Origin of the sequence: Achromobacter xylosoxidans (assembly GCF_001457475.1) — a bacterium.
Lineage (GTDB): Bacteria > Pseudomonadota > Gammaproteobacteria > Burkholderiales > Burkholderiaceae_B > Achromobacter > Achromobacter xylosoxidans.
In genome coordinates this window covers 6,509,583-6,567,253 of record NZ_LN831029.1, presented here as the reverse complement: position 1 = coordinate 6,567,253, position 57,671 = coordinate 6,509,583, and the positions used below count along the sequence as shown (strand labels likewise).

The window sequence follows — 57,671 nt, the reverse complement described above, 5'->3', positions numbered from 1 at the left end:
ATCGCCGAAACCGAAATGCCCGGCCTGATGGCCATCCGCGAAGAGTTCGCCGCCAAGCAGCCGCTCAAGGGCGCCCGCATCGCCGGCAGCCTGCACATGACCATCCAGACCGGCGTTCTGATCGAAACGCTGGTGGCGCTGGGCGCCGAAGTGCGCTGGGCCTCGTGCAACATCTTCTCGACCCAGGACCACGCCGCCGCCGCCATCGCCGCGTCGGGCACGCCGGTCTTCGCCGTCAAGGGCGAAACGCTGGAAGAGTACTGGCAGTACACCCACAAGATCTTCGAATGGCCCAATGGCCAGAACGCCAACATGATCCTCGACGACGGCGGCGACGCCACGTTGATGCTGCACCTGGGCACCAAGGCCGAGAAGGACATCTCGGTGCTGGCCAACCCCGGCAGCGAAGAAGAGCGCGTGCTGTTCGCCGCCATCAAGAAAACGCTCGAGCGTGATCCGAAGTGGTACTCGACGCGCCTGGCCCTGATCAAGGGCGTGACCGAGGAAACCACCACCGGCGTGCACCGCCTGTACCAGATGTCGCAGAAGGGCGAGCTGGCCTTCGCGGCCATCAACGTCAACGACTCGGTCACCAAGTCCAAGTTCGACAACCTGTACGGCTGCCGCGAATCGCTGGTCGACGGCATCAAGCGCGCCACCGACGTGATGGTCGCCGGCAAGATCGCCGTGGTCGCCGGCTATGGCGACGTGGGCAAGGGTTGCGCCCAGGCGCTGGTCGCCCTGCGCGCCCAGGTGTGGGTCACCGAAATCGACCCGATCTGCGCCCTGCAGGCCGCCATGGAAGGCTTCAAGGTCGTGACCATGGAAGAAGCCGCCGCCCATGGCGACATCTTCGTCACCGCCACCGGCAACTACCACGTCATCACGCGTGAGCACATGAACGCCATGAAGGACCAGGCGATCGTCTGCAACATCGGCCACTTCGACAACGAAATCGACGTCGCCAGCCTGGCCGACTGCAAGTGGGAAGAGATCAAGCCGCAAGTCGACCACGTCATCTTCCCGGACGGCAAGCGCATCATCCTGCTGGCCCAAGGCCGCCTGGTGAACCTGGGCTGCGCCACCGGCCACCCCTCGTTCGTGATGTCGTCGTCGTTCGCCAACCAGACCATCGCCCAGATCGAGCTGTTCACGCGCAACGAAGCCTACAAGTCGGGCGAAGTCTACGTGCTGCCCAAGCACCTGGACGAGAAGGTCGCGCGCCTGCACCTGAAGAAGCTGGGCGTGAACCTGACCACGCTGCGCAAGGACCAGGCCGACTACATCAGCGTGCCGGTCGAAGGTCCTTACAAGCCGAATCACTACCGCTACTGATGCTTGTAGCAAAATAGGGAAGTGCCGCGCCATGTCGGCGCGGGCTTTCCGGTCCGCGGGGCTCGCCCGTCTCGCCTGGCGACGACGGGGCCGCGGAGCGTCAATACAGGAGGTCGAACAATGGCATTGATACTCGTCTGGATCCTGAACGCGGTGGCCCTGTTGGCCGTTGCCTACCTGCTGCCCGGCATCACCGTGGCCAGCTTCGGTTCGGCGCTCATTGCCGCGCTGGTGCTGGGTCTGGTCAACATGCTGGTCAAGCCGGTGCTGGTGCTGCTGACACTGCCCATCACGATCGTCACGCTCGGTCTCTTCCTCATCGTCATCAACGCCTTGTTGTTCTGGTTCGTCGGCTCCGTGCTGAAGGGCTTCCAGGTCAACGGGTTCTGGTGGGCCGTGGGCGGTGCGATCCTGTACAGCATCATCTCGGGCCTGCTTACCAAACTGATCCCCTGAATTCCCACCCCCGAGCGCCACGCGCTCCCCCTCAAGGGGGCGTGCCAGCGGGCCGGCAAAGCCGGCTCCGCGGCACCCCGAGGGGGCGGCACCTGTTTCATGCGATGCGCATGGCGCTATGGATAACTGATCCGATATGTCCGACTCGACTTCTCCGGCTTTCAGCCTGGAATTCTTTCCGCCTCGCGACCTGGCCGGCCAGGAGCGGCTGGTCCGCGCGGCCAAGCAGATGCTGGCGATCCAGCCCAAGTACGTCAGCGTGACGTTCGGCGCCGGCGGCTCCACCCGCGCCGGCACGGCCGACGCGGTGCGCACGCTGCGTAACCTGGGCTGCGATGCGGCGCCGCACCTGTCGTGCGTCGGCGCCTCGCGCCAGGACCTGCGGGACATCCTGCAGGCCTACAAGAACGAAGGCGTGCGGCGCGTGGTCGCCCTGCGCGGCGACCTGCCCTCGGGCATGGGCGGCGACGCCGGCGAACTGCGCTACGCCAACGAACTGGTGTCGTTCATCCGCGAGGAAACGGGCGATTGGTTCCACATCGAAGTGGCGGCCTATCCCGAAATGCACCCGCAGGCCGCCAATCCGTCGGCGGATCTGGATCACTTCGTGGCCAAGGTCAAGGCGGGCGCCAATGCCGCCATCACCCAGTACTTCTTCAACGCCGACGCCTACTTCGACTTCGTCGACCGGGCCCAGGCCAAGGGTGTGCGGGTGCCGATCGTGCCGGGCATCATGCCCATCACCAACCACACCCAGCTGCTGCGCTTCTCGGAAATGTGCGGCGCCGAAGTGCCACGCTGGATCCGCCTGCGCCTGGCCGAACTGGGCGATGACAAGGCCTCGATCCGCGCCTTCGGCGTGGATGTGGTCACCGAGCTGTGCCAGAACCTGCTGGACAACGGCGCGCCCGGCCTGCACTTCTACACCCTCAACCATGCCGAAGCGCCGCTGGCGGTGTGGAAGGAACTGAGCGTGTAGCAGCCAGGCTGCTCGTCAGGCGGCAACGGAAAGGCCGGCAATCATTGCCGGCCTTTTTTTCGACGTGTCAGAGCCACGTCGCGGGGCTGCCGGCATGCGCCTCTTGCCGCCGCCACTTGTCGGCAGGGCGGTGGCGGCAGGCGCACGTCCGGGGCGAGCCCGGTGCTTCAGTCCGCGTACACGCCCGCCTTGCGGATGATCGGCCCCCACTTGTCCACTTCCGACTGCAGCCAGCTTTGCAGGCCGGCCGGCGTCTGCTTGGCCTCGGGCACGATCTCCGCGCCCAGTTCGGCCATCTTCTGCGTGAAGGCGGGGTCCTTCAGCGCCGCGCGCAGCGACTCATTGAACTTTGCCACCACTTCCGGTGGCGTGCCCTTGGGCGCATAGACGCCATGCCAGACCTTGACCTCGAAGCCCTTCACGCCACTTTCCTGCAGGGTCGGCGAGTCCGGCAGCGTCCTGATGCGGTCGAGCGTGGTGACGCCGTACAGCTTCACCCGCTGCGCCTTGATGTGCGGAATGGTCTGCGTGGTCTGGTCGCACAGCACATCCACCTGGCCGCCCAGCAACGCCGTCAGCGCGGGCGCGGTGCCGGCATACGGAATGGTGGTGAACTGCGTCCCGAGCGCTTCCTGCAGCAGCATGCCGCACAACTGCGAGACCGCGCCCAGGCCGGCGTTGGCCAGGTTGATCTTGTTGCCATTGGCGCGCGCGTACTTGATGAATTCGACCATGTCGCCCGGCGGCAGGTCCTTGCGGCCCAGCAGCGTCATGGGGACGTCGGCCACCTGGCCGACGTAGGCGAAGTCGGTGAGCGGGTTGAACGGCAGCTTGCGATACAACGCGGGCGCCGTGGCCATGCCGTTGTGGTGGATCAGGAAGGTATAGCCGTCCGGCGCTGCCCGCGCCACGTGCGTAGCCGCCAGCGTGCCGCCCGCACCCGGACGATTCTCGACCACGATGCTCTGACCCAGCGTCTTGGACATGGCGGCGCCCAGGCTGCGGGCCACTACGTCGGTGGGACCGCCCGCCGCGAACGGCACGACCAGGGAAATGGGATGGTTGGGATAGTTGCTCTGGGCCATGGCTGGGCCGCCGGCCAGGCAGCCCAGCGCCAGCAACGGCACGGCCAGGCGCCGCAGGGCGCGCGGGAAATTCGGGGTCATGTCTCGTCCTTATGGTGTTATGGCGACCCGCAAGACGATGCATGGCGGGCTGGCGCCAGTGTGGCGCGCCAGCCGGAAGATGAGAATTTGCGGTTTTACAAGCCGGGCTTAGGGAAGCGGAAAGCCGGGTTTGTACGGTGAGACAGGTCCTGCCTAGTTCGGCTGGTCCTTCCCCGGGTCTTGCGCCAGCACCTGCGGCGTCGGATAGGCCGGCGGCGTCATGTCCACCGGTTCGGCGCGCAGCGGCTGGTGGATGCGGCTGGCGGGCACCAGCGAGCCGGGGTCTTCAGGACGGGTCCAGAGTGGATCGGGGATCTCGGCGAACACCTGGCGCAGGCGTTCGCCCCACGTGCTGCGGATCATGCGGAAATATTCGTTGTGCTCGTCGATGCTGGCGAAATGGGTGACGCGCAGCGCGTCGGCGTCGTAGACCAGCAGGTCCAGCGGCAGCCCGACCGAGATGTTCGAGCGCAGCGTCGAATCCATGGAGATCAGCGCGCACTTGGCGGCCTCGTCCAGCGAGGTGTCGGGGCGTAGCACGCGGTCCAGGATGGGCTTGCCGTACTTGGCCTCGCCGATCTGGAAGTACGGGCATTCCGAGCCGGCCTCGATGAAGTTGCCGGCCGAATACACTTGGAACAGGCGGCAGCGCTCGCTGCCGATCTGGCCGCCGAAGATCAGGCTGACGTTGAAGTCCACGCCCTGTTCGTGCAGGGCCGCGGCCTCGCGGTGGTAGACCGCGCGCACCGCCGCGCCGACGCGGCGGGTGGCCTCGAACATGTCGGGCGCGTTCCAGACGGTTTCGCCGCCCTCGTCGTGCTGCCGTGCCAGCGCGTTCAGCACGGCCTGGCTGACGGCCAGGTTGCCGGAGGTCATCAGCACCATCATGCGTTCGCCGGGACGCTCGAAGACGGTCATCTTGCGGAATACGCTGATCTGGTCGACCCCGGCATTGGTGCGGGAATCGGACAGGAAAACCAGGCCGGCGTCTAAGCGGGCGGCTACGCAGTAGGTCATGATCGAAAAATGGGAAAAGCCACACCGCATTGTATTGCGGCGTGGCCGGACGGGGTTATTGCTGGGCCGCGGTCTGGACCTGCACGTTGACCTCCATGGATTCCTCGCCGCCGCCGCTGCGCACGCCGCGCACCGGCGAGGCCGAGTCGTAGTCGCGCCCCACCGCCAGGCGGCAGTGGCAATCGGAGGCGAACTGGCGGTTGGTCACGTCCACGCTGGTCCAGCCGGCGCCTGCCAGCCAGACGTCGGCCCAGGCATGGCTGGCGGCGTGCTGGGCCGTGGTGTACAGGTAGCCGCTGACGTAGCGGGCCGGCACGCCCAGGCCGCGCACGCAGGCCAGGAACAGGTGGGCGTGGTCCTGGCAGACGCCATGGCCCAGCGCCAGCACCTGGCCGGCGGCGGTGGTGACGTCAGTGGTGCCGGGCTCGTAGGCGACCCGGTCGTGGATCGCGGTGGCCAGTGTCAGCACGTCGGCGGGCGTGTTCAGGCCGTCGGGCAGCACGGCGTGGGCGAAGGCGAGGATGGTGTCATCAGCCTGCGTCAGCGGCGTCTGCACGCAATAGGCGTGCACCGGCAGGCGGCTGTCCTCGCCGCCCAGCGCGCCCTGCGTCAGCGAGCCGACCAATACCTGCCCGACCACGCGCAGCTCGATCTCGGTGTGCGGGCGGTTCAACGTCAGCGTGTGGGTGATGTTGCCGTAGGCGTCCACCTGCTGCTCGAGCGCGCCGGGCGCCTCGATGTGCCAGCGCAGCACGCGCTGGTGTTCGTCGTCGCGCGGCGTCAGCCGCAGCGTCTGGATGCTGTAGGTGACGGGCGCCGTATAGCGGTAGTGCGTGACGTGCGTGATGATCTGTTTCATGCCTGTCTCCTTGTCATGCCGACAACGGCACCAGGAAGTCCTGGCTGATCCGGTTGCCCAGGTCGTTGATGCGGTCCAGGAAGTGCTCCAGGTACTGGTGCAGGCCGCTGCGCAGGATGTCCTCGACGCGGCCGAATTGCAGTTCGGCGCAGAGCATGCCGGCGCGTCGCTGGGTTTCGGTCGAGCGCTGGTTGGACACACGGGCCAGATCCTCGGATACCGCCCGCATGGCCGCCAGCAGCGAGCGCGGCATGTCGGGATGCAGGATCAGCAGCTCGGCCACGCGGTCCGGCGTGATGACGTCGCGGTACACCTTGCGATAGATCTCCAGCCCGGACACCGAGCTGAGCAGCGCCGACCAGCGGTAGAACTCGCTTTGCAGCGCGCCCGAAGGGCTGCCTTCGCCGCGGCCTTCCTGTTGCTGTTGCTGCGCGCCGTCGCCGTCGCGCTCGTGGAACTTCACATCCAGCATCCGCGCGGTGTTGTCCGCCCGCTCCAGGTGCATGCCGATGCGCAGGAAGTACAGCGCCTCGTCTTCGAGCATGGTGCCGATGGTGACGCCGCGCGCAAGGTGCGAGCGGAACTTGACCCATTCGAAGAACTCGCCCGGGTTGCGTTCCAGCAGGCCGGTGTGCAGGTGCTTGAGCAGTTCCAGCCAGGTGGTGTTGTAGGTCTCCCAGACTTCGGTGGTGAGGCTGCCGCGCACCGCGCGGGCGTTTTCGCGCGCGGCGCGCATGCAGCTGTAGATGGACGAGGGGTTCTCGGCGTCGCGCACCATGTACTGCAGCACGTCCTGCGGCGATATCGCGGCGTGCTTGGCGTGATAGAGGCGGTGCAATTCGGAGATGCGCAGCACGGCGTTCCACGAGCCTTCGCGGGTCTGCGCGTCCTGCGGCAGCAGCGACATCTGCAGGTTCACGTCCAGCATGCGGGCGGTGTTCTCGGCGCGCTCGGTGTAGCGGCACATCCAGAACAGATTGTCGGCGGTTCGGCTCAGCATCGTTATTCCTCCAGAACCCAGGTGTCCTTGGTGCCGCCGCCCTGGCTGCTGTTGACCACCAGCGAGCCTTCGGTCAGCGCCACGCGGCACAGGCCGCCCGGCACCGTGCGGATGTCCTTGCCGCACAGCACGTAGGGGCGCAGGTCGACGTGGCGCGGCGCCACGCCGGATTCAACGTAGGTCGGCACCGTGGACAGGGCCAGCGTGGGCTGCGCGATGTAGTTGGCGGGGTTGGCGCGCACGCGCTCCTTGAACGACTCGACCTCGGCGCGCGAGGCCGACGGACCCACCAGCATGCCGTAGCCGCCGGCGCCATGCACTTCCTTGACCACCAGGTCGTGCATGTTGGCCAGCACGTGCGACAGTTCCTCCGGCCGGCCGCAGCGCCAGGTGGGCACGTTCGACAGGATCGGCTCCTCGCTCAGATAAAAGCGGATCATGTCGGGCACGTAGAGATAGGTGGACTTGTCGTCGGCGATTCCCGTGCCGATCGCATTGGCCAGCGTCACGCGGCCGGCGCGGTACACCGACAGCAGCCCCGGCACGCCCAGCGCCGAGTCGGCGCGGAACGACAACGGATCCAGGAAGTCGTCATCCAGCCGGCGGTAGATCACGTCCACCTTGCGCGGCCCCTGCGTGGTGCGCATGTAGACCGTGTTCTGCTCGACAAAAAGATCCTGGCCCTCCACCAGTTCCACGCCCATCTGCTGCGCCAGGAAGGCGTGCTCGAAATAGGCCGAGTTGTACATGCCGGGCGTCAGCACCACCACCGTGGGATCATCGCCGCCGTGCGGCGCCACTTCGCGCAGGTTGTCCAGCAGCAGGTCTGGGTAGTGCGCCACCGGTTCGACCTTGATGCGGCTGAACGCGTCGGGCATCAGCCGCATCGACATCTTGCGGTTCTCCAGCATGTACGACACACCGGACGGCACCCGCAGGTTGTCCTCCAGCACGTAGAACTCGCCGGCGCCGGCGCGCACGATGTCGACCCCGGCGATGTGGCAGTAGATGTCCTCGGCCACGTCCACATCCTGCATTTCGGGGCGGTACTGGGCGTTCAGGAACACCTGCTCGGCCGGCACCACGCCGGCGCGCACGATCTCATGGCCGTGATAGATGTCGTGGATGAACATGTTGAGCGCCCGCACGCGCTGTTTCAGGCCGGCCTCCAGGCGGCGCCATTCGTCGGCGGGAATGATGCGCGGGATCATGTCGAACGGGATCAGGCGCTCGGTGCCGGCGGCGTCGCCCGCCACCGAAAAAGTGATGCCGACCCGCCGGAAACTCAGGTCGGCCTCCAGGCGGCGCGCCGCCATGGCTTCGGCCGATTGCTCCTGGTGCCAGCGCTCGAAGGCCTGGTAGTGGGAGCGTATGCCGCCTGCGCTGTCGCGCATTTCGTCATAGGCGGCGGGACGGGATGATCTGTCCTTCATGGCTCCTCCGTTGCAGATGCTGACGGCCGGCTTGGGCGCGGCCGTTGTCCGGCCATGCGTGGCCGGTCTGAATGAATAAGCAACCCGTGTGCCAGCTTGGGCTGGCGCCGACGGGGGGCCGCCTGGAGGTAAATATCCTCTGGTCGGCGGCGGCTGGCTACCCTCCGGATGTACGGAGGCAGCGATGGCGTGGGCGGGACGACGGCTTCCGCTGCCGGGTGGGCGGGGCGGAACAGGTCCGAATGTGGGGCTGCGCGACGGCATGGCGTCGGCGCGGACGGCGCGCGCAGGCGGAGCGGGGTGGTGCCCGCGAGGGATGCCGCAGCAAGCGGCAATCGGGGATATCAGGGTCAGATCATAGGGCTTGCACCGTTCTGGTGCAAGCCCCGGGGCAAAACTGGTGCGTCAGCGCAGCGTGTAGCGTTGCACCGTGGTGCCGCCTTGGCCGGGTTGTTCCTGCGGGGCATGCGGCACCCAGCCGTCCGGCGTGATGACGGCGTCGAGGCGGAAGTCGTGGGCGGCGGGTTCATAGCCGGGGTCCAGTTCGCCGCAGCTCCAGGCCACGCCGATGGTGGTGAAGGCGTGGCCGCGCTCGCGCAGCGCCGCCAGCGTGCGGTCGTAGTAGCCGCCGCCGTAACCGAGGCGGTCGGCGGATTCGGTGTAACCCAGGGTGGGCACCAGCAGCACGTCGGGCAGCACCTCGGCCCCTTGCGCCGGTTCCTGGATGCCATAGGGGCCGGCGCGCAGTTCGGCGTCGGGCGTCCAGGGCAGGAAGGCCAGCGGCGCGTTGCGTTCGCGCACCACCGGCAGCGCCACCGTGACACCATTTTCGGTCCATTGCTCCAGCAGCGGCCGCAGGTCCGGCTCGTCTTCCATGGGCCAGAAGGCCGCCACGACGGCGGGCGCGCGGCGGCCGGCCCGCACGGCTTCGTCGCGGGCCACATTGAGCCAGGTGAACAGCCGCGCGCGCATCAGCAGGCCGCCGCGGCTGCGTTGGTCTTCAGGCAGTTCGGCGCGCAGTTTCCGCAATCGCGTGCGTAGCTGGCTTGCGGTATCCTCTGGAGTATTTTGCGTAGTCATGCGGTAGCTGTAACAGGGGTGGAAAATGAAGGCGACAATGCGGGTCAGCGATAAAACGTCTAACGGTGCGAACCTGCGCGCGGGCCATCGCGCAGGCGGTCGCCACGCCGGCGGCCGCGCCAACGATCACGCGCATCGCCGTGCCTGCCTCTGCGCCTATCACTGCGCGGATCCGCAAGCTGCCCTCAAGGTCCGCGCATGAAGCCCGTGCGCAATCCCATGGCCGCGGTCCACGGCCCGCAATCCGGACGGTATCAGAAAACCGCCATGAAATCCCCGCGCACCGCCGACGCCCGCGCCGGCCTGCGCCGCTGGCTGCCCTTGCTGGCGCTGTTCACGGCGGCCTGCGCGCCCGTCGACGCCCAGCAGCGCACCGCATCCGTCAATACCCAGCCGCAACCCGCCGCGCAAGCGCCGCAACCGGCCATCGCCGTGCCGCCGGCCGTGCTGGCGGGCTTGCCGCCCACCGCCGAAACGCCCGCGCTGGCCGCCGTGGTGGCCGCGCGCGAAGCCATGAATCGCAAGCAGTGGTCGATCCTGGGCGCCCTGGTGCCCCAGGCCAAGTCCGATCCGCTCGGCATGTATCCGGAGTACTGGCTGTTGCGCTATCAGCTGTGGAGCCCGCCCGCGGGCGGGCGTCCCAACGCCGAGCTGCAGAAGTTCATCAACAGCAATGGCGATGCCTATCTGGCGGATCGGCTGCGCGCCGACTGGCTGCTGGCCGCCGCGCGCAGCGGCGACTTCGAGACCGTGCGCAAGCTGGCTCCGGTCAAGAACAGCAACGCCCAGGTCGAATGCGCCATCCTCAACGCCAAGCACATGACCGGCCAGCGTGCCACGGCCGCGCAGGCCATGGCGGTGTTCGCGCCGGGCAGCGCCTGCTGGACGCTGTACGACCAGCTGGTGGCCGACAACGTCCTGGGCTGGGACCAGCTCGAACCGCAGTTGCGCGACGCCATCGAGGCCAACAAGACCACCGACGCGCGCAAGTTCGTGCAGTACATGTTCGAGCCGCGCGACCAGAAGACCTACGACGTCCTCATCAAGGACCCGATGCGCTGGCTGACGCGGCAGGACCGCCTGCCGGTGGGCCGCAACGAAAAAGAACTGGTCACCATCGCCCTGGCGCGCCTGGCCCGTTCCGACATCAACGTGGCCGATTCCTACCTGCGGCGCGAATGGGCCAAGTCCATGGCCAAGTCGAACCTGGCCTGGATCCGTGGCCAGTACGCGCTGGTGGCCGCGCTCAACCTGGACAGCCGCGCCGACGACTGGTACCACGAAGCCGGCCATATCCGCATGACGGAATACAACGCCGGCTGGAAGGTGCGGGCGGCGCTACGCCAGCCCAAGATCGACTGGAAGTGGGTCATCGAGTCCATCGACCAGATGCCTGCAGCACAACAGCAGGATCCATCCTGGATCTACTGGAAGGCGCGCGGCATGGCCGCCACCGGCCGTCGCGAGCAGGCCAACGCGGCCTACGCCTCCATCGCCGACCGCTTCGACTTCTACGGCCAGCTGGCCGCCGAGGAACTGGGCCGGCGCATCACCGTGCCGCCGCGCCCGGCGCCCATCAGCGACAGCGAGATCGCCGAAGCCCGCGCCAACCCGGGCCTGCGCCGCGCGGTGCAGCTGTTCCGCCTGGGCTGGCGCCAGGAAGCCGTGCCCGAATGGAACTTCGCGTTGCGGGGCATGAGCGACCGCCAACTGCTTGCCGCCGCCGAACTGGCACGCGCCGAGAACATCTACGACCGCGTGGTCAACACATCCGACCGCACCGAGAAGGAATTCGACTTCAGCCAGCGCTTCATCGCGCCGTTCGAGGGCCGCGTCACCGCCAAGGCCAACGCCATCGCGCTCGACCCCGCCTGGGTCTACGGCCTGATCCGCCAGGAATCGCGCTTCATCATGGACGCGCGCTCGCACGTCGGCGCCTCCGGCCTGATGCAGCTGATGCCGGCCACGGCCAAATGGGTCGCGGGCAAGATCGGCATGAGCAACTTCACGCCCGACAGCGTCAACGACTTCGATACCAACACCGAGCTGGGCACCAACTATCTGAACATGGTGCTGCGCGACCTGAACGGTTCGCAGATGCTGGCCAGCGCCGGCTACAACGCCGGTCCGCGCCGCCCGCACAACTGGCGCTCGACCTTCAATCACCCCGTCGAAGGCGCGATCTTCGCCGAGACCATTCCGTTCAACGAGACGCGCACCTACGTCAAGAACGTGATGTCCAACTCGGTCTACTACGCCGCCATGTTCAGCGGCCAGCCGCAGTCGCTGAAAGAGCGGCTGGGCAACGTGGTCCCGCTGGGCGCGGAAAGCACCACCCTGCCATGACGGAGGATGTGGCGACGCAGGGCCTGCAGGTCTACATCGTGGGCGGGGCAGTGCGCGACGCGCTGCTCGGCCTGACGCCCGGCGATCACGACTGGGTGGTGGTCGGCGCCACGCCCGAGGACATGGCGCGGCGCGGCTTCATTCCGGTGGGTGGCGATTTCCCGGTGTTCCTGCACCCGGTCACCAAAGAGGAATACGCGCTGGCGCGCACCGAACGCAAGTCGGGCCGCGGCTACAAGGGTTTCACGTTCTACACGGGCACCGACGTCACGCTTGAAGAGGACCTGCGCCGCCGCGATCTGACGGTCAACGCCATTGCGCAGAAGCAGGACGGCGAACTGGTCGATCCGCTCGGCGGCGCCGCCGACGTCCAGGCCCGCGTGTTCCGCCATGTGGGCGAGGCATTCCAGGAAGATCCCGTGCGCATCCTGCGCCTGGCCCGCTTCGCCGCGCGTTTCGCCGACTTCAGCGTCGCGCCCGAGACCATGGCTCTGTGCCGCCAGATGGTCGAGGCCGGCGAGGCCGACGCCCTGGTGCCCGAGCGCGTCTGGAAAGAAGTGTCGCGCGGCTTGATGGCGGCCGCGCCGTCGCGCATGCTGGACGTGTTGCGGCAGTCGGGGGCGCTGGAGCGCGTCATGCCCGAATTGACAGGGTCCGAGGAGACCGATGGCGACGTCGATCGCGCGGCCGCGCGCAAGCTGTCGCTGCCGGGCCGTTATGCGCTGCTGTGCCGGCTGTCGCCCGGACGCGAGGCCCTGGGCCGGCGCTTGCGCGTGCCTACCGAGTGCAACGACTACGCGCGTCTGCTGCCCGACATGTTGACGGGTCTGGATGCCGCGCAGGCGGCTGGCGCCGACCCGGCCGATGCGCAGCTTGCGCTGATGGAGCGGGTCGATGCGTTGCGCAAGCCTGAGCGCTTCCTTGATCTGCTGGCGGCGGCGGCGGTGCTGCGCCCGGTGGATGGCAATGCCTGGCGCGATCGGGCCGAAGCCGTGCGCGGCGTGGATGCCGGCGCCATCGCTCGCTCCTGCGCGGGCGATCCGGCGCGCATCAAGCAGAGCCTGCGCGAGGCGCGCTTGCAGCGGCTGCGCGCCGCCTGACGCCGCCCCTTCCTACAGCTTGCCGAGGCGGTCGCCGCGCGCAAAGCCGATCAGCGGCTGCGTGATGCCGCGGCCCACCGCCAGCACCTTGAACAGTTCGCCCATTTCGGCTTCCGACAGCAGCTTCTGCACCGGCGCCACCGCTTGCGCGTAGGTCCGCGCGTCGGTCGGATCCAGTTGCGCGAGCAACTCCATCAGTCCGGCGTTCATCAGGAAGCGCGCCTGCGAGGTATATCCCAGCACCTGCAGACCCGCTGCCTGCGCCGCATCCGCCATGGCGGTGAAGTCGACGTGCGCCGTGATGTCCTGCAGCCCCGGCGCGGTGAACGGATCGCCATGCGCGTGGTGGCGCAGATGGCACATCAGCGTGCCGCCGGCGCGTTGCGGGTGGTAGTACTCACCCTGCGGAAAGCCATAGTCGACCAGCAGCGCCGCGCCCTGTTCCAGCCAACCGCTCATGCCGTCGATCCAGGCTTCGGCCTGCAGGTTGATCTCGGACACATACCCCGGCAACGCCGGCATGCGCGCTGCCACCGCCTCTGCCAGGCGCCGCGGAGCCGGCCGGTCTTCCCAGACGAAACCCTGGGCCGGGTCCAGCGTCACGCCGCGTTCCAGCACCACGCCGTCATCGCTCCAGCGGAATAGCGACACTGGCATCGCGTCCAGCACCTCGTTGGCCAGCACGCAACCGCGGAAACGTTCGGGTAGCGCATCCAGCCAGCGCACCCGCTCGCCGAACGGCGCCAGCCGCTCGGCCTGGCGCGCGCGCAGGTCGGCCGATACTTCGAGAATCAGGTACTGCGTATCCTGCAGCCCCTGCGCATCCAGCTCGCGCAGCACGCCTTCGGCCAGCGCGCCGGTGCCGGCGCCGAACTCCAGCACCGTCTGGGTATCGGTCTGGCGCAGCACCTGGGCGACCTGGCGCGCCAGGGTACGGGCGAACAGCGGCGTCAGTTGCGGCGCGGTGACGAAATCGCCCGCGGGCGCGCGCGCATCGGCTTCGGCCAGCTTGACGTTGCCGGCCGCGTAGTAGCCCAGCCCCGGCGCATACAGCGCCTCGGCCATCCAGTGATCGAACGGCAGCCAGCCCGAAGCGGCGGCGATGGCGGCGCGCAGATGCGCGGCGGCGGCTTCGCTATGGGCCTGGGCGGCGGGAGACAGCGGGGGCAGGTTGGCGGGAGCGGGGCGTTGCATGGAGGAAGGAAAGGCGTCGTGAATAGGGCATTTTCCCAAAAAACAAACCCCGCGACAGGCGCGGGGTTTGTTGGGTGCCGAGGGCTTAGCCGCGGCGGGCGCCGGCCGGCTTGTTGAAGCGCTTGGCGGGGCCGCCGGGGCGCTTGTCGAAGCTGGGACGGTCACGGAAACCGCCTTCCGAGCGGTCGCCGCCGCGGAAGCCGCCTTCGCGCTGCGGACGGTCGCCAAAGCTGGGGCGATCGCTGAAGCTCGGACGCGAATCGCGGTCGCCGCCACGGAAGCCCCCTTCACGCGGGCCGCGCTCGTTGAACGGGCGCGGATCGCGCTGCGGGCGATCGCCGAAGCTGGGGCGGTCGCTGAAGCTCGGGCGCGAATCACGGTCGCCGCCACGGAAACCGCCTTCACGCGGGGGGCGGTCGCCGAAGGGACGATTGCCCTGGTAGCCGCCTTCGCGCTGGGGACGATCACCAAAGCTGGGACGATCGCCGAACGAACGGGCCGGGCGGTCGCCGAACGGGCGGTTGCCTTGGTAGCCGCCGCCTTCGCGGGCGCCCTGGTAGCCGCCTTCGCGCGGCTTGAATTCACCACGCGGACCGCCGAACGAGCGGCCTTCACGCGAACCGCCGTCACGGTGGCCCTGGTAGCCGCCGCCGAAGCCGCCCGGACGCTTGCCGAAAGGCTTGCCGCCGCGCGGCGCGCCGCCGGTCGACGGACGCGGGGTGCGCTTGGGTTCCAGGCCGGCGATCACTTCGGGCGTGATGGACTGGCCAATGTAGTGTTCGATACGGCGCACCTTGTGGCGCTCGGAATGCGTGGCCAGCGTGAACGCCAGGCCGTTGCGACCGGCGCGGCCGGTACGGCCGATACGGTGCACGTAGTCCTCGGCCTGCATCGGCAGGTCGAAGTTGACGGCGTGGCTGATGCCTTGCACGTCGATGCCGCGCGCGGCCACGTCGGTGGCGACCAGGATGCGCAGCTGGCCGCGCTGCAGCTGCGACAGCGTGCGGGTGCGTTGGCGCTGGTTCATGTCGCCGTGCAGGGCGGCGGCGGCAAAGCCCTGGTCGGCCAGGTGGTCGGCCAGATCGTCGGCGCCGCGCTTGGTCGACGTAAAGACGATGGCCTGGTCCAGCGAAGCGTCGCGCAGGACGTGGTCCAGCAGCTGCATCTTGTGGCTGGCGTCGTCCGCGTACAGCAGGCTCTGCGTGATGTTGGTGTGCTTTTCCTTGGCGCCGGCGACTTCGATGCGCTGCGGGTCGCGCATCATGCGCGCGGCCAGCTTGGCAACGGTGCCGTCCAGCGTGGCCGAGAACAGCAGCGTCTGGCGTTCGACCGGCAGGCGGCTGATGATGGTTTCGATATCCTCGATGAAGCCCATGTCCAGCATGCGGTCGGCTTCGTCCAGCACCAGGGTGTGCACGGTGTTCAGTTTGACGCGGCCCGAATTCAGGTGATCGATCAGGCGGCCGGGCGTGGCCACCAGCACATCGACGCGGCGCGACAGCGCCTTCAGCTGGGCGCCATAGGGCATGCCGCCGACGACGGTGGCGGTGCGCAGGTCGGCCAGCTTGCGGCCGTAGGTGGCGGTGGCGTCGGTGACCTGCAGGGCCAGTTCGCGGGTCGGGGCCAGCACCAGCACTTGCACGCCGACGCCCTTGTTGGCGGGCATCTGGGCGATGCGGTGCAGCGCCGGCAGCATGAAGGCGGCGGTCTTGCCGCTACCGGTCTGCGACGACACCATCAGGTCGTGGCCGGCCAGCGCCTGCGGAATGGCCGAGGCTTGCACGGTGGTGGGGGTGGTGAAGCCAGCGTCTTGCAGGGCCGACAGCAGGGCGGGCGCCAGGCCCAGGTTTTCGAAAGACATTACTTTCCCTTGCCGCGATCAAATGCGGCGCAGTGCTTGGTCGGGCCAGGGGATTAGGCGGCCGGATCCAGGCGACGGTTGATGGAGCATCGTGCCGACCGAATCAACCGTGCGCGTGGCGCGTTCCCGTGATGCTGCTTGGAACGCAGGGCGAAAGGAAAGGAGGTCAGGAATCGATGATGTTCGGCATGGGGCTGGGCTTGGTTGCCCGGCAGACTGCTGAAATTTCCGCTAAATCAAGGCGGTAAATGCCGAACTCGTTTGGTGCAGTGCGGCGATCATAACCCGAATTCGCCTTGTGCGGGAATTATTTTTTTGTCCAGCTTCCAATCAATAGGGTTTTTCCCTTGGTCGCTCAACCACCGGTTGGTCGCCAGGAAATGGCCGCAGCCTAGGAACGGCACGGGCGGGCGCCGGGCAGACAGGGGAGAAGGATGATTGGCCATCAGCACCAGATGGCCACTGTCGTGCGGAAGCAACGCCTGCTTGGCCTGGGCGTGGGCGCCCCACAGCATGAAAACCTTCGGAGACGGGTCTTGCGCCACCAGGGCGATGAGCGCGTCCGTCACGGTTTCCCAACCCCGCTTGGCGTGGGACGCGGGTTGCCCGTCCTCCACCGTGAGGGCGGTGTTTAGCAGCAACACGCCTTGAGCGGCCCACGGCGTCAGGTCATTGCCGGCCGGCAGCGGCGTGCCGGGATATTCCTGCGCGATTTCATTGAAGATGTTGCGCAGGCTGGGCGGGCGCTTGCAGTCGTCCGGCACCGAGAATGCCAGCCCTTGTGCCTGTCCAGGGCCGTGATACGGGTCCTGGCCCAGGATCACCACTCGCACGTCCGAGGGCGCCAGGCCGTGCAGGGCGCGAAAGGGCGTGGCCGGATAGATCACCGCGCCTTCGGCAAGGCGCTTTTCCACATGGGCGGTCACGGCCTGTAGCGCCGTGGCGACGCGTGGGGCCTGCAGGGCGGCCTGCCAGGCGGCGGGCAATTGTGCCGTCTGGGTGGCGAGGGCGGAGGGAATCAGGCGGTTATCGATCGGCATGGGCGCGATTTTGGCACAGCGCGGGGCGCGTCACAGGTACCGGCGCGGCCATGATTTTCCGGCAGTTTCAGACTGTTCCTATCGCCATGGGCGGGCCGAGCGACTAATTTAGCGACGTAAGAGTGCGTAACGGAATGGCCACGTGCTCCACGCTGCATATTTTCGATTGTCGCCAAAAAGCCTTTGAAAAAGCCGGCATAAATTGAAATATGCGCTTAATTAACGCGATTTCCATCCGTTATTGAAAGAAACCAGCAATTTCAATAAGAAACAAGTGCATACCATCGTACCGCGAAGCCGCCTCCGGCAGAGGCTGCTTCCCTGCCTGGCGCTGTGCGTTTCATCCATCGCCTCGCTGACCATCCCGTCTGGGCTGGCCGCGCAATCGTTGCCCGCAGAGGCCGCCACTCGCGCCAGCGACATCCAGCGCCGCCAGGAGCAGGAGCTGGACGCCCAGCGCGCCCGCGCCGCCGAGCGGCCGGACGTGCTGTCGGCGCCGTCCACAGGCGCCGGCGAGGGGCCGCTGGTGTTTCCGGTGGAGTCTCCCTGCTTCACGCTGGACAAGGTGGTCTGGGACGGCTCACCGCCACCCGCCGCGCTGCGCCGCGACAGCGAGGCGGCGCTGGGCCGGTGCGTGGGCGGCCGGGGCCTGCAAGCCCTGCAGGCCCACCTGATGGCGCGCCTGATCGACCGCGGCCTGATCACCGCCCGCGTGCTGGTGCCGGAGCAATCGCTGGCCGGCGGCACGCTGACCCTGCGCTACGTGCCCGGCCGCATTTCCGGCGTCAAGAGCGACGGCGCGCCCGGCTGGTGGCGCACCGCGCTGCCCACCTGGCCAGGCGGCGAGGTCAATCAGCGTGACCTGGACCAGGCGCTGGAAAATATCCGCCGCCTGGCCGGCCAGGCGGACGCGTCGATCGACGTCGCGCCCGGTCCCGAGCTGGGCGATTCCGACATCATCATCAAGCCCGGCACCGGCAAGCGCTGGCATGCCTACGTGGGCGGCGACAACGCCGGCATGGAAGCGACCGGCAAGAACCAGGTGAACGCCGGACTCACGCTCGATTCGCCGCTGTTCCTGTACGACCAGTTGTCGGTGTCCTGGAACAGCAACGCCGACCTGCGCAACAACGACGCCGGCTCGCGCGCCGCGTCGGTCAACTACAGCATTCCGTTCGGCTACTGGACCCTGTTCGCCGGCGCCAGCAAGTCGCGCTATCGCCAGACGGTGGCCGGTTTCGAAGAGCCCATCGTCTACGGCGGCACCAGCAAGCAGATCGAGGCGGGCGTGTCGGTGGTGCCGTACCGCGGCGCCAGCTACAAGGGCACCGCCATGTTGAAGTTCCTGCGCAAGCGTGCCAACAGCACCCTCAACGACATCGACATCGAGGTGCAGCGGCGCGACGTGGTCGGCTACGAGTTCAGCTACGGCCACCGCCAATACATCGACCAGATGGTGCTGGATCTTGGCGGCGGCGTGCGCGGCACGCTGCCGCAGTTCTCCGACCAGCCCGGCTACGTCTACGGCGATCCCGACTGGAACGGCCGCAGCACCATCCTGACGGCCAACGCCGGCCTCTACCTGCCCTTCAAGGTGGCCGGCCAGCAACTGGCCTACCAGGCCAATTGGCAGATCCAGCACGCCAAGACGCCCATCGTGCCCGCGGATTACTTCACCATCGGCAACCGCTATGCGGTGCGCGGCTTCGATGGCCAGATGACGCTGGCCGCGGAAGACGGCTGGACCCTGCGCAATGACCTGTCGCTGAACCTGGGCAACCTGGGCCAGCAACTTTACACGGGCCTGGATGCCGGCCGCGTTGGCGGCCCTTCGGCCGAGTACCTGGCCAGCCGCACGCTGGTCGGCGCGGTGGCCGGCTTGCGCGGCCGCATCGCCATCCCCGGCGCTGCCAATGCGGTCAACGCCAGCTACGACCTGTCGGCCGGCTGGCCGCTGAAAAAGCCGGACAACCTGAAGACCCAAAGCACGGTCTTCGCCGCCACGCTGATGTTCGAGTTCTAGACCGGGCGGGGTCCGTGCGCCCCGGCCGCCGTCCGACAAGTTGCTTCACGCTTACCGAGAGTTGCCTCGCCATGTCCAAGCTTCGCTCCGCAGTTGTCTGGTTGGTCCTGTACACGCAGATCTGGACGCCCGTCCTGGCGCAGACCCTGCCCATCTCCGTCGACAAGAGCGTGCCGGGCCAGAAGCCCGTCGTGGGCGTGGCCAATGGCGTGCCGGTGGTCAATATCGCCCCGCCCTCGGCCGGCGGCGTCTCGAACAACCGCTTCACCCAGTTCAACGTCGGTCCCTCGGGCGTCGTGCTGAACAACAGTGGGGCGGCGAGCCAGACGCAACTGGCAGGCCAGGTGGCGGGCAATCCGATGCTGGGCAACCAGCGCGCCGCCACCATCCTGAACCAGGTCACAGCAAACAATCCGTCGCGCTTGATGGGCATGCTGGAAGTCGCGGGCAACCGCGCCAACGTCATCGTCGCAAATCCGGCCGGCATTACCTGCAACGGCTGCGGCTTCCTGAATGCCAACCGCGCCACGCTGACCACCGGCAAGCCGGTGATCGGTCCGGACGGCACCCTGGGCTTTGACATTGCCAGCGGTCGTCTCGCCATCGAGGGCGCGGGCCTGTATGGCGCGAACCTCAGCCAAGTCGACCTGCTGGCTCGAACGCTGGAGCTGAACGCGCAGGTGTGGGCCGATCGTCTGAACGTGGTGGCGGGCTCCGCGCGCGTGGGCTACGACGGCATCGACGTGTCGGCATTGGCCGGCGATGGCGCCGGCACGGGTGTCGCGCTGGACGTGGCGGCCCTGGGCGGCATGTACGCCAACAGCATCCGCCTGATCGGCACCGAGGCCGGCGTGGGCGTGAACGTGGGCGGCAACCTGGCGGCCCTGACCGGCACCCTTAGCGTCAGCGCCAATGGCGACGTCAGGATCCTGCCGTCGGGCCGCCTGCAGGCCGCCACCGACCTGTCGGTCCGAAGCGGACGCGACATCATCAACGATGGCACGGCCGCCGCGGGCGGCGCGCTGGCATTGAACGCGGCCGGCAAGTTCGCCAACAACAACGCCATGTCTTCAGGCGCGGGCGCCAGCATCGTGGCGCGTCAAATGGAGAACCGGGGCGCATTCACGGCAGGCCTGCGCAGCGACGGCACCATCAGTCCGCTGGGCGCGTTGAGCGTGCGGGTCGACCAGCTGCTCAACCCCGGCTCGCTCGTGGCAGGCGGCGATGCCACGGTAACCGCCGGCGTGCTGGGCCTGTCCGGCGGCAAGTTCGTCGCCGGCGGGCTACTGACGCTGGACGCCAGCGGCGCGATCAGCAATCGCGGCGGCGCCGTTTATGGCGGCTCGGTGGCGCTGCGCGCCGCCAACCTCGACAACACCGCGGGCAAACTCACCAGCGGCGGCGCGCTCGAGGGCCGCGTGGCAGGCATGGTCGACAACACCGGCGGCACGCTGGCAGGCGCGGGCGCCGTCGACATCAGCGGCAAATCCTTGGTCAACGCAGCGGGGGGAGTGGCTTCGGGCGACAGCGTGGCGTTGCGCGGCAACGCCGGCATCGACAATCAGGGCGGATCGGTCCAGGCCAATGGCGCGCTGCGTGTCGAAACGGCGGGTGCGTTGGACAATCGGGGCGGCAAGCTGTTGGGCGGCAGCGCCGAGATCCAGGCGGCCAGCCTGGACAACCGCGCTGGCGTGGCGCAGGCGGATGGCAAGCTGGCCATTGCCAACACCGGCGCGCTGCGCAACCAGGGCGGCGGTCTGTATGGCGGTTCGGCCGACTTGAAGACGGGCAGCCTGGAGAACGCGGGCGGGCGCATCGCGACCGGCGGCGCGCTCGATCTGAATGCGGACGGCGCCGTCGACAATATCGGCGGCACCATCGCCGCGCAGGGCCAGGCGACGCTGAATGCGCAGCGCCTGGCCAATACCCGCGGCATCGTCGCCGCGAGCGGCCTGACGCTCAAGACACAGGGGGTGCTCGACAACAGCGGCGGCCTGATCCAGGCCGACAATGGCCTGGCCCTGGACGCGGGCAGCGTGAACAACCGCGACACGCTCGCCAACGGTATCGCGGGCGCTGGCGGCACCGCTGCCGGGGCCCTCGGGTTGATGGGCAAGCAGGTCACCTTGAACACCGGTTCGGTCGACAATCAGGCCGGTCGCATCGGCGCCGGACAGGACCTGGCGCTGACCACCGGCACGCTCGAGAACGCGCGTGGCAACGTGTCGTCCGATGCCAAGGCCACGCTGGCTTTCACCCGCCTGGCCAACACGGGTGGCGCGCTGACCGCGGGAGCATCGCTGGAACTCGTGACCGGCAGCCTGGACAACGATGGCAAGATCCACTCGGGCCAGGACCTGAAGATAACGGCGGATACGCTCACCAACCGCGCGGGCGGTGAATTGATTGCCGTGCGCAACAACGAACTGGTCATCGGCGGCCTGCTGGCCAACGCCGGCCTGATCGACGGCGGCTACACCCGCATCACCGCCGGCAACCTGGTCAACACCGGACGCATTTATGGCGACCGCATCGGCATCCAGACGCCGTTGCTGCAGAACGAGCCCAACGCCGTCATCGCCTCTCGTGGCGACATGGACCTGGGCGTGGGCACGCTGACCAACCGCGAGCATGCGCTGATCTATGCGGCAGGCGACCTGCGGATCGGCGGCGCGCTGGACGGCGCCGGCAAGGCGGCGGGGCAGGCGACGCTGCTGGCCAACGAATCGGCCACCATCGAGGCCGAGCGCAACGCAGACATCGCCGCGGCCAGTATCCAGAACCGCAATCTGCACTTTGCCAGCGAAACGGTGGAGGTCGGCCGCGGTCCCAAGCTGTATTACCGCCTGGAGAATTCCACCGAGTTCCTGGACGGCTCCAAGCTGTGGCTCTGCGATGCCGTGACGGAACTGTGCGGCCGTGATCCCGTGACGTTCCTGGAGGATGATTCGGAGCGGCGCCTGTTGCTGCCGTCCACAAAATACCCCGAGTCGCGCTACGGGCCGCCCTTCGACTATTTCAAGGGACAGCGGGGCAAGGCCGGCGTCAGCGCGCCCATTCCGCCCGCGTGGCTGCCCGACCAATATGTCTGCGACGGACCCGGCGGCGACGCCGGCGGGTCTTGCGCCACCCAGCCAGGAGGGCCGCGCTACAAGGCGGGCGAACGCATCTGGAGCGTGTTCGATGTCGCCGAACCCGTGGCTGTTCCTCCCATGGTGGAACAGAAATGCAACGGCAATCAGATTTGCCTCGTATCGACGCCGGAACGCGAGCAGGCGCTGGCCCTGAACAAGGCCCGCCACGATGAACTCGCGGGAAAGATCTACGCCTTCAACGCGGACTTCAACAGCAGGTTGGTCAAGAACTTCTTCTACTACAAGGTCGAGGAAGTCGTCATGGAAAGCCGCACCTTGTCGACAGATCCCGCCAAGATCATTGTCGGCGGCGCCGCCACATTCACCGGTACGGTCACCAATGACAAGAGCCGCATTGTCGCCGGTGGCACCTTGTCGGTGGCGGGGCCCGCGATCAACAACGTGGGCGCCGAAGGTGTCCGTTCAATCGAGCGGACAGGCATCGAAGTGCGCACGGTCGGCAAAGGGCAGGATCGCAATGAAAGCACCTCCGACTACAAGGACGTCGTGGCGCCCCAGCGCATCGAACTGGCCGTGGCCAGCTCGGACGGCAATACCGCGCCGCCCCAGACCGGCAATCGGTCGCCAGGCGCCAGCGCCATCGCCAATATTCAGGCGCCCGCGCGGGTCCTGGAGGTCGGCCTGCCTGGCAAGGGGGTCATTCGGGTCGTGACCCTGCCGCCCACGGTTCCCACCAACACCCTGTATCGCGTCATGACGGCGCCGGAAGCGCCGTACCTGATCGCCACCGACAGCCGGTTCCTGGGCCAGCGCCAACCCGTATCAAGCGACTTTCTGCTGCAGAAAATCAACCAGGACAGCGGCCACATTCTCAAGCGTCTGGGCGACGGCTTCTATGAGCAGAAGCTGGTCGCCGAGCAGATCATGCTGGCCACCGGGCAACGCTTCGTCGGCGACTATACCGACAATGAATCCCAGTACAAGGCCCTGCTGGCCGCGGGCGCCGACTTCGCCACTCAATACGGGCTGACGGTGGGGACGGCCCTGTCCGAAGAGCAGATGCGGCACCTGACCAGCGACATTGTGTGGCTGGTGGAACAGACGGTCACGCTGCCTGATGGAAGCCAGCAGACGGTGCTTACGCCGCAGGTATATCTTGCCGTCAAGCCGGGCGACCTGCGTGGCGACGGTACGTTGATCGCGGGGCGCGACACGCGCATAAACACCTCGGGCGACGTCAATAACAGCGGCACCATCGGCGCGCGCAACGCGTTGGTCGTCGAGGCCGAGAACGTACGCAATACTGTTGGCTCGATGCAGGGCAAGACGGTAAACCTGGCGGCGCGCAACGATATCGAGAATCTGGCGGGGTTGCTCAAGGGCGACAAGGTCGCGTTGAGCGCCGGGCGCGATGTCAATCTGAAAGCCTCGACGCAATCGAACGCCAGCGGCGGGGTCAGCAGCACGCGGGTCGACGGCGTGGCGCGTATCGACGCCGGTGACTTGAATGTGCAAGCCGGGCGCGACGTCAACGCGCAGGCCGCGGGTATTGCCGCGACCGGTGACGCGCGTATCCAGGCGGGCAACGATATCAACCTGACCACCGAGCAGGAGCGGTATGCCGAGTCATACGACTACGGCAAGAAGAATCGCTCCGAGATGCGGTCTGCCACCGAAGTGGGATCGCGCATCGTCGCTGGCGGCAATCTCACGCTGATTGCCGGACAGGACGTGAACGCTCGCGCGGCCGAAGTCACCTCGGACAAGCAGCTGGCCGTGGGGGCGGGACGCGACATCAATGTCGTCGCCGGCACCGACAGCAATTACGCCTACAGCGAGACCTATTACAAGAAGCGCGGGTTCCTGTCGAGCAAGAGCGAACACCGCAAGACCGAGTCGGACTGGACAACATCGGCTTCCTCGACTTTCACGGGCGACAGTGCAGTGCTGATGGCCGGACGCGACCTGAACGTCGTTGGCTCCAATGTGGCAGCCCAGAACGACCTTGTCATGTCGGCTGACCGTAACGTCAACATCGTGGCAGCGCAGAACACGTCGGAGGAGTACCAGTACGAAAAGGTCAAGAAATCGGGTTTTGGGGCGATGGGCGGCCTGAGCTATGGATCTCGTCAAACCACGGACTGGACGGACACCGAGCGGGGACTGGCCGCCGGTAGCACGATAGGCAGTGTCACAGGCGACGTGTTGATCAACGCGGCGGGGTCGTTGAACGTACTGGGCAGCGACATTCTGGCGCGTCGTGGCGACATCACGATGATTGGGCGCGATGTCAACATCATTGGCGGGGCCGACACCATGCGCCAGCGCGAGGTGCATGAGGTCAAGCAGTCTGGCTTCAGCATCAACGCCAGTACCCCTGTCGTCAGTGCGATGCAGACTGCCGGAAGAATGGGTGAGGCCGCCGGCAAGACGGATAACAAGGTCATGCAGGGGCTTGCATTGGCGACTACCGGGCTGGCAGGCATCAATGCCTACGATGCCGTGATGGGGGCCAAGGACAAGGCGGGCGGCTTCAACGCCAGTATCGATTTTGGCAGCAGTAAGAGCCAAACGACCATCAAGCGGGAATCGACTTCCGTATCTGGCTCGAATGTTGCGGCAGGCAAGGACTTGACCATCGTCGCCAAAGGCGGTGGCAAGGATTCCGACATCACCGTGACGGGTTCGCGTCTGTCCGCCGGGAATAACGCGGTCCTCAAGGCTGATGGCGATATCTTGCTGCAGGCCGCCCAGAACTCTTTCGAGCAGCACACAACCAACAAGAGTTCGAATTCCAGCATCGGCGTGGGGGTGACTGCGGGCAACAACGGCTTTGGCCTTGTGGTCAATCTTGCTGCAGGAGGCGCGCGCGGCTATGCGGATGGCAAGGACACCAGTTGGACCTACACAACCGTTACCGCCGGGAATACGCTGGCGTTGCAGTCTGGTGGAGACACATCGCTTATCGGAGCGGTGGGGCAGGCCGACCAGATCATTGCTTCTGTGGGCAACAACTTGCGCATCGAGACGCTGCAGGACACCAGCACCTATAAGTCCAAGCAGCAAAGCGCGGGCATCAACGCCAGTATCTGCGTATATGGCTATTGCAGCAGCAGCGTGTCCGCCAATGTCTCGCAGGGCAAGATGAACAGCGACTTCAAGTCCGCCACCGAGCAGGCGGGGTTGAAGGCGGGCAATGGCGGTTTCATCGTCGACGTCAAGAACAACACGACATTGATTGGCGGAGTCATAGCCAGCGGGGACCAAGCCGTCATCGATGGCTTGAACCGAGTCAGTACCGGCACCCTGGTTGTCCAGGATCTGAAGAACACAGCCGACTACAAGGCCAGCCAGGTGGCGGTGGGTGGGGGCTATGGCTGGGGCGATTCGAAGACCGGCGTTGGCATGGGCACCACCTCCAAGGGGGAGGTGGCCGGAGGCTCGAAAGCCGAAGCAGGGACGAAGGTGCCAACGACCAGCGGTGGCGTTGGCATGGGAGTGCCCGTCGCGCTGGGTGCGTCGGGTAGAGCCAATTCGACGACCAACAGCGCCATCAGCAGCGGGAAGATTGAGATTCGCGATGAGGCAGGTCAGTTGGCGCTGACGGGAAAGACGGCCGCGGAAACCATTGCTTCGTTGAATCGCGACACATCGTCAGACACGCTGAATGCGCTGAAGCCGATTTTTGATAAGGAGAAGATTGAGGCGGGGTTTGAGATCGTGTCGGAAGCCAGTCGGCAGACGGGGCAGTTCCTGACGAATCGGGCTAAAGAAGCTGATGCGCTCAGGAAGGCAATGGATGACGAGACCGACCCTGCGCTAAAGAAAGATCTCAAGGCTCGGTATGACGAAGCAGCGAAATGGGGGCCGGACGGCGCGTATCGAATTGGGTTGACCGCAATTTCGGCCGCAGCGGGAGGAAACGTCACTGGAAGCGCGGGTCAATTCCTGCAGTCCGCCGCGGCGAACTATCTGCAGGCGTTAGGCGCAGGCAAGGTGAAGCAGATTGCTGATGCGTTGAATAGCGAGGCGGCTCGGACAGCGTTACAAGGCTTGGTGGGTTGTGCTGGAGCTGCAGGTCAAGGAAGCAGTTGTAGTGCCGCCGCCGCAGGGGCGGCTGCGAGCGTGGTCCTCAACAACCTCATCCAGGGGCTCTCTGGTCAAGACGCGAAAGAGTTGACGGCCGAGCAGAAAGAAGCACGCGTCAATCTGGTCGCTAGTCTGGTGGGGGGCCTCACAGCAGCATTGGGTGGAGATAGTGCGATTGCGACTCTGGCTGCCCAGATTGAGACCGAGAATAATTATCTCGGGCAGAACTCCGAAGGTTTTAGGGCATCCGAACAACGTCAATTCGACGCCGCAATTGCTTCTTGCGGTCCGGGAAATCCAGAGAGTTGTGAGCGAGCCAGAGAGTTTAGCGGCATGTCGCAGCAACGCGACGAGGAATTGGCGAGCGCTTGCGTAGATCGTGCCTCTTCTCTTTGCCGAACAGCAGTTCAGCTGGCTACAGCTAGCGGAAATGTAGTGTTTTTCGACCGACAGGGGAAGCCACTTGCGGTGCCTGCTGATTCTCCCATGATTCAGGCAACACCTGACCCTCGCGATGGAACGTGGCATTACACCATTGCTGCTAGCGTTGCAGAGGGACTAGCGATTGATAGCGGCGGTGGTGCGTTGAGTGGGATAGGCTCTACCATCCGCAATATGTTCGGACCCACTACGGCAAGGGTCACGACAAATGCAAAGATCGCAAGTTTTTCTGATGAGGCCAAGCTAGTTAGTCATTTTCAGAAGCACGGAGCCGAGTTTGGGGTGAAAACATCCTCGGAGTATTTACAAGTGGGTAGGGATATCATGCAGAATGGGGATAAGGTTCTGTATGTGTATAAGGGCGAGGTTCGAACTGGCTATGTTCAATTTATGGGGAACTCAGCTCGTGGAGATGCAAAATTCGGGTTTGTGGGTACTAACATCAATGGGGCAATTACCACAATTCATGTGGAGAGCGGTAAGAATTTCTGGAAAATGTTGAATGGAAGTTCTGTAGATAAAACCATAAGGAGCGTCCGATGATCTATTCGGTGCTTGTTGAGGCTGTTGGCTTGGAAATTGAAGAAGAGGTGTTAATTTCTGTCTGTGGCCATCGGTTGCTCTGCTTTGCTAGCTATTTGCCCGATCGTCTTGAGGTTGGAAAAGTCTATCAGGCGGAGCTCCTTCCTATGATTTTTGATGATTATGTTGTTCGCGAAATTAATAATGCTGATCCTGCAATCGTAAGGCAGGAGGATGGCTACTCATACACAATTGTTGGCCAGCTTCGTGCCGGGTGTTTACATGTTGGTGGCTTGTTGTTTTGCGACAATATTTTGTTGAGTGATTACGGTTTTATGGAAGGAAAAATGGTTTCGTGGAAAGTGGATAGATTGGATGTTTCTTTTGTGTGATATGTCTATGGAGAACACGACTTAGAGAGGCGGGGGTGGCGCTAGAGCTGGGAGGCATATCGGCACAACGCGACAAAGACCTGTCAAGCGCCTACGCGGATCGGACATCTTCCCTGTGCGGCGTGGCTTCAACTGGCAACAGCAAGCGGTAATGTCGTGTTCTTCGATCAGCACGGTGTGCCCTTTGCCGTGCCGGCCGCTTCTCCTATGATTCAAGCGATGCCAGATCCTCGCGATGGCACATGGCATTACACGATCGCCGCCAGTGTTGCTGAGCGGCAAGTGGCAACGTAATGGGCGGTACAGGCCAGTTTGTCCAGGCTGCCACCGTCAACTACCTACAAACGCTTGGAGCGGCGCAGATTAAGGAGCTAAGCCGTGAATTGGGTGGTGAAGGCTCGGTTGGACATGCGGCGTTGCATGCCGTGCTTGGCTGCGCGGGAGCCGCCGCTCAGGCCGCATCATGCGGCGCGGGCGGTGCGGGCGCCTTGTCAGGGGTGGTACTGAGCAAATTGTTGGAAAGCCTGGAGGGGGATAGTGGTAAGAATCTGTCCGCGGAAGATCAGCAGACTCGGGTCAATCTGATAACCAGCATCGTTGCCGGCATTGCCGCCGCCATCGATCCGAGTGTGGCCAGCGCCGCGCAGGTCGCGGCACGTATCGAGTTGGAGAACAACAGCCGCTACATGAACCGCGATAAGGTTGGCCGGCTGAAAGCTGAATTGACTGACGATTTGTTGTGGCACCAACGCGAGCTGCTTCCAGGAGGGCTTTGATCGGGCGGATCGTATGGCATCAGCCTACGATGTGGCGCTGATACTCAGCCACTAACCGCAGCTGACCAAAGAGAAGGCCGACACACTTGCCCAGGCGGTGCTAGACCTCGCGCCTAGGGTGTCAAACGCCAGTGCGCTGTATGAACTGGTGACGGGGCGGACGGCGACGGGCGAAGAGGCGAATAGGTTCTTCTCTTCGTTGGGGCTGGTGCCTGTTGTTGGAGGGATGCTGAAGAAGGGCGGGCAGGCGCTGCATGTTTTTGCCGATGCGGGGAAGGCGGTCGATGTTGGCAAGATTGGAGGCTCGATCGGTGGCAAGGCCGCGCTAGGATTTTCCGAAGACGCCGCGCGAGCAGCACTTTCAAATATTGGTCGAATAGATCATTCGGCTAGACATTTGATCGAAGCAGGGATAATCACAGCGAATTCTGGATCAAAAGCAGCCAGACAAGCGTTTCAGGAAATCGGACAGGTTATCTTGATAAATCCCGAAAAAAATTTCGATCATGTTATGAGTCAAGGTGGGCAAGCGGTAAAGGGCTTTTATAGGAAAATTAACGGGGCTGATGTGATTATCTTTGTGGCAAAAGAAAATGTTGGGAAATTGCGGCTGGGGATATTGTTACGGCAATCAAGCCCTCCGCCCAACAGATGAGGAATTTTGGCCTATGAGGACTAGTGCGAGTCTTGGAATCTATTGGACATTTGTAGATAAGAATTCAGGGGAGATATACCAGGAAGAAGTGCCTGGCTTGATATTTTTTGGTTACTGGAAAGAAGGGTATTCGTCTGATGTGGCGAAGAACATATCGTCATTTAAAAGTATCTGGGCCGATTTTTCTGAAATAAAGGTGCGTGAATGGGTTGGGGAGGATTTAAGCAACCTTTCTTTCGAAATGAAGATCAATTTATGGCCGACAGAAGGACGCTGGAAGGAGAGTGTTGAGGCCTCATTACGTTGGTTTGTCAATAGAGGGGCATTGATTTCGTGGTGTGGTGGCGAACTTTCTAGTCCTTCGTTGGATGTGTTTTGTCCTGACTGCCACGCAGGATCGATATATGCGGCTTATTGCAACAGTGTCGGATTTATCTGTGGTTCAAGCCTGAACTCCGAATATAGAGATGTTGGTGTGGTTGACGTCGAGAAGTTTATGCGCGTACTCGAAAAATAATATTTCAAATGACTGGTTCCTATCAATGCGCCACGGCCAGTGTCTTCCGCGTGGTCGGGCCGCCGTGCTGCCTGCGGGAAATAATCAACCCCGGCGAGCACGTCGAATTTTTTTATTGGTGGTTGGGAATTAAAATTCTCTCCGACACAGGATGCTGGAGGATATCCAGTTCTTATTCATGCTCCTCCAAAGATGAAAAAATGGATATTGAATTCTCTCGGCCTATAAGAATTTCGCTTGATGTCGTCGAAACCGATGAGCGCCTTCCATCTGTGAAGTTTAAATTCGAGGTCGAATCAAATGCGTTTTCCGAGTCTTTCCTGTATCGCGGGGAGGTATGGATCGCATGTAAGGATTTCGATATATTCAACCACAGTCTGGGCCGCATTTCGTGCCATTTGACCAGTTTGGATGGCCTTTTTTCTCTGGAAATTGTGCAAGGATCTGGTCGAGATGTTCTTCGATGGTTTCGACGCAAAGAAAGTGTCTTCGGCGCGGTCGCGGAAATGAAATATGAATCATCATTGGATAGCGATGATATTTCTGCAATTAAGAGTTCATTTGATTCTTTTGCTAAGTGGTGGTGATTTTTATGATTTCCCCATAATCCTTCCTGTTTGAACGGGCGAGAAGTCATGTCGGGCAAGATTCTTTCTGTGAATTTAAACGGTGATTGTTGGTTTAAATATATATCTTCCCGTTGAGCGGGATTGAGTTGCATTCGTGCGATACAGCTTTCGCTGATTTACGTTGGGATGTCACTTCTACTAAGTGAGTCAGATCAGGCGTGAGACACGCATCGCCAGAGAGATGCTGGCACGATCATCGTCGGCGGTAATGCCCACCTTGTCGGGCGACATAGTCAACGGCAAGAGCCGCATCTTCGCCAGTGGCCCCCTGAAAACTGCAGGTGGTACGCTGAGCAGGCCGGTCCGCAGTTTGGGCTGGAGTCGGTGGGAGTACGTTTGCGGGTAGCGAAGGTGCGTCGGGCCTGGTCGCCGCGCCACCTAGGGTAATGAGGTGGCGGGAACTGGGAAGCGGGTAATGCTGCCCCATTTCGTAAGGCGGGGCGTTCTTGCTGCTTGCTGATCGGGTCGTCGCTAGGCAAGAGTAGTTTCACCACGTAGCTAAAGAGGCTTCAGTGATTTCAAATGAAATATCCGCCAGGGAAGGAATTATTCTCAATTTCATAGAAAAAATGGGACCTTTGGCATGGCGAAAATATCAGCAAAGATATCCTCATGTGTGGGTGAAGGATCATTCTGAGATAGAAGATAGATCCAGCTTCCCTCCGTACATATCCTTTCGGTTTCAAAAGGAACAGGCAGGAGTTATAGCGACCTTGAGAAATTTGATTTCCACTTATGAAGGAGAGTTGCGGTGGGTGCTGGAACCGCATTTTAGAGAGAATTTGCCTGGAACGAATTGGTTGATCGCGCCCGGGGATGTTATTGCGATGAGACCAGCTTTGAAAAATAATTCAATTACGGTATATGAGTTTTTTGCGAAAGAGTATCCGCTCTTCGGGCCGGTGGCGTATCTAGATCTTGATGGTTTGGTGATGCATTTTAAGAAAAATATAAAATGAGGTGCTGAATCTGATTCAGCGATGTGATTTCGATTTGGAGCGGGTATGTGTGTCGAAAATGCGGCCCACGGCCATATAACCTCCCGACTTCTAGCAATAAAAAACGCGGTTGTGTTGCGGTGTGCTGGCGATAAACGCTACTGTGACCACGGGTAAGCATGACTTCCAGGTTAAGTTTGATATTTGCAGGGGCAGATTTCCTTGCGCCCGCGCACTACCCCCGATTAGTCTGATTGCTCTATACAGACGGTAGATGTGTACACGATCCGAGGCTATCAAATTCTCCTGTTCCAAAAGGTGATTGGGAAATGCATGTGCGAGGAATGAATCCGGACGGAGTGTCGATATCGACGAAGCTGGGGGGAATGCAATGAGTGCTCAGAATATACTGGCGCAAGAGGGGGCGCTATTAAATCTTATTGAAAGGCTGGCGCCCCTGGCTTGGAGGCGATTTCAACGTCGATTTCCAGAAATATGGGTCGTTGATCACGCCGAAATTCACGATCATTCTAGCTACCCACCCTGCATTTCATTCAGATTCAAAGATGAATCGAATAATGTTGTTGAAAATCTAAAAACAGCAGTCCATGGTTATGATGGAGAATTGCATTGGACGTTGCAGTCTCGTAAGCGAGAGGGTATGTCGGGTGTTATTTGGTCAATAATGCCCGCCGAGGTTTTTTTGAAAAAGAAATCTTTCGGTGATGATCTGTTCAATATAAATGAATATTTCTCAAAAAAATTTCCTTCTTTTGGACCTGTTGCTTATAGAGATTTAGATGGATTGGCTAAACACGTCGAGCGATATTTTTTTGGCGAGAAAAGTGATATTTGATCGCCGATGATCTGCCCAGCGCGTTGATGATATGACATTGAGCATATTGATTCCATTGTTGGGCCATTGGCAGTTGCGGTTGCGCACGCGCTTGGGTTACTGCACCACGGTCGCGCCAGAATTCTAAAGGCAGTTTTCAAATATCGAAAAAGACGATAGATAACCGATACTTATCGGGTGATAACTTATTGCGCCACTCAAATCGCCGTGGGCGGAGATTTCGCGTTCGGCGATAGTGCTTCGGCGGGTGGCGAAAGCCCGCTGGTTTGGGTATCACCAAGGGTAATCAGGGGGCTGACGACGCAAGCAAGGATGCGAGCACGTCGATGGCGTCGAGCGGAGGGTTTTCCGCAGGCTTCCCGACAGTTGTTGCTGCTAGCGGCAAGAGCAGCTCCCCCACGCGAAGCGCTGTCAGCGGCGCACCATCATCATCCGTAATGAGGAAGGGCAGAGGGCACTGACTGGCAAGAGTGTCGCGGAGACGATCGCGTCGTTGGACCGGGATACCTCGGATGCGTTGAACACGCTGAAGCCGATTTTCGACAAGAAGAAGATCGAAGCGGGGTTCGAGATCGCAGCGGCAGCTAGCCGACAGGTGGGGCAGTTCTTGACGAATCGGGCCAAGGAAGCCAAAGCGCTGGAAGATGCGCTGAAGAATGAGCCTGAAGGACCCCGTCGAGATCAGTTGCGGCAAGCCCTTGAGGATGCGAAGACGTGGGGGCCGGGTGGCGAGAGCCGTCGTTGGCTGACCGCGATCCTGGGGGCGGTGAGCGGCAATGTGACCGGCGCCACCGGTGACGCGATACAGGCTGTCGCGGTCAACTATTTGCAAGGGTTGGCGGCGTCCCAGGTAAAGGAAATTGTCTCGGCACTGGGAGACGGGCCGCAGGCGGAAGCCGCTCGCGCCGCAATGCACGCGATTGTGGGATGTGCGGGGGCCGCCGGCAAGGGCAGCGATTGCAGCGCGGGAGCACTTGGTGCGGGTTCCGGGGCTGTGATTAATGCGTTGCTGAGTGGTGATGCATCAAAGATGACCCCGGAAGAGAAGGAGGTACGTCGCAACCTGGTCGGCTCGCTGGTAGCGGGAATCGCGCAAGCGTCAGGCGTGTCTGGCGCCGAGGCGGTTTTCGCGGCTACCAACGAGACCGAAAACAACTATCTCAAGCCAGACGAGCTCAAGTCGTACCTCGCGGCCCTTCAAGCATGGAAGGAATGCTCGGGGGATGTGTGCGCGCAAGCCAAGAAGGAGGTGCGCCGGCTGCAGGCTATTAGTACGGAACGCAACTATGCAGCGGACAGTGCGTGCCTTGAGAACCCAGGTGCCTGCGCGGCGGCGGCGCAAGAATTGCGCGCCGATATCACGGCCTTGGAAGTACAGGCCAACAGCCTGGATCGCACGGAAGCGGCTACAGCTGCGAATAACTTACTGCAGGCACGCAAACAGTACTACTCGAACCTGGAGTGGCGGGCGTATGCCGCCCAGCAAGAACTCGAAGCGGCAGGCAAAGGCTCTTGGTTGGCCTCGATGTCCGGGCAAGAGCTGTATGAAAGCGGCCATCTGACGCAGCAAGAGGCCCAGGACCTGCAAGCGATGCGGCGCGAGACGTTCGCGGCGGCGTTTGTACCGCCGGCGCTGGCGGCGGGGGTGAAAGGTGGTGGATCGGCCGCGGGCCGGAGAATACAATCGGTAGCTGAGGAGGCCAAGGCGTCGGCCCTTGGCGGTGCAAAAGCAACAGGCGGGAAGCCCACCGTTGAGCTGTTCGGCGGGAAGAATGCGCAGACTCCCGGCGCAATAAACGTAGATATCCGCGCCGATATTCAATCGGGCATCCGTGCCGATGCGACGAAATTGCCTTTCAAAGACGGATCGCTAGGCGAGGTAATCGCTACAAACCCATATATGGGTCCTGGCGGAAAGATGATGAGTTTTCTACCGGAGGCTACTCGCGTAGTGGAGCCCGGAGGGAAAATTTATATCAACGCGAATGCTGCGAATCCTTACGGGAAATTGCCTAGCCAGGCGGAGCTGGACTCTCTAGGGTTAAGGGTTGTACAGAATAATGGGGGTTTAGATTCACGATTTGCTGGTCAGACGTTTATGCAATCGGATGGAGTGACGCCGGTCAAAGACGTTTCAAGCATGAGGACGATTATTTTGGAGCGAATCAAATGAGGCTGGATACTGACTTTGGTTCACTGGATGTATATATGTCTGTATATGGGGCGCATGTTTTTTCGGGAAATGTGCTGAAGGTTTATTTGAAAGATGGGCTCGGCGTGTCTTCGGGCTTAAGAGATATATTTCCTCGAAAGTATTTCTATGACCCATGGAACGGGAATAAATATAGTGAGACCAGAAAAGTCGATGGGCTTCTTGTTGGGCGCCTGGAAAACTCCGGAGAATGGGTGGGTTATGAGGACAAGACAATAAGCGCGGAAGTCCTAAAATATGAATACGTTGGAAATTGTTGGTTTGTTTTTGAAGGTGTTTCTTTTTCGCTCAGAAAGATAGGCAAATATATAGAGGGCGGCAAAGAGCCGGGAGGCGGCGAGCTTATAGAGAATTTTGATCTACCGAAAACCACGGTTTCGAACATAAAAGAGTATTTCTTGGAAGGTGTTCTTGACGTTCCTCCTGGGCCTGGATGGATGTTTTGGGAAATTCATGCGGAATCGTTTTATCTGGAAATCCCAGATCGTCCAGCCCCCCTCGGCGCTTAAGCCGGGGGGCTGTTTCCTCACTCGGTGCAAAAGCGACTGCGACGCTGATCGATACCGCTCCGATGGCCCAGCGGGTCATGGGTGTTCGAGTTGGATTGCCGTCTAATTTACGGCGCAGTGGTAATGTAGTAATCGCAGAAATAGATATTCCCAGAATACCTAGACAGATGGCTGCGCACAGCCAAATCTTTGATGCCGGTAAAGGGCTTATTGGCTCTGGAAGTGGAAATTTTGTGGCTCAATCTGTACCCAACAAGGCCGGAGATATGGTTTATCGGGGAATAGATACGGAATACAAAATCCTAGACAATATTGCTGATTAATTGGGAGGCAATATCTCCGCAAGAGGGACTGTAAGTATTCTAACGGAGAAAGCAGCTTGCGCAAACTGTCTAAACGTGGCAATCGAACCGGTCGAGCGGGCCGCGCCAAGCGCGCCCGTAGCGACCGCGGGAAATAACGAAAAAATGTAAACCGCCATGGCGCGTTTCTTTATCGATCGCGCCGTCTTCGCGTGGGTGATCTCGCTGCTGATCCTACGGGAAGCTGGAAATCCTTCGTTAATGCTGGAAAGCAGATTCAACTGGAGGCAGGTGCCGCGCAGCGCGTAGATTTTGGAGTTAAAGACCCTGTGACTGGGAAATATGTTTCTAACAATCATGTTCCCTATAAGGACTGAGGTGTAAATATGTCTATTGTTCGAAGGGGTGTTGTTGTAAGTGGCGAATATTCTGGCTGGAAAATCCTTGTTGCTGATGATCGTGATGGCGACACTGGCGGATATTATCTTTACTTGAAGAGAAGTGATACTGAGGGGTTTGATTGCTGGTTCGAGCGTGAGGCAGAACTTCAAACTCAGCTAGCTGATTTTGAGGTTAAGTGGATAGGTTAGTATATTTTATTGGACCAATTTTTAGTTTGCTTTGGTAGAAAATGGAACAATAGCAGCCATCGGCAGTGGAGTTGTTTCCGAGAGTTGTAGTTGAATGAACTGCAGATTGCATGAGGCGATTGTGGCCTCGATTAATGCAATGGCGTACTGCGAAGTCTGAGCTATCAGGAGTCAAGATTCGCATAAACCAGCATTTGCGAAAAGGGCGTCAGATGCCCTCCGCTCTATGCAGACGTTTATTGAAGGCATTGTTAAGATATCTCGAGCGTGATGTGCCCATAAAGAGTCAAAAATATCTCGATAGTCGCATCCAAAATTATGCTCGATACTCGATAAGCACACATATATAGAGGCGAGCCGCGATGCAGGCGAATTGGCTGGCCTGAAGGTCGAGCGTTTCATCCACGAGCCGACCGCGGCGGCGCTGGCGTATGGTCTGCATCGACGTGAAGACGAGACCCAATTCCTAGTCTTCGATCTGGGCGGTGGCACCTTCGATGTGTCGGTACTGGAACTATACGAGGGTGTGATGGAGGTTCGCTCCACCGCGCGCATCCACCTTTAGTCTGATATTCTCCCGCCCCGCCCCTTTCCGGCTGCCCGCAACCCAGGTCCATGACGCCAAACAAGTCGTGCCCGGTCTCGATTCTCTACTCTTTCCAAGTGGGGCAAATCAATCGTTGCCGCCTCAGTTGAAGGAGCCAAGCATGAACCTGGATGAATCGATTCAAAAGCACGCCGAGTGGAAACTGAAGTTCCGCTCCGCCATCAGCAGAAAGGAGCAGATGGATGCGGAAACCATTGGCAAGGACAATTGTTGCCAGCTCGGGGTCTGGCTATATGGGGAAGGGAAGCTGAAGTACAGCGCGAAGCCCGAGTTTGGCGCGATCGTCCAGAAGCACAAGGCGTTTCATGCCGAGGCAGGCAAGATCGCCCGTCTGATCAACAGCAATCAGTACGAGCAGGCGGAGAAGGAGATGGGCACAGGCACGCCCTATTCGCAGGCCTCCAGCGCGGTTGGCGCGGCCATCATCGCTTTCAAGCGACACCTGTAAGGGAAGGCGCCTGTCACGCGACAGGCGCCGCCTCGTCCCTCACACCGCCCATTCTCCCAGCCGATACGCCGAATCCCAGAACATCCACTCCAGCTGCGCCGCATGCGTATACGCCCGGTGCATCTCGTTCCGCGTCTGGGGCGAGGCCTTCTCGGCTGCCTGGTCCACCGACGCAATCACTTCACGCACCAGCGCGTGGAATTCCTCCCCGGCGTATGTATCGATCCATGCCCCATACGGATTCGGACGGGTCGCGCGCGAGTGAATGTCGCGCCCGATCTCGGCATAGATCCAGAAGCACGGCAGCAACGCGGCCAGCGCCACCGGATACGGGGCGCTCCATGCCGTGGCGATGAGGAAGCTGGTGTAGTGATGGCTGGCCGGCGATAGCGGGGTGCTGGCGAAGGTCTCGGCGTCGATGCCGAACTGCTTCATGAAGCCTTCATGCAGGCTGCGTTCGACCACCACGGCGTTCTTGGCCGCGTCGGCGAACTGCACCACGCCGTCGGCATGGTCGGCCTTGGCGGCGGCGACCGCCAGGGCGCGGCCGAAGGCCAGCAGGTAGTGGGCGTCCTGGATCATGTAGTGGCGGAACGCCTGTTCGCTGAGCTGGCCGCTGGCCAGTTCCTGGTTGAACGGCATGGTGCGCGTTTTTTCGTACAGCGCGGCGTTGCGCGCCCAGGCGTCGGTGCTGAAAGACATGGCAATCCTTGAGTCGAAATCGGACGGCGCGTAAAGGAAGCAAGCGCGGGAAGCAAGCGCGCCGTGACCGCGACCCAAGGATATCAAGACTTACTGCATGTACCACCCATGGCTCACCACGAACGACTGTCCCGTGAACACCGCGCTGGGGAAGGCCGACAGGAACAGAGCCGTCTGCGCCACGTCTTCGACGGTGGTGAAGACGCCGTCGACGGTATCGCCCAGCATCACTTTCTTGACCACGTCTTCTTCGCTGATGCCCAGTTCCTTGGCCTGCTCGGGAATCTGCTTTTCGACCAGGGGCGTGCGCACGAAGCCGGGGCAGATGACGTGCGAGCGCACGTTGTGCTTGGCGCCTTCCTTGGCCAGCACCCGCGCCAGGCCCAGCAGCGCGTGCTTGGCGGCGACGTAGGCGGACTTGAGTGGCGAGGCCTCGTGCGAATGCACCGAGCCCATGTAGATGACCACGCCGCCGCGATCGTCCTTATACATGTGTTTGAGCGCGGCCTTGGTGGTGAGGAAGGCGCCGTCGACGTGGATGGCCTGCATTTTCTTCCAGTCGGCGAAGGCGAAGTTCTCGATGGGATTGACGATCTGGATGCCGGCGTTCGAGATCAGGATGTCGATGCTGCCATAGGCGGCGGCGACGCGGTCGATGCCCTGGTTGACGGCGTCTTCGTTGGTGACGTCCATGGCAACGCCCATGGCCTTGCCGCCGGCCTGTTCGATTTCGCGGGCGACGGCGTCGGCGCCGGCCTGGTTCAAGTCGGCAATGGCGACCGCGGCGCCGGCGCGCGACAGGGTCAGCGCGATTTCCTTGCCGATGCCGCTGGCGGCGCCGGTGACGACGGCGACTTTTCCGTTCAGATTGCTCATGCTGGGGACCTCCGGGTAAGGATGCCGCGAGCCGGGATGCGCCCGCGGATGCGAGGGGCATGGCTTTGATGGTAGCGCGCCAAAATGAGAGCGGCCTGAACGCCACGCGCCGGTAACCATCCATGTCATTTGCTTCCACGCGGGCATCGCGCCGATGTTCATGCGGCGATGCGCGGGTGAGAGGCAATCGTGGACGACAGGCGACGGGCAATGCGTGGGTTGTTACGAATCCGCCCCGCAGCGCTGCAAGCTGCCATTGCCGGCCGCGGCCGGCTGCGCGAGAATCCGCGGCAGTCGGTGCCGCCACAGGGGTGGCCACCCGGGTTCTTTACAGGGCGAAGACAAACGTGCCAGCAGTCATGGATGGTCGAGTGGGCGGGAAAATGGCGGGCAGATGGGCGCGCCGCATCGCGGCGTCCGTGCTGGGGTTGGCGGCGGGCTTGGCGCAGGCCGCCCATGTCGTGGTCGACACCGGCCATACGCCCCGGCAGCCGGGCGCGACAGGCGCCAGCGGGCGGGTGGAGTACCTGTACAACCTGGACCTGAGCGGCGCGGTGGCGGCCGACCTGCAGGCATCGGGTGATCGCGTGACGCGGGTGTCGGCCGACGGCGCCGAGGTGCCGCTGGGTCGCCGTACCCGGATCGCGCCGGGTGCGGATTTCTTCATCTCGATCCACCACGACTCGATGCAGCAGCACTACATCGACGCCGGCCGCCAGCGCGAATTCGCGGGGTTTTCTATTTTCGTGTCGCGGCTCAATCCCCGTTATGAGGACAGCCTGCGCTGCGCCAAGGCGATCGGCGAAGCGCTGCTGGCGGCGGGCGAGAAGCCGTCGCTGTATCACGCCGAACCCATCGCCGGTGAAAACCGGCCGTTGCTGGACCCGCGCCTGGGTGTGCATCGCTACGATGGGCTGGCGGTGCTCAAGACCGCCACGATGCCGGCGGTGCTGGTGGAGGCGGGGGTGATCGTGAACCCGGATGAGGAAACCCGGCTGGCCAAGCCCGAGACCATCCAGCGGCTGGCTCGCGCGATTGCCGATGGCGTGCAGGCTTGCCAGGCGCGCTAGCCTGGCGCGCGGGGGCGGGGCAACGGGCCGGAAAAATGGCGATGTCCGGCGAGATGGATAAAATCCCGGTTTCGAGGGGGCCGCGCCATCTCGCGGATGTGGCGGCGCGAAGCGAAAACGACCCCGGAGGCGATCCGGCCCGTGGCATGCGTTGCGAGGACAAGGACTGAGAATGCTGAAAAGAAAACTGACGGCGCTGGGCATGAGCCTGGCGCTCACCCTGATGGGTGTTTCCATGTCGCCCGCCCAGGCCCAGGCGCCCGCGCAGCAAAAGGAAGAGCCCGAGCGCTATGGCCCGTTCTTCTACCTGCCCAGCGAGCCGAACCTGCTGATCTACGTCGGCGCGGTCAGCGCCAACGACCTGCTGCACATGAAGAGGGCGCTGCGCGAGCATCCGACCATCTCCACCCTGATCCTGCAGAACAATGGCGGCGGCCTGGTGCACATCGGGCTGGTGGTGGCCGAAGAGGTCTACGAGCGCGGGCTCAATACCTACATCCCCAAGGACAGCTACTGTGCCTCGGCATGCGCGTTTGTGTTCTTCGCGGGTCGCCAGCGGCTGGCCGAAGGCCGTCTTGGCGTGCACCAGATCACCGCGCCCGAAATGACGGGCGAGCAGGCCCAGTTCGGCGTGTCGGATATCGTCACCACCCTGCCCAAGTACGGGGTGTCGGCGGACGTGCTGGGCATCATGTTCAGCACGCCGTCCAAGGACATGTATTTCTTTTCGCCGCAGGAAATCGCCAAGTACGGCATCAACCGCACGGGCAATGTGAAGACGGCTTCCAGCGAGCCGCAGCAGGGCGGCGCCCCACGCACGGTGCCGGCGGCCGGACCCGCCACCGCGACCGCGCCGCAGGCCCAGGCGCCGGACGACGATACCCGGCTGCCGCCGCGCAAGCCGGCCGCGCCCAATGCCGCGCCAGCGCCATCCGGCCCGCCGCCGGTGACCAATCCGTACATGACCAAGAATCCTCCCGCGCCGGCGCCGCTCTCGGACGAGCAGCGCGCGATCAACGCCGCGACGCTGATGATCCAGGCGGGCAGCGGGACCAATGAAGAGGCGATGAATTTCACGCGCGAGTTCTACGCGGATACGGTCGACTACTTCAAGAAGTCGCGCCCGAAGTCGGAGATCCTGGCGGACAAGACGGCCTACTTCGCCCGTTGGCCGGTGCGGCGCTTCGTGGTCGACCAGAATTCGCTGAAGGCCAAGTGCCAGGACCAGATGTGCATGGTCAAGGGGCTCTACGATTTCAAGGTGTCGAGTCCGGAGCGCGGCAAGACCGCGACCGGCACCTCCAATTTCACTTACGTCCTTGACCTGCGCAACCGCTACCGCATCGTCATGGAAGACAGCGAGGTCGTCAGCCGCTGAACCAGCGGCCAGGCGCCAGGGAGAAGCACCATGGGTTTCACGAATCGCGCGGCGCGACTGCTGTGCCTGGCCGGGCTGGGCGCCCTGTCGGCGCCGGCGTGGGCGATCGATTGCCACAAGGCCGGCACGCCCGCCGAGAAGCTGATCTGCTCGGATCGCGGCGCGGTGGCCGCCGACGCCGAGTTGAACCGGGCCTACGCCGCCTTGCTCAAGCAGGCGCCGGATGCGCAGATCCGCGCGATGCTGGTGGACAGCCAGCGCCGCTGGATCGAGGCCCGCAACATGCGCCTGGAGGGGTTGGTGTCCGACCCCGAATCGCTGCCCGACGAGAAGACGCCGGGCGCCGTCGCGGCCGACCTGATCCGCTCCCGCGCCAGCGAGTTCAAGGAACGCGGGAAGGGCGACAGTCTTCCCAGGTTGATCCGCGTGGCGTTGAGCCAGCGCGAGTTCCGCAAGCAGTTCACGGGCGGCCCTTACTCGGGCTATGAGACGTCATGCGATGTCTTGCCGCCCGACTACAAGTACTACGCCTGCTTTTCGACCCGGCATTACCAGAACGATGATCGCGTCTGCAGCACGGAAGAGTATTGGGCCACCGGCTCGGTGTACGTACAGCGCTATGTGGCCAAGGTGGTCGACAACAAGCCAATGCCGATCGCGTCCTGCTCGTACAACGGCAACGACGCGAGTTGCCCGGGCAGCATTGACGACGACGCGCGCTGGAATACCGGCCCCAAGGTGAAGGCGCCGACGTATTCGTCCAAGCCCTTGCCCCAGCTCGATGGCGAGGTCGACGACAGCGACGACCATGCCTGGATCAAGGCCTGCCTGACCGACAGCGGCTTCCCGTTGTCCAACCCGACGAAGGCGGGCGGCTAGGCTGCACGCGAAGCGCGTCGGCGGGTCGACGCGCCCCTTGCGGGCAGCATTGGCATGTCGATGGGCCTAGCCCGGGGCCCGCGCCAGGCGCTTGCGGTGATGCCGGGCGTATTCTTGCAGCGCGTCGCGCAATACCACCGCCTGGTTGTGCTCGGTATCGCGGGCGCCATACAGCAGGGTCACCGGGCGCTCGCCGGCGGCCTGCAGCAGGGCGTCCATGCGGGCCTGCTGCTCGGGTTCGGCCAGTTCGGCCAGGTACTTCTCGCGGAAGTTGTCCCAGCGTTCGTCGACGTGGCAAAACCACTTGCGCAGTTCGCTGCTGGGAGCGAGGTCCTTGGCCCATTCGTCCAGCGCCAGGTCGGCGCGGCGCAGGCCGCGGGGCCACATGCGGTCCACCAGGGCCCGGTAGTGCCCGTCGGGACCGATGCCTTCATAGACGCGCTGCACGGAGATGGCGGACGGCTTCATGGCGGCTCCTGTCGGGGATGCCACCAGTCTACTCCCGCGGCGTACCGAGCCAGGCCGTGGCCTTGGCCTCGCTTTCCGTGGCGCCGCTGGCGCGCAGCAGCAGGAAGCCCACCACCGCCGAGGCCAGTGAACCGGTCAGCACGCCGATCTTGGTGGCATCGACCGCGGCCGGATCGGTGAACGCCAGCGCGCCGATGAACAGGCTCATCGTGAAGCCGATGCCGCACAGCAGGGCCACGCCATACAGCTGCGTGAAACTGGCATGGCGCGGCAGGCTGGCGATGCCGGACCGGATGGCCAGCCAGGCGAAACCGAACACGCCCAGCTGCTTGCCCAGGAACAGGCCCAGCGCCACGCCCAGCGGCACGGGTTGCGCCAGGCTGGACAGCCCCATGCCCGCGAATGACACGCCGGCATTGGCGAAGCCGAACAGCGGCACGATCAGCAGGGCCACGGGCTTGTGCAGCGCGTGTTCCAGCGCGTGCAGCGGCGAATGCGCGCCCGCGTGGCCCTGGTTCTGCGGGCGCAGCGGGATGGTCAGGGCCAACGCGACGCCGGCCAGCGTGGCGTGCACGCCGGACTTCAGCACGAAATACCAGAGCACCACGCCGATCAGCAGATAGGGCGCCAGGCGCAGCACGCCCGCCCGGTTCAGGCAGACCAGGCAGGCCAGCAACGCGCCGGCCATGGCCAGCGCGAACAGGTTCAGCTCGGACGTGTAGAACAGCGCGATGATGACGATGGCGCCCAGGTCGTCCAGGATCGCCAGCGCTGTGAGGAACACCTTCAGGGAGGTCGGCACGCGGCTGCCGAGCAGGGCCAGGATGCCGAGGGCGAAGGCGATGTCGGTGGCGGCTGGGATGGCCCAGCCGCGCAGCGTGTCGGGGCTGCCCAGGTTGATCAGGACGTAGATGAGGGCGGGCATCGCCATGCCGCCCAGGGCGGCGATGCCCGGCAGCACGATGCGGGCCGCCCCGCGCAACTGGCCGTCCAGCACTTCGCGCTTGATCTCCAGCCCGACCAGCAGGAAGAACACCGCCATCAGGCCGTCGTTGATCCAGTGCAGCACCGATTCCTTGAGTATCACCGGGCCGGCCTGGAAGCCCAGCTTGGCCCCGAGCGCTTCGAAATAGTAAGGGGCGAGCGGACTATTGGCGATGACCAGGGCGACCACGGCGGCCAGCATCAGGACATAGCCGCCAAGGGCTTCGGAGCGCAGGAACGCCTGCAGGAAAGAAACGGGCCGGGACGGGGGCGGGGCCTGCAGGGTCAATATTCGCTCCTTGATTGCTGCGGTGCAGCGTAACGCTGGGAAAGTTGAATATTACCTGAATTGTGCTTATTCTCTGACGGAGAAGGCCTTGATTTACATAGGATTTGGATGGATTCGATCGTCGCCGGCCTGACCGTTCTGCACCGCGGCCGCCCGTCTCAATGCCACAGCAGCGCGTTCATGGCTTCGACCAGCCGATTGCGGTAACGCGGCAGCAGCGCCTGGACGCGGGCCTGGCGTTCGGCCCATCCGGCCGGCTCGGCGCCGGCCGCGATACGCGGGGCCGCCCAGATCGGATCCGGAAAGTGGCGGTCGCCACGCCAGCGCGGAATGACGTGCCAGTGCAGGTGCGGCACCATGTTGCCGAGCGATGCCAGGTTGATTTTGTCGGGCGCCAGGATCGCTTGCTGCGTTTCCTCCACCACGTACACGGCGCGCATCAGCAGATCGCGGCCATGGGTCGACAGGCTGGTCATTTCCGCCAGGTGCGCATTCCAGACCACGCGGGTGAAGCCTGGGTAGTCGGGATCATCGACTTCGATCAGGCGCAGGTGCGGTCCCCGCCACAGCAGTGTGCCGCCATCGGTCTGGCACAGCGGACAGTCCGGATCGCGCGCGCTCACGGCAGCACCTTGCGGTATTGGACGAAGCCGGAGCGGTCGGCAATGCGGTCGTACAGCTGCATGGCGGTGGCGTTGGTCTCGTGGGTCAGCCAGTACACGCGGGCGCAGTTGGCGGCGGTGGCCTGCGCATAGACGTGTTCGATGAGCTTGCGACCGGCGCCGGTGCCGCGGGTGTCCGGTTCCACGTACAGGTCCTGCAGATAGCAGTAGTCGCCCGCGGTCCAGGTGGAGCGGTGGAAAATCCAGTGCACCATGCCGACGGCCTTGCCGCTGTCATAGGCCAGGGCGGCGTGCACCGGTTCGGCCGGGTCGAGGAAGCGGGCCCAGGTGTTGCGGGTGACGGCGTCGGCGATGTCGACGCGGTAGAAGTCCTGGTAACCCTTCCACAGGGGCAGCCAGACGTCAAAATCGGCGGCGACGACGGGGCGGATTTCGGCGGAGCTCATGGCGCGTGGCCTCCTTGGGGTCAGAGTTGGTTTTCCAGGGTTTCGACGATGTGCCGCAGCACCTGCAGGCGAGCGTAGCGCTTGTCGTTGGCCGACACCAGATGCCACGGGGCATGCTTGACGTCGGTGCGGGCCAGCATCTCGTTGGTGGCTGCCGCGTATTCCTTCCACTTGTCGCGGTTGCGCCAGTCGTCGGGGGTGATCTTGAAGTTCTTGAACGGCGATTTCTCGCGGTCCTTGAAGCGTTCGAGCTGCACGTCGGCGGTGATCGCCAGCCAGAACTTCAGCACCAGCGCGCCGCTGCCCGCCAGTTGCGCCTCGAAGTCGTTGATTTCGGCGTAGGCGCGGCGCCAGTGCGCCGGCGGGGTGATCTTCTCGACCCGTTCGACCAGCACCCGGCCATACCAGGAGCGGTCGAAGATGGCGATGCGGCCGCGCCGCGGCACGTGGCGCCAGAAGCGCCACAGGTAGGGGCGCGACAGCTCGTAGCTGTTGGGCGCGGCCACCGGCGTGATGTCGAACTGGCGCGCGTCCAGCGCATGGGTGATGCGGCGGATGGCGCCGCCCTTGCCGGCCGCGTCCTGGCCCTCGAACACCAATACCAGCGAGCGTTCCTGGAACTTCTTCGAGCGCGCCGCGCGCGCCAGCCGGCCTTGCAGCAGGCCAAGCTCGGACTCGTAGTCTTCACGGTCGAGCTTGGCGTCATAGTCCAGCTGGCTGAGCCGGTCGAGAATGCGGGCCGGGCCGGTATGGGCCACGAACGTTGGCGGAATGCGCGGCACGGTCTGCTGGCGCATGGCGGCCAGGACCGCCTCGGCGGTGCGCGCGGCGCGCATGTTCTCGTCGGCGCTGGGAATCACCACCCACGGCGCATGGCCGCTGTCGGTGTGGTTGATGACGACCTGGCCGCTGTTGCGGATGCGGTCGTACTTCTTGTACACCTTGAGATCGACCGGGCTGACCTGCCACGAGGTTTCGGGACTGGCCAGCAGGCGCCTGGCGCGCGCCCGCTGGGCGTCGGACGACAGGTGGAACCAGAGCTTGAGTATTTGCACGCCCTCGGCCGCCAGCATGGCCTCGAAGCGCCGGATGGCGACAGATTGCGCCTCGATGTTGTCCTGGTTGGGTTTCTTGCGCGCGGCTTCGCGGATCAGCGGCGTGTACCAGGAACCGAAGACGATGCCCGTGCTGCCCTTGGGCGGCAGGTCTTTCCAGTAGCGCCACATCGGCGGGCGTTCCAGTTCATCGCCTTCCGGCGGACCATAGGCCAGCGTCCTGATGTGGCGCGGGTCCATCCACTCGTTGAGCAGGTTGACCGTGGCGCCCTTGCCGGCGCCATCGATGCCGGCCACCACCACCAGCAGGGATTTCTCGGCCTTCTGCAGGCGCTGGTACTGCGCATTGAGCAGCGCGACGCGCAGCTTGGCCTCCAGCGGCTTGAAGGCTTCCTTGGACAGGACGGGGTCGGCTTCGGCTTCGGCGAACATGGGAGGTTCCGTCGGATCGGCAATCTTGTGACCGGCCGATCTTGCGGGATATCCCGGCGGCGCGCAAGTGCGCGCCCGGCCGTGCCGCCGCGGACGTCGGCTAGAGCGCGTCGACGGGGATCTTGAGGTAGCGCACGCCGTTGTCCTCGGCCGGCGGGAAATGGCCCGCGCGGATATTGACCTGGATGGCGGGCAGGATCAGGGTCGGCATGGACAGGGTGGCGTCGCGCCGGGTGCGCATGGCGACGAAGTCGTCTTCGCCGATGCCGTCGCGCACGTGGATGTTGGCGCGGCGCTGCTCGGCCACCGTGGTCTGCCAGGCGGCCTCGCGCCCGGCGGGCGGATAGTCATGGCACATGTATAGGCGGGTGTCGCCGGGCAGGTCCAGCAGGCGCCGGATGGAACGGTACAACTGATGGGCATCGCCGCCGGGGAAGTCGCAGCGCGCGGTGCCGACGTCCGGCATGAACAGCGTGTCGCCGACGAAGACGGCGTCGCCGATGCGGTAGGCCATGTCGGCCGGCGTGTGGCCGGGTACGTGCATGGCGCTGGCGGTGAGGGCGCCGATCCTGAAGGTTTCGCCATCGGCGAACAGGCGGCCGAATTGCGAACCGTCGAGTTGGAATTGGGGTTCGAGGTTGAAGATCTTCTTGAATACGCCCTGCACGGTGCGGATGCTCTGGCCGATGGCGATGACGCCGCCCAGCTCGCGCTGCAGATAGGGGGCGGCCGACAGGTGGTCGGCATGGGCGTGGGTTTCCAGCAGCCATTCGGTGCGCAGTCCGTGTTCGCGCACATAGGCGATGACGCGGTCGGCGCTGGCGGTGGTGGTGCGGCCGGACTTGGGGTCGTAGTCCAGCACCGAATCGATGATGGCACAGGCGCCGCCCGCCACGGGCTCGTGGACCACGTAGGTGACGGTGGCGGTGACCGGGTCGAAGAAGGCCTGGATATGCGGGTTCATGAGAGGGGGGCCGGGAGCAAAGGAGGGGCGCAGAACAATATATATTTTTCAATAATATTGTTGGATAGTTTATCCGTCAATATAATGATCAAACTCTTTCCCGCCGATTGATCCCCATCAAATGCTGACTGCCCTGAACGATTGCGAAGTCGCCGCGCTGCGCGAATCCGCCTCCCAGGCCTGCGCGCTGCTCAAGGCGCTGGCCAACGAAGACCGGCTGCTGCTGCTGTGCCAACTGGTGCAGGGCGAGCGCAACGTCGGTGAACTGGAATCCCTGACCGGCATCCGCCAGCCGACGCTGTCGCAGCAGTTGGGCGTGCTGCGCGACGAAGGCCTGGTGAGCACGCGGCGCCAGGGCAAGTACGTGTATTACCAACTGGCCAGCTTCGAGGTCAACCAGGTCATGAAGACGCTGTCGAGCCTGTATTGCGGTCGGACCATGGCGGCGCTCACGTCATGATCGACCTGTCCGCCTTTACTCCCGCAAGCGCGCTTGCCGGCGGCGTGGTCATTGGCGTGGCCGCCGTTCTCATGATGCTGGGCGCGGGCCGCATCGCAGGCATCAGCGGCATCCTCGGCGGGCTGTTGCCGCCTGATCGAAATGCCGGCTGGCGCCTGGCGTTCCTGCTGGGCCTGTGCCTGTCGCCCTGGCTGTATCGGTTGGGCAGCGCGCTGCCGCCGATCGTGGTGGAGGCGGGCAATGCGCGGCTGATCGCGGCTGGCCTGTTGGTCGGCATCGGCACGCGTTACGCGTCGGGGTGCACCAGCGGCCACGGCGTCTGCGGGCTGGCGCGCGGCTCGCGCCGTTCCCTGGCGGCGACGGCGCTCTTCATGGCGGCGGGGTTTGCCACCGTGTATGTCGCGCGGCACCTGATGGGAGGCTGACATGGTGGCCTTGTTCGCGTTTCTCTCGGGATTGGTGTTCGGGCTGGGATTGCTCGTTTCCGGCATGGCCAATCCCGCCAAGGTGTTGGGCTTCCTGGACCTGGCGGGAAGCTGGGACCCTTCGCTGGCGTTGGTGATGGGCGGTGCGCTGGCCGTGACGGCAGCGGGCTTTGCCTGGTTGCGCCGTCGTCGTGCCAGCCTGTCCGGCGAGCCGCTGCATTGGCCCACGGCCACGCGTATCGATCCGCGGCTGGCGTTCGGCAGCCTGGCGTTCGGCGCGGGCTGGGGGCTGGCGGGTTTCTGCCCCGGCCCGGCGCTGGTGGCGGCGGCGGCCGGCGTGCCGGAGGCCCTGATCTTCGTGGCGGCCATGGTGGCCGGCATGGCGCTGTACTCGGCAATTCAATACATGACGAACCGGCCACCCCGGACCGGTCGATAGCAGGGAGACAAGCATGCAGACGGCAGCACAGGCGCAGCGCGATTTCGATGTGGTGGTGGTCGGGGGCGGTTCAGCGGGCATCGGCGTGACCGCCAGCCTGCTGCGGCGGCGCCCGGACCTGCGCATCGCGGTCATCGAGCCCAGCGACAAGCACTACTATCAGCCGGCCTGGACGCTGGTCGGCGGTGGCGCGTTCGATGTGGCCAAGACCGTGCGGCCGACAAGGGCGGTGATGCCGGGCCGCGCTACCTGGCTGCAGGCCGCGGCGGCCGGTTTCGAACCCGAGGCCAATCAGGTCCGGCTGGCGGATGGAAGCGCCGTCAGCTATCAGCAATTGATCGTGTGTCCGGGCCTGCGCCTGGCCTGGGACAAGGTCGAGGGCCTGTCGGAAACGCTGGGCCGCAATGGCGTCAGTTCCAACTACCGCTTCGACCTGGCGCCCTACACCTGGGAACTGGTGCGCGGCCTGAAAGGCGGCAAGGCGCTGTTCACGCAGCCGGCCATGCCGATCAAGTGCGCCGGCGCGCCGCAGAAGGCGATGTACCTGGCGTGCGACCACTGGCGCCGCAGCGGCGTGCTGGATCGCATCGATGTCGAATTCGACCTGGCCGGCGCGGTGCTGTTCGGCGTGCCGACCTTCGTGCCGCCGCTGATGCGCTATGTGGAAAGCTACGGCATTTCGCTGGCGTTCAATTCGGCGCTGGTGGCGGTGGACGGCCCGGCGCGCAAGGCCTGGTTCGACGTCAAGGACGCCGAGGGGGCGGTGACCCGTGTCGAGAAGTCATTCGACATGCTGCACGCGGTGCCGCCGCAGGTGCCGCACGAATTTCTGCGCCACAGCGCGCTGGCGGATGCGGCGGGCTGGTGCGAGGTCGACCCGGCCACGCTGCGCCATGTGCGCTACGACAATATCTTCGGGCTGGGCGATGGCATCAGCACCACCAACGCCAAGACCGCGGCGGCGGCGCGCAAGCAGATCGTCACGGTGGCCGAGAACCTGCTGGCGGTGCGCGAAGGGCATGCGCTGCCGGTCACGTACGACGGCTACGGCTCGTGCCCGCTGACGGTCGAGCGCGGCCGCATCGTGCTGGCCGAGTTCGGCTATGGCGGCAAGCTGCTGCCCACGTTCCCGCTGGACCCGACCGTGCCGCGCAAGAGCGCCTGGTTCCTGAAGGCGACGATGCTGCCGTGGATCTACTGGAACGGCATGCTCAAGGGCCGCGAGTGGCTGGCCCGCCCGCTGGGCAATTGAATCCGCCGCGGCATCGAAAGAGGCGGTGCCGCGCCCGGGCTTTGCCGGTCCCGGGCGCGCGCCTTTCTTCTTCTTATCCTTGTTATTCGTAGGTGCGGATGTCGTCGATGACCTTGCCGTCGTTTGGCAGGGAGCCGGCCTCGGCCCATTCGACGTCGCTGCGCAGCTTGGTCACGTCGCGCACCGATTCGGCGATGCGGGCGCCCAGGTCTTCGCCGCGCACGCGTGATTCCACGCGCAGCACCATCTTGTCCGAACCGGTGGTGCCGCTGATCACCAGGCGTGCCCGCAGGATTTCCGGATGGCGGCGCACCACGTCGGCCACCTGCGAGGGATGCACGAACATGCCGCGCACCTTCGTCGTCTGGTCGGCGCGTCCCATCCAGCCCTTGATGCGGGTGTTGGTGCGGCCGCAGGGCGAGATGCCCGGCATCACCGCCGACAGGTCGCCGGTGCCGAAGCGCACCAGCGGGTAGTCGGGGTTCAGCGTGGTGACCACGACTTCGCCCACTTCGCCATCGGGCACCGGTTCGCCGGTGCCGGGGCGCACGATCTCGACGATGATGTCCTCGCCCAGCACCAGGCCCTGGCGCGCCGGCGTCTCGAAAGCGATCATGCCCAGGTCGGCGCTGCCGTAGGCCTGGTAGCCCTCGATGCCGCGCGCGGCCAGCCAGTCGCGCAGCGACGGCGGGAAGGCTTCGCCGGACACCAGGGCGCGGCGCAGCGAATCCAGTTTCACGCCGAGCTCGTCGGCCTTTTCCAGGATGATCTTCAGGAAGCTGGGGGTGCCGGTGTAGCCGCTGGGCGCCAGGTCCTGGATGGCGCGCACCTGCTGTTCGGTCTGGCCCGTGCCGCCAGGAAACACGGTGCAGCCGACGGCATGGGCGGCGGTTTCCATCATCGAGCCGGCCGGCGTGAAGTGGTAGGAGAAGCAGTTGTAGGCCAGCTCGCCGGCGCGAAAGCCCGCGGCGTACAGCGCGCGGGCAAAGCGCCAGTAGTCGGCGCGGGCGCTTTCGGGTTCGTAGATCGGGCCGGGCGAGGCGAACACGCGCATGGCTTCGCCCCAGCCGATGGCCGAGAAGCCGCCGAAGGCCTTTTGCGGTCCGGCCGGTTGCGCGGCCTGTTCGCGGCAGTGCTGCTGGCGTTCCAGCAGCTCGTGCTTGCGCAGCACCGGCAGGCGCGCCAGCGCGGCGCGCGAGGTGACCGTGGCGGGGTCGATGCCGCGCAGCTGCTCGGCAATGGCCGGCGCGCGGGCGATGGCGCGGGCGATGGCGCCGGGCAGGGCCGCCATCAGGTCGCGCTCGCGTTGCTCGGGCGCTCGGGTTTCCAGGACATCGAAAAACTCGGACATGGGATAGCACCCTCTCGTGTGCCGTACTGCGGTGTCGTTGCCGGCGGCGAGCCGGACCGCGCCGGCGTCGCCGCTCCAGGGATCAGGCCAGCCAGCGTTTGCGGCGGCGGTAGAACTTGTTGTCGCGGAAACTCTTGCGCTCGCCGCTGGAAATGCCCAGGTAGAACTCTTTCACGTCCTCGTTCTGGGCCAGGTCCTGCGCCGCGCCGTCCATCATCACGCGGCCGTTCTCCAGGATGTAGCCGTAGTCGGCGTAGCGCAGCGCGATGTTGGTGTTCTGTTCGGCCAGCAGGAAGCTGACGCGCTCGCGCTGGTTCAGGTCGCGCACGATCTCGAAGATCTCCTCGACGATCTGCGGCGCCAGTCCCATGGACGGCTCGTCCAGCAGGATCATGTTGGGGTTGGCCATCAACGCGCGGCCGATGGCGGTCATCTGTTGTTCGCCGCCCGAGGTGTAGCCGGCCTGGCTGGATCGGCGCTGCTTCAGGCGCGGGAAATACTGGTAGACGCGGTCCAGCGCCGCGCTGGTGTCGCCGCGGCCGAGGTCGCGGGTGTAGGCGCCCGTCAGCAGGTTCTCTTCGATGGTGAGGTGGGCGAAGCAATGGCGGCCCTCCATCACCTGAACCACGCCGCGCTTGACCAGTTCGGCCGGCGACAGCTTTTCGATGCGCTGGTCGCGGTACTGGATGTGGCCCTTGGTGACGTCGCCGCGCTCGCCCTTGAGCAGGTTCGAGATGGCGCGCAACGTGGTGGTCTTGCCGGCGCCGTTGGCGCCCAGCAGGGCCACGATCTTGCCTTCCGGCACCTGCAGGGACACGCCTTTGAGCACCAGGATGACGTGGTTGTAGATCACCTCGATGCCGTTCACATCGAGCAGCACCTTGGGGGTGTCGGCGGTAGTAGCGGTAGTGGTTGCTGCGGTCATGGCGGTTCCTGCGGCTTGGTGGCGGCCGACGCCCTGGGGCGCCGGCCGCCGGTTCACATCAGTTCTCGCAAGTGCGGGGCGTGATGTTCTTTTCCTTGGCGTACTTCGCCGCGGCTTCCTTCACCATCGGGTCCAGCAGGGCCTTGTCGGCCTGGTACCAGTCCGAGACGACCTTGAACTTGGCGCCGTCCCACTGCACGATGCGGGCCCAGTCGTCACCCTTGTGGTTGCTGCAAGAGGTCTTGACCGGACGCATGATCTGGCCGAAGCCGAGCTGGTTCAGGCGTTCCTGCGTCAGGTTCAGGTTCTCGAAGCCCCAGCGCACCTGGTCGGGCGTGAGCGCCTTGCCCTTGCCGAACTTCTCCTGCGCGGTGCGGATCGCTTCGACCTGCAGCATCGAGATCATCATGCCGCGGGTGTGGGCGATGGTGCCGAGCGTGGTCTTGCCCGTCTTGTCCGAACCCTGGCCCTTGTCGTAGACGTACTTCTTCAGATCGTCATAGACCTTGTCGTGGTCGGCGCCGCTGTTGTGGATGGTGATGGCGTTGTAGCCCTTGGCGACATCGCCCAGGTCCTTGACGTCGCCTTCGGAGCCGGCCCACCAGATCGCGTACATCTTGTCGCGCGGGTAGCCGCTGGCCTGGGCTTCGCGGATGGCGGTGGGCGTCATGATGCCCGCGCTCCACAGCAGCACATAGGCCGGGCGCGCCTGGCGGATCTGCAGCCAGGTGGACTTCTGTTCCACGCCGGGGGCGGTCACCGGATACAGCAGCAGCTCGAAGCCTTCCTTGGCGGCGCGCTTCTGCAGCAGCGGGATCGGTTCCTTGCCGTAGGGCGAGTCGTGGTAGACCAGGGCGATCTTCTTGCCCTTGAGCTTGTCCATGCCGCCTTCTTTCTTGGCGATGTCCTGGATCATCACGTCGGCGGCGGTCCAGTAGGTGCCCAGCAGCGGGAAGTTCCACTCGAACACGCTGCCGTCGACCGATTGCGACAGGCCGTAGCCCATCGTCTCGACCGGCACCTTGTCCACCATGGCCTTGTCGCTGACCGCGAAGGTGATGCCGGTCGATTGCGTGTCGAAGCCCGAGGCGCCGGTGCCCTTGCCCTTCAGGCGTTCGTAGCACTCGACGCCGCGGTCGGTGGCGTAGGCGGTTTCGCATTCCTCGTAGGTGATCTTGACGCCGTTGACACCGCCGTCGCGTTCGTTGACCAGCTTCAGGTAGTCCAGCTTGCCGTCGGCCCAGGGAATGCCCAGCGGCGCGAACGACCCAGTCCGGTACACCAGCAACGGAACGAACTGCTCTTCCGCCGCCATTGCCGGCGTGGCCACGGCGCCCACGGCGCCGGCTGCGGCCACCAAGGCTGCAGCCAACTTCAGGTTAAGACGCTTCATCTCCATTTACCTCCTGCGTGGTGTTTGGGTCATAAACCCTCGGACACCGGGGTTGGCCCGGTCTGGAGCCGGGTATTCAGGATGTCGGTCGTGGCGCGGATACCGCTACTACCGACGATGATCACAACGGGAGCCGCACCATCCGGGCCGCGGCGGATCCGGCTTTGCCGGTCCCCAGCGGCGCCCCCTTGAGGGGGGAAGCGCCTCAGGCGCTTCGGGGGTGGGCCCATCATTAGTGGGGGAAGGGCCAGATGCGGAGCTTTTCCTTGCCGATGCTCCACAACCGCGCCAGCCCGTGCGGCTCGGCGATCAGGAAGAACACGATCAGCGCGCCGAACACCATGTGCTCGACGTGCGCGGCGGTGTCCACCGACAGCGACAGGCCCAGCATGTGCGGCACGTTGGTCAGCGCCACCGGCACCAGCACGATGAAGGCCGCGCCAAAGAAGCTGCCGATGATGGAGCCCAGGCCGCCAATGATGACCATGAACAGCAGCTGGAACGAACGCGTCAGGTCGAAGGCCAGCGGCTCCCACGAGCCCAGGTGGATGTAGCCCCACAGCGCGCCGGCCACGCCGACGATGAACGAGCTGACCGCGAACGCGGTGAGCTTGGCGTACATCGGGCGGATGCCGATGACCGAGGCGGCCACGTCCATGTCGCGGATCGCCATCCACTGGCGGCCGATGGCGCCGCGCACCAGGTTCTTGGCCAGCAGGCTGAAGACCACCACCAGGATCAGCACGAACAGGTACTTTTCCAGCGCGCTCTGCACCGGCAGCCCGAAGGCGGTCAGCGGCGGCACCGAGACGTTGCCCGACGAAGAGTAGTTGGTGAAGAACGGAATGCGCAGGAACGCCCAGTCGACGAAGAACTGCGCCGCCAGCGTGGCCACGGCCAGGTACAGGCCGCGGATGCGCAGGCTGGGAATGCCGAAGATGACGCCGACGATGGTGGCAAAGCACCCGCCCAGCAGGATCTGGACGATCAGCGGCATGCCCGGGAAGCGCACGCCGAAGTTCCAGGCGGCATACGCGCCCACCGCCATGAAGGCGCCCGTGCCCAGCGAGATCTGGCCGCAGTAGCCCACCAGGATGTTCAGGCCGACGGCGGCCAGCGACAGGATCAGGAACGGAATCAGGATGGCGCGCAGCAGGTAGTCGCTGGACAGCGCCGGGATGGCGATGAACGCCACCGCCAGCAGCAGCCAGATGAAGACGCGGTCCTGGCGGATCGGGAAGATCTGCTGGTCGGCGCGATAGCTGGTCTTGAATTGGCCGTTTTCGCGATAGAACATGTTTGTATCCCAGAGTGCCTGCGGTCAGACGCGGTCGATGATCTTCTCGCCGAACAGCCCTTGCGGACGGAACAGCAGGAACACCAGCGCCAGCACATAGGCGAACCAGATTTCGATGCCGCCGCCCACCAGCGACCCCAGGTAGACCTCGGACAGCTTTTCGCCCACGCCGATGATCAGGCCGCCGAGAATGGCGCCCGGCACCGAGGTCAGGCCGCCCAGGATCACCACCGGCAGCGCCCGCAGCGCCGCGGTCGAGAGCGTGAACTGCACGCCGAACTTGGAGCCCCAGATGATGCCGGCCACCAGCGCCACCAGGCCGGCGACGCTCCAGACGATGACCCAGATGCGGTTCAGCGGAATGCCGATGGACTGCGCCGCCTGGTGGTCGTCCGCCACCGCGCGCAGGGCGCGGCCGGTGGAGGTGAACTGGAAGAACAGCGCCAGCGCCGCCACCAGCAGTGCGGCGATGACGGCGGCGGTCAGGTCTTCGAGGTTGATGAGCAGGCCGCCTTCGAACACCGAGTCCAGGATCATCAACGGGTCTTTCGGCATGCCGACGTTGATGGAATAGACCGAGCTGCCGAACGCGATCTGGCCCAGGCCGTCAAGGAAATAACTGATGCCCAGCGTGGCCATGAGCAGCGTGGTGGCTTCCTGGTTGACCAGGTGGCGCAGCACGAAACGCTCGATCGCCACCGCCAGCAGGAACATCACGATGGCGCTGACGATGAACGCCAGCACGTTGGCCAGGATCATGTTTTCGAAGCCGAACCAGCGCGGTAGCCACTCCGAGAAGCGCGCCATCGACAACGCCGCCACCAGCACCATGGCGCCCTGGGCGAAGTTGAACACGCCCGACGCCTTGAAGATCAGCACGAAGCCCAGGCCGATCAGGGCGTACAGCATGCCGCTCATCAGGCCGCCGAACAAGGTTTCCAGAAAAAATCCCATCATTCGCCCCTTAAGTCCGTGCAGCCAGTGAGTTTTCTCCCTCCCCCTCGGGGGGAGGGTTAGGGGCGGGGGCTGTTGCCTGCGCTTCGGCGTCCTTGGTGACGGCGGCTTCGCCGCCGACGCCAAGGTACGCTCGGATGACGTCTTCGTTGGCGCGCACCTCATCGGGCTTGCCGTCGCCGATCTTCTTGCCGTAGTCCAGCACCACCACGCGGTCGGAGATGTCCATGACCACGCCCATGTCGTGCTCGATCAGCACGATGGTGGTGCCGAATTCGTCGTTCACGTCGAGGATGAAGCGGCTCATGTCCTGCTTCTCCTCGATGTTCATGCCGGCCATCGGCTCGTCCAGCAGCAGCAGGCGCGGCTCCATGGCCAGCGCGCGGCCCAGGTCGACGCGCTTTTGCAGGCCGTAGGGCAGGCGTCCCACCGGGGTCTTGCGGTAGGCCTGGATTTCGAGGAAGTCGATGATGTTCTCGACGAACTGGCGGTGCTCGATCTCTTCGCGTTCGGCGGCGCCCAGGCGGAAGGCCTGCGCCAGCAGCCCGCACTTCATGCGCAGGTTGCGGCCGGTCATGATGTTGTCCAGCACGCTCATGCCCTTGAACAGGGCCAGGTTCTGGAAAGTGCGGGCGATGCCCATTTCGGCGGCGCGGCGCGGATTCATGCGCGAGAAGCGCTCGCCGCGAAACTCGATGCCGCCCTGCTGCGGCGTGTAGACGCCGTTGATGACGTTCAGCATCGAACTCTTGCCCGCGCCGTTGGGGCCGATGATGGCGCGGATCTCGTGCTCGCGCACGTTGAAGGAAATGTCCGTCAGCGCCTTGACGCCGCCGAAGGACAGCGAGATGTTCTGCATGTCCAGCATCACGTCGCCGATGCGCTGGTCGCGGTCGTTGTTGCTCATGGTCTCTACGCGGCTCGGGCGGTGATGGCGGGGAACGTCTTGACCGGGCGGATCTTCAGGTCGGCGGCGATCTTGCCGCTGCGGCCGTCCTCGAACTTCACTTCGGTTTCGATGTACTGGGACTGCTTGCCTTCGAACAGGGCGTCGATCAGCACGCCATACTTCTGCGCGATGAAGGCGCGCCGCACCTTGCGGGTGCGCGTCAGTTCGTCGTCATCCGGATCCAGTTCCTTGTGCAGGATCAGGAAGCGGCTGATCTGCGAGGCCGACAGCTTCGGATCGGTGGCCAGGTCGGCATTGACCTGTTCGACGCAATCGGCGATGAGCTGGTAGACCTCGTCCTTGCCCGCCAGGTCGGTATAGCCGGCGTAGGGCAGGCCGCGGCGCTCGGCCCAGTTGCCCACGGCTTCCAGGTCGATGTTGATGAAGGCGCACACGTCCTGGCGGCCGGCGCCGAACGCCACCGCCTCCTTGATGTGCGGGAAGAACTTGAGCTTGTTCTCCAGGTACTTGGGCGCGAACAGGCTGCCGTCGGCCAGCTTGCCGACGTCCTTGGCGCGGTCGATGATCTTGAGCTGGCCGTCGGTGTCCAGGTAGCCCGCGTCGCCCGTGTGGAACCAGCCGTCGGCGCTGCGCGCTTCCTGCGTGGCGTCCGGGTTGCGGTAGTACTCCTTGAACAGGCCGGGGCTCTTGACCAGGATCTCGCCGTTGTCGGCCACGCGGATCTCCACGCCGGCCACCGGCGGGCCGACGGTGTCGTCGCGCACCTGGCCGTCCGGCTGCACGCAGACGAACACCGACGTTTCGGTGGAGCCGTACAGCTGCTTGAGGTTGATGCCGATGGAGCGGTAGAACACGAACAGGTCGGGGCCAATCGCCTCGCCGGCGGTGTAGGCCACGCGCACGCGGCTCATGCCCAGCGCATTGCGCAGCGGGCCGTAGATCAGCACGTTGCCCAGCGCGTAGCGCAGGCGGTCCCAGGCGTTGACGGATTCGCCGTCCAGGATGCGGGTGCCGACGCGGCGCGCCAGTTTCATGCAGGCATGGAACAGCTTGCGCTTGAGGTAGCCGGCGTCCTCCATGCGGATCATCACATGGGTCAGCAGGCCTTCCAGCACGCGCGGCGGCGCGAAGTAGTAGGTGGGCCCGATGTCGCGCATGTCGATCGAGACCGTGTCGGGCGACTCCGGATGATTCACCGTGAAGCCCGTGACCAGCAACTGCGTGTACGAGAACATGTTCTGCCCGATCCAGGCCGGCGGCAGGTAGGCCAGCACGTCCTCGCGGTCGGTCAGGTTTTCCATTTCGGACACGGCGCGGGCGCGGTCGATCAGCGCATGGTGCGTCAGCACCACCCCCTTGGGCTTGCCGGTGGTGCCGGAGGTATAGAACATCGCCGCCGCGTCTTGCGGCTGCACCGCGGCCACCGCGCGGGCGAAGAAGTCGGGATGCTGCGCGGCGTAGTCGCGGCCGATCTCCTCGAGCCGGTCATAGGACAGCAGCATCGCATCGGTGTAGTGGCGCAGGCCGCGCGGATCGTCATAGACCACGTGCTCGAGCGCGGGGCATTGCTCGCGCACTTCCAGCATCTTGTCGACCTGTTCCTGGTCCTCGACCACCGCGACGCTGATCTCG

The 57,671-nt window shown here is 64.1% G+C and carries 50 protein-coding genes and 1 pseudogene (2 of these 51 cut by a window edge); 27 read left to right on the top strand and 24 right to left on the bottom strand.

Annotated elements, in window-relative coordinates; genetic code table 11:
• From ahcY to metF, 3 genes are all read left to right on the top strand, one after another.
• Positions 1–1,335, top strand: the 3' portion of a protein-coding gene (ahcY, locus tag AT699_RS29580; protein ID WP_006389783.1) for an adenosylhomocysteinase. 84 nt of this gene lie to the left of the window's left edge; only the last 1,335 of its 1,419 coding nucleotides appear in the window; its start codon lies beyond the left edge, outside the window; its stop codon occupies positions 1,333–1,335.
• Between the two features lie 120 nt (positions 1,336–1,455).
• A complete protein-coding gene (locus AT699_RS29575) occupies positions 1,456–1,791 on the top strand; it encodes a phage holin family protein (protein WP_006389784.1) in 336 nt (111 codons plus the stop codon).
• 136 nt (positions 1,792–1,927) lie between these two features.
• A complete protein-coding gene (gene metF / locus AT699_RS29570; protein WP_020925929.1) occupies positions 1,928–2,770 on the top strand; it encodes a methylenetetrahydrofolate reductase [NAD(P)H] in 843 nt (280 codons plus the stop codon).
• 167 nt (positions 2,771–2,937) lie between these two features.
• Here metF and AT699_RS29565 read toward each other — a convergent pair whose 3' ends face one another.
• The 6 genes from AT699_RS29565 to AT699_RS29540 all read right to left on the bottom strand — a co-directional run bounded on the left by AT699_RS29565 (position 2,938) and on the right by AT699_RS29540 (position 9,325).
• A complete protein-coding gene (locus tag AT699_RS29565) occupies positions 2,938–3,936 on the bottom strand; it encodes a tripartite tricarboxylate transporter substrate-binding protein (RefSeq protein ID WP_024070706.1) in 999 nt (332 codons plus the stop codon).
• A 153-nt stretch (positions 3,937–4,089) separates the two neighbouring features.
• Positions 4,090–4,953 (bottom strand): proteasome-type protease, encoded by an 864-nt coding sequence (locus AT699_RS29560; protein ID WP_006389787.1) that lies wholly within the window; start codon positions 4,951–4,953, stop codon positions 4,090–4,092.
• A 55-nt stretch (positions 4,954–5,008) separates the two neighbouring features.
• Positions 5,009–5,812, bottom strand: a complete 804-nt coding sequence (locus AT699_RS29555; RefSeq protein ID WP_024070704.1) for a transglutaminase family protein — start codon at positions 5,810–5,812, stop codon at positions 5,009–5,011.
• Between the two features lie 13 nt (positions 5,813–5,825).
• Complete coding sequence (locus AT699_RS29550; RefSeq protein WP_006389789.1) at positions 5,826–6,812, bottom strand: alpha-E domain-containing protein; 987 nt, start codon at positions 6,810–6,812, stop codon at positions 5,826–5,828.
• A 2-nt stretch (positions 6,813–6,814) separates the two neighbouring features.
• The gene (locus AT699_RS29545; RefSeq protein ID WP_024070703.1) at positions 6,815–8,245 is read right to left on the bottom strand and encodes a circularly permuted type 2 ATP-grasp protein; all 1,431 of its coding nucleotides are present in this window, start codon (positions 8,243–8,245) and stop codon (positions 6,815–6,817) included.
• Between the two features lie 405 nt (positions 8,246–8,650).
• Positions 8,651–9,325, bottom strand: a complete 675-nt coding sequence (locus AT699_RS29540) for a 5-formyltetrahydrofolate cyclo-ligase (protein WP_026382089.1) — start codon at positions 9,323–9,325, stop codon at positions 8,651–8,653.
• Between the two features lie 267 nt (positions 9,326–9,592).
• Between AT699_RS29540 and AT699_RS29535 the strand changes: the two genes are divergently transcribed.
• Entirely contained in the window at positions 9,593–11,671 is a 2,079-nt protein-coding gene (locus tag AT699_RS29535) for a lytic transglycosylase domain-containing protein (protein ID WP_045953403.1), read from the top strand.
• Positions 11,668–12,771 carry a tRNA CCA-pyrophosphorylase gene (locus AT699_RS29530; protein WP_058207537.1) on the top strand — a complete coding sequence of 368 codons (1,104 nt, stop codon included), beginning with the start codon at positions 11,668–11,670 and terminating at the stop codon, positions 12,769–12,771. The genes AT699_RS29535 and AT699_RS29530 overlap by 4 nt, the downstream gene beginning before the upstream one ends.
• Positions 12,772–12,783: 12 nt before the next feature.
• Here AT699_RS29530 and AT699_RS29525 read toward each other — a convergent pair whose 3' ends face one another.
• The 3 genes from AT699_RS29525 to AT699_RS29515 all read right to left on the bottom strand — a co-directional run bounded on the left by AT699_RS29525 (position 12,784) and on the right by AT699_RS29515 (position 16,866).
• On the bottom strand, positions 12,784–13,965 hold the full coding sequence (locus tag AT699_RS29525; protein WP_024070699.1) for a class I SAM-dependent methyltransferase: 1,182 nt from the start codon (positions 13,963–13,965) through the stop codon (positions 12,784–12,786).
• An 85-nt stretch (positions 13,966–14,050) separates the two neighbouring features.
• Entirely contained in the window at positions 14,051–15,826 is a 1,776-nt protein-coding gene (locus tag AT699_RS29520; RefSeq protein ID WP_024070698.1) for a DEAD/DEAH box helicase, read from the bottom strand.
• 278 nt (positions 15,827–16,104) lie between these two features.
• Positions 16,105–16,866 (bottom strand): uracil-DNA glycosylase, encoded by a 762-nt coding sequence (locus AT699_RS29515; RefSeq protein ID WP_006389807.1) that lies wholly within the window; start codon positions 16,864–16,866, stop codon positions 16,105–16,107.
• 274 nt (positions 16,867–17,140) lie between these two features.
• Here AT699_RS29515 and AT699_RS29510 point away from each other — a divergent pair, with 274 nt between their 5' ends.
• The 15 genes and pseudogenes from AT699_RS29510 (at position 17,141) to AT699_RS29485 (ending at position 36,467) form a co-directional block, all read left to right on the top strand.
• Entirely contained in the window at positions 17,141–18,889 is a 1,749-nt protein-coding gene (locus AT699_RS29510; RefSeq protein ID WP_058207655.1) for a ShlB/FhaC/HecB family hemolysin secretion/activation protein, read from the top strand.
• 71 nt (positions 18,890–18,960) lie between these two features.
• A complete protein-coding gene (locus tag AT699_RS29505) occupies positions 18,961–27,057 on the top strand; it encodes a hemagglutinin repeat-containing protein (protein ID WP_232254251.1) in 8,097 nt (2,698 codons plus the stop codon).
• Positions 27,054–27,428, top strand: coding sequence for a hypothetical protein (locus tag AT699_RS31825; protein WP_131728740.1), 375 nt, complete (start codon positions 27,054–27,056; stop codon positions 27,426–27,428). Before AT699_RS29505 ends, AT699_RS31825 begins: the two co-directional genes overlap by 4 nt.
• A 293-nt stretch (positions 27,429–27,721) precedes the next feature.
• The gene (locus tag AT699_RS29500) at positions 27,722–28,204 is read left to right on the top strand and encodes a hypothetical protein (protein ID WP_054440793.1); all 483 of its coding nucleotides are present in this window, start codon (positions 27,722–27,724) and stop codon (positions 28,202–28,204) included.
• A 118-nt stretch (positions 28,205–28,322) separates the two neighbouring features.
• Entirely contained in the window at positions 28,323–28,859 is a 537-nt protein-coding gene (locus AT699_RS31355) for a hypothetical protein (protein ID WP_158646897.1), read from the top strand.
• Between the two features lie 13 nt (positions 28,860–28,872).
• Complete coding sequence (locus tag AT699_RS31820) at positions 28,873–29,376, top strand: hypothetical protein (RefSeq protein ID WP_145964709.1); 504 nt, start codon at positions 28,873–28,875, stop codon at positions 29,374–29,376.
• A gap of 8 nt (positions 29,377–29,384) precedes the next feature.
• Positions 29,385–29,963 (top strand): hypothetical protein, encoded by a 579-nt coding sequence (locus AT699_RS31815; RefSeq protein ID WP_145964708.1) that lies wholly within the window; start codon positions 29,385–29,387, stop codon positions 29,961–29,963.
• 554 nt (positions 29,964–30,517) lie between these two features.
• On the top strand, positions 30,518–30,964 hold the full coding sequence (locus AT699_RS31810; protein WP_131727704.1) for a hypothetical protein: 447 nt from the start codon (positions 30,518–30,520) through the stop codon (positions 30,962–30,964).
• Between the two features lie 370 nt (positions 30,965–31,334).
• Positions 31,335–31,799, top strand: a complete 465-nt coding sequence (locus AT699_RS31805; RefSeq protein WP_145964707.1) for a hypothetical protein — start codon at positions 31,335–31,337, stop codon at positions 31,797–31,799.
• Positions 31,800–32,316: 517 nt separating this feature from the next.
• Positions 32,317–33,972 (top strand): hypothetical protein, encoded by a 1,656-nt coding sequence (locus AT699_RS31800; RefSeq protein WP_174550912.1) that lies wholly within the window; start codon positions 32,317–32,319, stop codon positions 33,970–33,972.
• Positions 33,969–34,520, top strand: a complete 552-nt coding sequence (locus AT699_RS31795) for a hypothetical protein (RefSeq protein ID WP_131727064.1) — start codon at positions 33,969–33,971, stop codon at positions 34,518–34,520. Before AT699_RS31800 ends, AT699_RS31795 begins: the two co-directional genes overlap by 4 nt.
• 62 nt (positions 34,521–34,582) lie before the next feature.
• Positions 34,583–34,843 carry a deaminase domain-containing protein gene (locus AT699_RS31790; protein WP_108914025.1) on the top strand — a complete coding sequence of 87 codons (261 nt, stop codon included), beginning with the start codon at positions 34,583–34,585 and terminating at the stop codon, positions 34,841–34,843.
• Positions 34,844–35,208: 365 nt separating this feature from the next.
• The gene (locus AT699_RS31345; protein WP_080564321.1) at positions 35,209–35,412 is read left to right on the top strand and encodes a hypothetical protein; all 204 of its coding nucleotides are present in this window, start codon (positions 35,209–35,211) and stop codon (positions 35,410–35,412) included.
• A 349-nt stretch (positions 35,413–35,761) separates the two neighbouring features.
• Positions 35,762–35,962: pseudogene (locus AT699_RS29490) on the top strand (Hsp70 family protein); the annotation flags it as partial.
• Between the two features lie 157 nt (positions 35,963–36,119).
• A complete protein-coding gene (locus tag AT699_RS29485) occupies positions 36,120–36,467 on the top strand; it encodes a CZB domain-containing protein (RefSeq protein WP_006389811.1) in 348 nt (115 codons plus the stop codon).
• 39 nt (positions 36,468–36,506) lie between these two features.
• Here the strand turns inward: AT699_RS29485 and tenA are convergent, their stop codons facing one another.
• The gene (tenA, locus tag AT699_RS29480; RefSeq protein ID WP_006389812.1) at positions 36,507–37,169 is read right to left on the bottom strand and encodes a thiaminase II; all 663 of its coding nucleotides are present in this window, start codon (positions 37,167–37,169) and stop codon (positions 36,507–36,509) included.
• A gap of 90 nt (positions 37,170–37,259) precedes the next feature.
• The gene (locus AT699_RS29475; protein ID WP_024070691.1) at positions 37,260–38,045 is read right to left on the bottom strand and encodes a 3-hydroxybutyrate dehydrogenase; all 786 of its coding nucleotides are present in this window, start codon (positions 38,043–38,045) and stop codon (positions 37,260–37,262) included.
• A 383-nt stretch (positions 38,046–38,428) separates the two neighbouring features.
• On the opposite strand from AT699_RS29475, the gene AT699_RS29470 reads away from it, so the two are divergent.
• From AT699_RS29470 to AT699_RS29460, 3 genes are all read left to right on the top strand, one after another.
• Positions 38,429–39,115: an N-acetylmuramoyl-L-alanine amidase family protein gene (locus tag AT699_RS29470; protein ID WP_053497522.1), complete on the top strand. Its 687-nt coding sequence runs from the start codon at positions 38,429–38,431 to the stop codon at positions 39,113–39,115.
• Positions 39,116–39,287: 172 nt separating this feature from the next.
• Positions 39,288–40,493, top strand: coding sequence for a COG3904 family protein (locus AT699_RS29465; RefSeq protein ID WP_024070689.1), 1,206 nt, complete (start codon positions 39,288–39,290; stop codon positions 40,491–40,493).
• Between the two features lie 30 nt (positions 40,494–40,523).
• Positions 40,524–41,372 carry a lysozyme inhibitor LprI family protein gene (locus AT699_RS29460; protein ID WP_024070688.1) on the top strand — a complete coding sequence of 283 codons (849 nt, stop codon included), beginning with the start codon at positions 40,524–40,526 and terminating at the stop codon, positions 41,370–41,372.
• Positions 41,373–41,438: 66 nt separating this feature from the next.
• Here the strand turns inward: AT699_RS29460 and AT699_RS29455 are convergent, their stop codons facing one another.
• The 6 genes from AT699_RS29455 to AT699_RS29430 form a co-directional block, all read right to left on the bottom strand.
• A complete protein-coding gene (locus tag AT699_RS29455; protein WP_024070687.1) occupies positions 41,439–41,840 on the bottom strand; it encodes a DUF488 domain-containing protein in 402 nt (133 codons plus the stop codon).
• Positions 41,841–41,868: 28 nt separating this feature from the next.
• Positions 41,869–43,113: a Na+/H+ antiporter NhaA gene (gene nhaA, locus AT699_RS29450; RefSeq protein WP_024070686.1), complete on the bottom strand. Its 1,245-nt coding sequence runs from the start codon at positions 43,111–43,113 to the stop codon at positions 41,869–41,871.
• A gap of 158 nt (positions 43,114–43,271) precedes the next feature.
• A complete protein-coding gene (locus tag AT699_RS29445; RefSeq protein ID WP_024070685.1) occupies positions 43,272–43,736 on the bottom strand; it encodes an HIT family protein in 465 nt (154 codons plus the stop codon).
• Positions 43,733–44,182, bottom strand: coding sequence for a GNAT family N-acetyltransferase (locus tag AT699_RS29440; protein WP_024070684.1), 450 nt, complete (start codon positions 44,180–44,182; stop codon positions 43,733–43,735). The genes AT699_RS29445 and AT699_RS29440 overlap by 4 nt, the downstream gene beginning before the upstream one ends.
• A gap of 20 nt (positions 44,183–44,202) precedes the next feature.
• Positions 44,203–45,669 (bottom strand): polyphosphate:AMP phosphotransferase, encoded by a 1,467-nt coding sequence (gene pap, locus AT699_RS29435; RefSeq protein WP_024070683.1) that lies wholly within the window; start codon positions 45,667–45,669, stop codon positions 44,203–44,205.
• A gap of 100 nt (positions 45,670–45,769) precedes the next feature.
• Entirely contained in the window at positions 45,770–46,633 is an 864-nt protein-coding gene (locus AT699_RS29430; RefSeq protein ID WP_006389824.1) for an MBL fold metallo-hydrolase, read from the bottom strand.
• A gap of 121 nt (positions 46,634–46,754) precedes the next feature.
• On the opposite strand from AT699_RS29430, the gene AT699_RS29425 reads away from it, so the two are divergent.
• From AT699_RS29425 to AT699_RS29410, 4 genes are read left to right on the top strand one after another with little or no spacing between them, the layout of a single operon-like run.
• Positions 46,755–47,093, top strand: a complete 339-nt coding sequence (locus AT699_RS29425; protein WP_024070682.1) for an ArsR/SmtB family transcription factor — start codon at positions 46,755–46,757, stop codon at positions 47,091–47,093.
• Entirely contained in the window at positions 47,090–47,518 is a 429-nt protein-coding gene (locus tag AT699_RS29420; protein ID WP_020925950.1) for a YeeE/YedE family protein, read from the top strand. Before AT699_RS29425 ends, AT699_RS29420 begins: the two co-directional genes overlap by 4 nt.
• Position 47,519: 1 nt before the next feature.
• Positions 47,520–47,957, top strand: coding sequence for a YeeE/YedE family protein (locus AT699_RS29415; protein ID WP_024070681.1), 438 nt, complete (start codon positions 47,520–47,522; stop codon positions 47,955–47,957).
• 13 nt (positions 47,958–47,970) lie between these two features.
• A complete protein-coding gene (locus AT699_RS29410) occupies positions 47,971–49,209 on the top strand; it encodes an NAD(P)/FAD-dependent oxidoreductase (protein ID WP_006389828.1) in 1,239 nt (412 codons plus the stop codon).
• 82 nt (positions 49,210–49,291) lie between these two features.
• Here the strand turns inward: AT699_RS29410 and AT699_RS29405 are convergent, their stop codons facing one another.
• From AT699_RS29405 to AT699_RS29370, 7 genes are all read right to left on the bottom strand, one after another.
• Entirely contained in the window at positions 49,292–50,560 is a 1,269-nt protein-coding gene (locus tag AT699_RS29405) for a phenylacetate--CoA ligase family protein (RefSeq protein ID WP_024070680.1), read from the bottom strand.
• A gap of 82 nt (positions 50,561–50,642) precedes the next feature.
• The gene (locus AT699_RS29400) at positions 50,643–51,485 is read right to left on the bottom strand and encodes an ABC transporter ATP-binding protein (protein ID WP_024070679.1); all 843 of its coding nucleotides are present in this window, start codon (positions 51,483–51,485) and stop codon (positions 50,643–50,645) included.
• A gap of 58 nt (positions 51,486–51,543) precedes the next feature.
• The gene (locus tag AT699_RS29395; protein ID WP_024070678.1) at positions 51,544–52,884 is read right to left on the bottom strand and encodes an ABC transporter substrate-binding protein; all 1,341 of its coding nucleotides are present in this window, start codon (positions 52,882–52,884) and stop codon (positions 51,544–51,546) included.
• Positions 52,885–53,110: 226 nt separating this feature from the next.
• Positions 53,111–54,175, bottom strand: a complete 1,065-nt coding sequence (locus AT699_RS29385) for a branched-chain amino acid ABC transporter permease (RefSeq protein WP_006389832.1) — start codon at positions 54,173–54,175, stop codon at positions 53,111–53,113.
• A gap of 24 nt (positions 54,176–54,199) precedes the next feature.
• Positions 54,200–55,129: a branched-chain amino acid ABC transporter permease gene (locus AT699_RS29380; protein ID WP_006389833.1), complete on the bottom strand. Its 930-nt coding sequence runs from the start codon at positions 55,127–55,129 to the stop codon at positions 54,200–54,202.
• 10 nt (positions 55,130–55,139) lie between these two features.
• Positions 55,140–56,036, bottom strand: a complete 897-nt coding sequence (locus AT699_RS29375) for an ABC transporter ATP-binding protein (protein ID WP_020925956.1) — start codon at positions 56,034–56,036, stop codon at positions 55,140–55,142.
• 5 nt (positions 56,037–56,041) lie between these two features.
• On the bottom strand, positions 56,042–57,671 hold the 3' portion of the coding sequence (locus tag AT699_RS29370) for an AMP-dependent synthetase/ligase (protein ID WP_024070676.1). The gene runs 347 nt beyond the window's last position; the window shows 1,630 of its 1,977 coding nt (coding positions 348–1,977); the start codon falls outside the window, past its right edge — the gene reads right to left on this strand; its stop codon occupies positions 56,042–56,044.

What these genes read in the sequence shown, in the direction of transcription:
- AT699_RS29575 (WP_006389784.1), top strand. Translation starts at nt 1,456, where the DNA reads ATGGCATTGATACTCGTCTGGATCCTGAACGCGGTGGCCCTGTTGGCC.
- metF (WP_020925929.1), top strand. Translation starts at nt 1,928, where the DNA reads ATGTCCGACTCGACTTCTCCGGCTTTCAGCCTGGAATTCTTTCCGCCT.
- AT699_RS29565 (WP_024070706.1), bottom strand. Translation starts at nt 3,936, where the DNA reads ATGACCCCGAATTTCCCGCGCGCCCTGCGGCGCCTGGCCGTGCCGTTG.
- AT699_RS29560 (WP_006389787.1), bottom strand. Translation starts at nt 4,953, where the DNA reads ATGACCTACTGCGTAGCCGCCCGCTTAGACGCCGGCCTGGTTTTCCTG.
- AT699_RS29555 (WP_024070704.1), bottom strand. Translation starts at nt 5,812, where the DNA reads ATGAAACAGATCATCACGCACGTCACGCACTACCGCTATACGGCGCCC.
- AT699_RS29550 (WP_006389789.1), bottom strand. Translation starts at nt 6,812, where the DNA reads ATGCTGAGCCGAACCGCCGACAATCTGTTCTGGATGTGCCGCTACACC.
- AT699_RS29545 (WP_024070703.1), bottom strand. Translation starts at nt 8,245, where the DNA reads ATGAAGGACAGATCATCCCGTCCCGCCGCCTATGACGAAATGCGCGAC.
- AT699_RS29540 (WP_026382089.1), bottom strand. Translation starts at nt 9,325, where the DNA reads ATGACTACGCAAAATACTCCAGAGGATACCGCAAGCCAGCTACGCACG.
- AT699_RS29535 (WP_045953403.1), top strand. Translation starts at nt 9,593, where the DNA reads ATGAAATCCCCGCGCACCGCCGACGCCCGCGCCGGCCTGCGCCGCTGG.
- AT699_RS29530 (WP_058207537.1), top strand. Translation starts at nt 11,668, where the DNA reads ATGACGGAGGATGTGGCGACGCAGGGCCTGCAGGTCTACATCGTGGGC.
- AT699_RS29525 (WP_024070699.1), bottom strand. Translation starts at nt 13,965, where the DNA reads ATGCAACGCCCCGCTCCCGCCAACCTGCCCCCGCTGTCTCCCGCCGCC.
- AT699_RS29520 (WP_024070698.1), bottom strand. Translation starts at nt 15,826, where the DNA reads ATGTCTTTCGAAAACCTGGGCCTGGCGCCCGCCCTGCTGTCGGCCCTG.
- AT699_RS29515 (WP_006389807.1), bottom strand. Translation starts at nt 16,866, where the DNA reads ATGCCGATCGATAACCGCCTGATTCCCTCCGCCCTCGCCACCCAGACG.
- AT699_RS29505 (WP_232254251.1), top strand. Translation starts at nt 18,961, where the DNA reads ATGTCCAAGCTTCGCTCCGCAGTTGTCTGGTTGGTCCTGTACACGCAG.
- AT699_RS31825 (WP_131728740.1), top strand. Translation starts at nt 27,054, where the DNA reads ATGATCTATTCGGTGCTTGTTGAGGCTGTTGGCTTGGAAATTGAAGAA.
- AT699_RS29500 (WP_054440793.1), top strand. Translation starts at nt 27,722, where the DNA reads ATGGGCGGTACAGGCCAGTTTGTCCAGGCTGCCACCGTCAACTACCTA.
- AT699_RS31820 (WP_145964709.1), top strand. Translation starts at nt 28,873, where the DNA reads ATGAGGACTAGTGCGAGTCTTGGAATCTATTGGACATTTGTAGATAAG.
- AT699_RS31815 (WP_145964708.1), top strand. Translation starts at nt 29,385, where the DNA reads ATGACTGGTTCCTATCAATGCGCCACGGCCAGTGTCTTCCGCGTGGTC.
- AT699_RS31805 (WP_145964707.1), top strand. Translation starts at nt 31,335, where the DNA reads ATGAGTGCTCAGAATATACTGGCGCAAGAGGGGGCGCTATTAAATCTT.
- AT699_RS31795 (WP_131727064.1), top strand. Translation starts at nt 33,969, where the DNA reads ATGAGGCTGGATACTGACTTTGGTTCACTGGATGTATATATGTCTGTA.
- AT699_RS31790 (WP_108914025.1), top strand. Translation starts at nt 34,583, where the DNA reads ATGGCCCAGCGGGTCATGGGTGTTCGAGTTGGATTGCCGTCTAATTTA.
- AT699_RS31345 (WP_080564321.1), top strand. Translation starts at nt 35,209, where the DNA reads ATGTCTATTGTTCGAAGGGGTGTTGTTGTAAGTGGCGAATATTCTGGC.
- AT699_RS29485 (WP_006389811.1), top strand. Translation starts at nt 36,120, where the DNA reads ATGAACCTGGATGAATCGATTCAAAAGCACGCCGAGTGGAAACTGAAG.
- tenA (WP_006389812.1), bottom strand. Translation starts at nt 37,169, where the DNA reads ATGTCTTTCAGCACCGACGCCTGGGCGCGCAACGCCGCGCTGTACGAA.
- AT699_RS29475 (WP_024070691.1), bottom strand. Translation starts at nt 38,045, where the DNA reads ATGAGCAATCTGAACGGAAAAGTCGCCGTCGTCACCGGCGCCGCCAGC.
- AT699_RS29470 (WP_053497522.1), top strand. Translation starts at nt 38,429, where the DNA reads ATGGCGGGCAGATGGGCGCGCCGCATCGCGGCGTCCGTGCTGGGGTTG.
- AT699_RS29465 (WP_024070689.1), top strand. Translation starts at nt 39,288, where the DNA reads ATGCTGAAAAGAAAACTGACGGCGCTGGGCATGAGCCTGGCGCTCACC.
- AT699_RS29460 (WP_024070688.1), top strand. Translation starts at nt 40,524, where the DNA reads ATGGGTTTCACGAATCGCGCGGCGCGACTGCTGTGCCTGGCCGGGCTG.
- AT699_RS29455 (WP_024070687.1), bottom strand. Translation starts at nt 41,840, where the DNA reads ATGAAGCCGTCCGCCATCTCCGTGCAGCGCGTCTATGAAGGCATCGGT.
- AT699_RS29440 (WP_024070684.1), bottom strand. Translation starts at nt 44,182, where the DNA reads ATGAGCTCCGCCGAAATCCGCCCCGTCGTCGCCGCCGATTTTGACGTC.
- pap (WP_024070683.1), bottom strand. Translation starts at nt 45,669, where the DNA reads ATGTTCGCCGAAGCCGAAGCCGACCCCGTCCTGTCCAAGGAAGCCTTC.
- AT699_RS29430 (WP_006389824.1), bottom strand. Translation starts at nt 46,633, where the DNA reads ATGAACCCGCATATCCAGGCCTTCTTCGACCCGGTCACCGCCACCGTC.
- AT699_RS29425 (WP_024070682.1), top strand. Translation starts at nt 46,755, where the DNA reads ATGCTGACTGCCCTGAACGATTGCGAAGTCGCCGCGCTGCGCGAATCC.
- AT699_RS29420 (WP_020925950.1), top strand. Translation starts at nt 47,090, where the DNA reads ATGATCGACCTGTCCGCCTTTACTCCCGCAAGCGCGCTTGCCGGCGGC.
- AT699_RS29415 (WP_024070681.1), top strand. Translation starts at nt 47,520, where the DNA reads ATGGTGGCCTTGTTCGCGTTTCTCTCGGGATTGGTGTTCGGGCTGGGA.
- AT699_RS29410 (WP_006389828.1), top strand. Translation starts at nt 47,971, where the DNA reads ATGCAGACGGCAGCACAGGCGCAGCGCGATTTCGATGTGGTGGTGGTC.
- AT699_RS29405 (WP_024070680.1), bottom strand. Translation starts at nt 50,560, where the DNA reads ATGTCCGAGTTTTTCGATGTCCTGGAAACCCGAGCGCCCGAGCAACGC.
- AT699_RS29400 (WP_024070679.1), bottom strand. Translation starts at nt 51,485, where the DNA reads ATGACCGCAGCAACCACTACCGCTACTACCGCCGACACCCCCAAGGTG.
- AT699_RS29395 (WP_024070678.1), bottom strand. Translation starts at nt 52,884, where the DNA reads ATGGAGATGAAGCGTCTTAACCTGAAGTTGGCTGCAGCCTTGGTGGCC.
- AT699_RS29385 (WP_006389832.1), bottom strand. Translation starts at nt 54,175, where the DNA reads ATGTTCTATCGCGAAAACGGCCAATTCAAGACCAGCTATCGCGCCGAC.
- AT699_RS29380 (WP_006389833.1), bottom strand. Translation starts at nt 55,129, where the DNA reads ATGGGATTTTTTCTGGAAACCTTGTTCGGCGGCCTGATGAGCGGCATG.
- AT699_RS29375 (WP_020925956.1), bottom strand. Translation starts at nt 56,036, where the DNA reads ATGAGCAACAACGACCGCGACCAGCGCATCGGCGACGTGATGCTGGAC.